The following is a 57,671-nucleotide window of genomic DNA, read 5'->3' as shown; positions in this document are numbered from 1 at the left end:
AGCAAACAACCAGATTCAGACGCTGGAAGCACTGGCTGAACTGCCAAATACGCTGCGGAATCTGAATGTAGCAGGCAATCACATCACCGACCTGACACCACTAGAGCACATGACACGGCTTCGGACACTTGATATCTCTGGTAACCAGATACAACACCTCAAGGGGCTTGAGGGACTGACTGGGCTGAAGGAGCTGAATGCAGAATCCAATCAGATCTATAATCTGGAACCGCTTCGGCAACTCTCAAGTTTGGACGTATTAAAATTATCCAACAACCGGGTGTGGGACCTGACACCGATTGCAGGTTTTACGTTTACCCGTGATCACACGTTGACAAACACCGCACAGGATATCTCAGCGTCCACTTCGTTATCCTCGGGTATTCAGACATCTGTCTCCGAGGTTGAACCTGCGGGACTTACCGTGCAGAATAACTATCTGGATGTCACAAGTGGCAGTCAGACGATGCAGCTTCTGAACCGTATGAATGTACGGGAGCAGAAACGGACGCCGCAGGGCAGCTTCCAGCGTCTGATGGAAGGGTCTACCACTGCCTATGTAGGAGATCGCGCTTATGCATTGGATGCTGCGCCCTTTATTGATGAAGGACGGACCTATGTGCCTCTGCGTTTTGTCTCGGAGCAGTTAAACGCCAGTGTGAACTGGAACAGCGGTACGCGCGAAGCGGTGATCACACAGAATGACAAGACGATTCGCTGGACTGTAGGCAACAAACAAGTTGTCGTGAACGACGCGCTTGCAATCAATGATGCTCCTCTATTGATGAAAAATGGCAAAACATTTGTTCCGGTTCGCTTTATTTCGGAGCAATTCAATACCTCTGTTGGTTACATCGGAAGCAGCAAAACGATTCTGATTTTTGAAAATAAAGAGCTTGGTGAGAGTGTACAGCCTTAAGTAGTGTCTTACGATCAATCGCAGCCATAAGAGAAACACAGCGAAGTCCCCGTCTGAACAATCAGCGGGGATTTTGGTTATGTTATGACAATTGTGCTACGGACCTTGGATAGTGGTATATGGATAGCATCAATCACAAGCAAATACAGCATACCATCTGTTTGTACGGGCATAATCTTGTAACGCTCTATCTCGGATTAGGGCAAATTTTACACGGTTTAGCATATCTTCTTTTGCCGCGGGGGTTGTTATACTGAACGTAATATATATGACAACTGAGGTTCAATCGAGGAGGAAATTCATATGACATTCACGTTCACTGGTTATTCCACAACCCAAGACAGCTCGTGGAGAGAGCTATCTTTTGTGCCTACTAATGAAAGCGCTAACTTAAAACTGACGGGTGAACAGCACCAACTTGTGGAAGGGTTTGGCGGCTGTTTCAACGAGCTTGGTTATATCGCTCTATCGCACTTGGGCGAGGAGCAGCGCCATGAGGTATTTCATTCCCTCTTCCATCCGGAGGGTGAGCACAAGTTTAACATCTGCCGCCTGCCCATAGGCGCAAGTGATTATGCAGAGCAGTGGTACAGCCACAACGAGGTGGACGGCGACGTGGCCATGGAACATTTTTCGATCGAACGTGATTTCAAATATCTGATTCCCTACATCAAGGAAGCTCTGAGTTATAACCCGAACCTGCAATTCTTCGCCTCCCCTTGGAGCCCGCCAACATGGATGAAGTCGCCAAAAGCCTATAACTACGGCACACTTCGTTGGGAAAAAGATATTCTGGAAGCCTACGCCCTGTATTTCGTAAAATTCGTACAGGCTTACCGTGACGCCGGTATTACCATCCATCAGGTGCATGTGCAGAACGAAGTCATTGCAGATCAGAAATTCCCTTCTTGCATGTGGACAGGCGAGCAGCTTCGTGAGTTTATCGCCGATTATCTGGGCCCGGCTTTTGACAAACACGGTCTGGATACAGAAATCTGGCTGGGGACGATCAACGCTCCTGATCCATGGGAGGAATTGATCAAGAAAAAGACAAATGACTTCGATGAGTACGCCGGACTTGTCCTGAGTGATCCGAAGGCCTATTCCTATATCAAGGGTGTTGGGTATCAATGGGCAGGCAAACATGCCATTCAACGTACCGCGGCAAGTTATCCGGAGCTACGTTATATGCAAACCGAGAACGAATGCGGTGATGGCAACAACTCATGGAATTACGCCAAATATGTATATAACCTCTACCAGCATTACTTCAGCAACGGCGTGAACGCGTACATCTACTGGAACATGGTTCTGGAACCCAAAGGTCGCAGCACATGGGGCTGGGAGCAGAACTCCATGATCACCGTAGATCCGGATAATAAGGAGGTTACTCGGAACCCCGAGTATTATGTGATGAAACACTTCGCACATCATGTGGTCCCTGGTGCTCGAAGAGTCGGCCTGTCTGGGGCCTGGAGCGGTAAATCTGTGGCTTTCCGCAACCCGGATAACAGTCTCGTCATTGTGATCAATAATCCATTCCGGGACCGTCGCGACCTCTATCTAACCCTTGAAGAAGGGCAGACCCTCTACATGGAGCTAGAGGGCGATTCATTCAACAGCATGGTAATTCAACCGAAGTAACAAACTCAACACATCGTTAAAGTGCAGACATCCATAGCGTCAGACTCGAGAATCCCTTGAGCTGGCGCTATTTTTCATGCGCAAGACTATGTGTATTGTCACTATTATTGGTTTGGTAGAATACAAGTTATGGAAGACCTTGCGGTTACTCGTTTTATCTTTTATATTTACAAATCTATAAATCTAGATATAATGTAATCCAGAGAACTTACTTCCCTGTCCATTACATGATAGGAGGCAAGGCAGGATCATTTTAGAGCAATATATCTATTTTTCTGTATATTTAAATTTATTGGAGGTTCGCTTTACATGAAATCACAACAGGTCAACCCGCTCCTTATCCTGATTCTGGCACTGGGTGTATTCGGAATCATCACAACAGAAATGGGGATTGTGGGGGTGTTGCCTCAGGTTGCGCACAAATTTAACATCACGGCTGCACAGGCAGGTTGGCTGGTCAGTATATTTGCGCTGGTCGTAGCTATTGCGGGTCCCTTTCTCACCTTGCTGGCGTCCGGGATTAATCGCAAAATTATCCTTGTAGCTGCTGTGCTGATGTTTGCCATTTCGAACGTCGTATATGCCTACGCCACAACATTTGATACCATGCTGATCTTCCGTATCATACCCGCGTTATTTCATCCCGTCTTCTTTTCCGTAGCTCTGGTCACAAGTGCCCAACTTGTTCCCGCAGAGAAGAGCAGCCAGGCGGTTGCCAAAGTATTTACCGGAGTTACCGCGGGCTTTGCCTTTGGTGTGCCGCTGACATCGTATCTTGCTGAACGCCTATCCCTCGAAATCGCCTTTCTGTTTGGCGCGATGGTCAGTCTAGTCGCTTTGATCGGCATATGGATCTGGCTACCCTCGATGCCCGTGAAGGAAAAGATGTCCTATGGCAAGCAGCTCGGTATTCTGCGCAAACCTGAATTATGGCTGAATGTTGCCGCAGTCATTTTTATATTCGCCGCCATGTTCTCTGTATACAGCTATTTCGCCGAGTATCTTGGGCAAGTCACCCGAATGAGCGGATCATGGATTAGTGTCATGCTTACCGTCTTCGGTGTTGTCATGATCATTGGAAATTTGGGGTTTGGACAGTTTCTGCGGAAGAGCGTGATCCATACTGTCCTCATGTTCCCCCTGCTGTATGTAGCAGCTTACGCACTCGTCTATTGGGCCGGTCCCCACTTCATGTGGATGATGATGGTAGTCATTATCTGGGCATCTGTACATTCAGGAGGATTAATTGTAAGCCAAACCTGGTTAACCGCTGAAGCGCAGGATGCGCCTGAATTCGGCAACAGCTTGTATGTATCCTTTTCTAACCTTGGCATTACACTAGGTACTGCCATCGGCGGATGGTTCATTGCGAACTTCGGAATACATCAATTGATCTGGAGTGGGATGATATTTGCACTGATCGCTTTTGTATTGATAGGGATTAAAATCAAATGCTTCTCCTCTCGCTCGGTTGCTTAACACCAATAGCGCCATATTCCCATGCTTAACATGTGGAATAGGCGCTATTTGGTGTTATATAATAACGAATTTCACAAGGGAAACTCAGACTCGTCAAAATGCACGCTTAAGGGTTGTTCGCCAGATAATTTCTCAACCATTGCAGCGCTGGACGTTCTGTACCGTTGCTATTAACCAGATGCGAACCGTTCACCCATGTTTGGTTCTGGTTGTAGCCCCACAGTGTTACACCTTTAACAGCAGCATGTTTCCACAGTACAGGGAATTTCTGCTGATAGCGCTGCAACTGTGTATTATCGTCGCCCGTCATATCCAGTTCGGATACATAGACCGGCAGACCTGTCGCAGCCAGCTTATTCAGTACTGTGTTCATTGTGCTCACAGAGACGTTGTCCATATTAAAGTAATGTGCTTGGATACCAATACCATCCACTAGACCTCTGTTTTTCAAAAGGTTAATAATCTGGATATATTGGTCCGCTTTAGCCGGATCACCGATAATTCCGTATTCATTGATCAGCAATTTCGCGTTCGGAAAAGCTTGTCTCGCCTGCTGGAATGACCAAATGACCCAATCCCAGCCAGTGGCTCCATCTCCACCGATCGCGTTGCGATAAGAAGGCTTGGCATGAAGCGGCTCATTAACGACATCCACATATGCTGCCTTGGAATAACGCTGGCCTGCGGCCTGAATCCATTGCGTCACTTCAGCCTTCTGATCTGCGGCAGAGAGACTGTTAATCCAATTTGGCTGCTGATTTCCCCATACGAGCGTATGGAACTTGAACGGGAATCCATTGTTGTTAGCATAATTGTATGCCATATCTGCCTGACCCCAGTTCATTACATTACGTGTACCTTCCACAGCATCCCACTTGGTAGAGTTCTCTGGAGTTACTTGGTTCCAGTAAGGACTAAAATTAGAAGGAACCTGGCTAGCTATAATATTGCCCAAAAATTTGCTACCTTTCGCCAAACCAGCACTCACACTGCCCACCGCAACTGAAGCCGCGAGAACCCCTACCAATGCCAGTGAGCCGATTGTCTTAAACCACTTGGACTTAATCAAATGATTTTCCTCCTTAGAATTTATTTTGTTAAGCGCTTACAAAAACCATTTTACTGGATAATTTTGGTTTTAAAAACCTGTCAAATTATAGTACTTTATTGCAAAAAATAGAACTTAGTGTTTTGATGCTATCTATAACCCCACTCTAAATCATACATGACTCTTACATTGGAGTTTACATTTACCACATGTTTATCTAGTATAAAATGATACATATCTTTACATACACTAGATAACAAGGGAGATTACAACATGCGCAAAATTTCAACAAAACGCTTCGCCGGATGGCCCTTATCGTTCCTCTTATGTGCCTCCATTTTGTTCACCCCTTTCGCTTCTACTCCAGCTCAGGCTGCTGAGGCAGACAAGGAAACCAAGATCACATTGCTGGGTACATCGGATATTCATGGCCGATTTATGCCGTGGGACTATGCTCTGGACGGTCCAAACCCAACCGGCAGCATGACGCAGCTCTATACCATTGTGAAAAAAGTGCGTGCCGAGAATCCCAATACGATTCTGCTGGATGCAGGGGACATGATTCAGGATAACTCCGCTGAGTTATTCAATGATCAACCTCAATCTCCCATGATGGTTGCGATGAATGAAATGAAATATGACGCATGGGTTATGGGTAACCACGAGTTTAACTTTGGACTGGACGTACTGGAGAAGATCTCTTCCCAATTCAATGGACAGCCTCTCGTGGGTAACATTTTCAAAGAAAACGGCGACCGCTACATGCCTGTCTATACGATTATTGAGAAAGACGGAATCAAAGTAGGTGTCATTGGAATGAACACACCGATGATTACCGAATTTGAGAAAGGTACGGATCACCTGGACGGCATCATCGTCAAAGATCCTGTGGAAGAGACCAAGAAGGCCATTGCTGAGTTGAAAGGCAAAGTGGATGTTATGGTTGGACTCATGCATATGGGATTGGATAACGAGAACGGAAATCCGGGGACCGGAGTCACAGATATCGCCAACGCCAACCCGGAGCTGGCTGCCATTTTTGCCGGACACATGCATACCTTGATTGAATCCCAAACGGTTAACGGTGTATTGATCTCCGAACCGAATAAATATGGCTCACATATTTCGCGAATCGATCTGACATTTGCCAAAGACGGCGACAAAGTTGTGCTGAAAAGCAAGGAAGCTCAAGCACTCGCTGTAAAAACAGCCGACGGAACGTACGAAGTCTCCGATCCTGCGCTGGAAGAGACATTGCATCCATTCCACGAGTTCGCTCGTGCCGATGCCAACATTGAAGTGGCTGAACTGAAAGGCACGAACCTGGTCCCTGCCGATGAGATTAAGGGTATCCCTGCTGTGCAGATCCAGGAAACACCTTTGTCTGACTTTTTCACCGAAGTGATGTTGCATTACAGTGATGCCGATGTGGTCGCGCACCAGATTGATAACGACAAAGCCAAGCTGGATGTAGGCCCGATCAAGAAAAAGGATATTGCGTTCAACTACCAATATACCTTTGGTGAAGTAACCGTGTATGAAGTAACCGGACGCGATCTGATGGATTATATGGAGTGGTCTGCGGGGTACTTCAACTCTACACGCCCGGGTGATGTGACCATTAGTTTCGATCCGAAACGGCGTGCTTCCAAATACAGCACCGATGATTTCTTCGGCGGCGTGACGTATGAGATTGACCTGACCAAGCCATACGGCAGTCGGATTACGAATCTCAAGTACAGCAATGGGTCAGTAGTCAAAGAAGACGATACGTTGAAGCTGGGCATGAATGCCTACCGAATGGAAGCCCTGATTGCCAAAGGCGGCGCCATGGAAGGACGTAAGTTCAAGCAGCTCTGGTCCTCCAAGGATGCCTCGGCATTTGGTGAGATCCAAGGTACAATTCGCAACCTGTCCATCGCCTATCTGAAAGATGTTATGAAAGGTGTCTACGAACCGAAGATTCAGCACAACTGGAAAATCACCGGCGTAGACCTGACTGCACCAGAACGCGCAGATGTAGTGGAGTTAATTAACGATGGCATCATGTCTGTGCCGACGACAGAAGATGGCAAGTACACCAACATTGCCTCCATTAACATTTTGGATGCGGTGACGCAAGAAGAGATTGATGCACTTTCTGCCAAAGCAGGCGTGAATACATCAAAATTCGCAGGTGTGAAAACCAAGGGAGCATTCTATCAACAGCTGAACAAGGCTCGCAAAACGGCAACAGGTGGTGATGGTGGTACGACAACACCTAAACCTGAGAAACCGACAACACCAACCGTACCTAAACCAACACCGACTCCAGGCACGTCGAAACCTGGCAAACCCTCAACACCAAACACTGGTAAAGCGGGTACCGTCACCAAAGGTAAACAAGCCAAGGTTACAGCGGCTTACCTGAACGTACGTGCTGGTGCTTCATCCAAAGCCAAGGTCATTGCTGCCGTACCGAAAGGCACCCTGCTTGAGGTGATTAGCACAGACAAGTATGGCTGGGTAAAAGTGAAGCTTGATGGACGTGTAGCATTTGTATACGGGAAATATGTGAGCATTTTTAAATAGCAATCGTTACGCACCACGTTTAACGAAAAAAAGGGCGATTCTCCCATGGAACTCATGGTCGGGATCGCCCTTTGCTATGTTAAGGAAAGGTTATGCGTATTGCCGTTCCACTAATGCTCAACCTCTCTTTACATCCCAGTTTGCGAGCATGCCTCTCGCCATCTCCATGTCCGACTCCTTGCCCGTAATCAGTGCAAACTTGGCAACAATTGCAGGATAGGCTGCCCACTGCTCCCGAATATGCTCCAGCATCTGGGGCCATGTTCTTCCCCCTGCCTTCTCATAACGACTCAAAAGCTCACGCAGCCCATCCTCCTGAAAGAGTGCATAGTAGATGACAAAGTCCTTACCCGGATCTGCAATCTCCGCTTCCGTCCAATCAATAAGTCCAGTTACTCGCTGGGCATCATCGACAATAATATGCGGCGGATGCAGATCACCATGGATGAACGCCGAGTGCTGCGGCCAATAGCTACTTACAGACAGCCATATCGTCCAGCGTTCAACCAGTTCGGTTGGCACCGTAAAATTCTGCTTAACCTCTTCTATATTGGCTGCAAATTCTTTGCGTGCTTCCATAGGTGTTTTGATCCGTACTCCACCTTTCTTCGCCTCGTGTGGATCAATGTTATGCAGCGCGACGAGATTCACAGCCAGTGAATCGAGAAACGTATCAGATAAGTTTTCCTGAGGGAATCGCCATACATACCCTCCCCCTGCAGGATCGACAACTGCAATCGGATCACCATCAAGTAAAGGATATGCGACTAACTCCGGCGTACAGACCCGCCAATCGGGTACTTGTGCGGGTATACTGTCTCGAACCACATCCAACACTTTGCGCTCATTCTCGGCTCGTACCCATACGTCTTCACGTCGCGGCTGGCGCAGAACCCACCTGTGACCTTCTTCATCGGTGGCGAATGCTACACGAAAGTCCATACCCGACTCGTTAATCTCCAAGAACTCCTTATCCATTATTAGTCCGTTCTGATTTGCTAAAGATAATAGTTCCTTTTGAATTGCCAAATGTTCATTCGAGTTTGATTTTGTCATATCGGGTACTCCCCTTTTCCTGGATAAACTAAAAAACACAGACATGTTCGCCTGTGCAGTTCATTTTGGATATTGGTATACCTGAATGCTCACAAAAAAAATAGTAGTACATCAAAGAACCACTTCACAGAGTGATTCTTTCACGACTAGCGGCATACGTGTAAATTGGCAAACCAATCCCGATGAGCTGCACACAGGCAGAAAACAGCAAGCGTAAACAAACGTTTCGCCAAACTATCTCAATCGGGAAAAATTTTGCACACGTATCCCTCCGTTCAATAAGTTACCCATATGCTAACATACTCCAAATCCCAATTCCAGACTGAATGGAATATTTTTGGTTCTTTTTATTGATATACAGGAACTTGGGCGTCTCAGGTAACGTCCATAGTTTATAGATGTATTAAAAAGGAGGTGAGTAACTCGATGTCCATTTTACGAAGGTTATCCTTATTCCCGTTTATCTTACTTCTGCTAACGCTCGGATGCACAGAGAAATCCGAGGAACAGGGGGAAGAGAAGCCACATGTGCGAGGAATGATTACGGATTTTGAAGAAGAAAAAGGTCAGGTACTCATCGAGAACAAAGAAGATGGAGGTGTTGAATCAGGACCGATTTGGATTTCGCTCAACACGGATGCCGAACTCATCATTGAAGGAGAAACTGTCACCGTCTCTTTGGATGAGACACTCGTTGGTCGAGGTGCAGAAGTATGGATCAATGGAATTATTGCTCAATCTTACCCTCCCCAAACCAAGGCTGTGAAAATGGTCATCCATTAACACAAAGCAATATTCACCGATACATTTCGTTTCACGTGGAACGTTATGATACACCTACGAACAGCAACACCTTTACTCTTCATATCGTATTGGATCTAAACAATTTAACCACTTGATGCATTTCCTCCGTTAGCCTGCCTGCATATAGAGTATAATGAAGAGGTATACGATAAATGTACGGTGCAATAATTGTACAAAAACTAACGCAAAAGAGGTAAACGATGAGCGAGCAACAATTTAAAGATTATGGACTTGGTGAAGAGATCGTAAAAGCACTGGACAGTCTGGGCTATGAGACACCAACCGAGGTTCAAACTAAAGTTATACCGGTAGCACTGGAGAATCAGGATCTTGTGGTGAAATCACAGACGGGTAGCGGTAAAACAGCTGCCTACGGCATTCCGCTCTGCGAGCTGGTGGATTGGAATGAGAATAAGCCACAGGCTCTGATTCTTACACCAACCCGGGAACTGGCTTTGCAGGTTAACGAAGATATTACAAATATCGGCCGCTTTAAGCGTATTAAAGCAACCGCACTATACGGACAGTCCCCTTTTCACATCCAAAAAGCCGAGTTGAAACAAAGAACACATGTCGCTGTAGGTACACCAGGTCGGGTACTGGATCATATCGAACGCGGCACGCTGCCACTCGAACGGATTGCATACCTTGTCATTGACGAGGCCGATGAGATGTTAAATATGGGCTTCATCGAGACGGTGCAAGCGATTATTCAGAAACTACCGCAGGAGCGAGTAACGATGCTGTTCTCGGCTACGTTCCCTGAAGATGTAGCCAAGCTGTCACGCAAATACATGAACAAACCGGTGGAAATCGAGATCAAAGCAAGTGGACTGACTACAGCCACCATCGAACATGCTGTGATTCATGTGCCAGAAGTGAACAAAACCGCGCTGCTTCAGGACTTGTTCATTGTGGAAAATCCGGATAGCTGCATCGTGTTCTGCCGTACGCAGGAGAATGTAGATAAACTGTTCCGGGTCATGGCTGACCTGGACTATCCAGCAGATCGTATCCATGGTGGCATGGAGCAGGATGAGCGGATCGAAGTCATGAACGCCTTCAGACGGGGACAATTCCGTTATCTGATCGCGACGGATGTAGCCGCACGTGGTATTGATATCACCAATATCACTCATGTCATCAACTACGATATTCCTTTGGAAAAAGAGGGATATGTTCACCGTACAGGCCGTACGGGTCGCGCAGGCAAAACAGGTAAAGCCATTACGTTGATTACACCGAAAGATGGCCGACGGCTGGCCGAGATTGAATCCTATATCGGTTTCGAAATTCCTGTTGTGAAAGCTCCTTCCGAGGAAGCTGTAGATCGCCGCAGAGAAGATTTTGAGAAGCGATTGAAGATCGTGCCTGAACGTAAAAAGGACAAGCGTGAACAGTTGAACCAACAGATCATGAAGCTGAACTTCAACGGAGGCAAGAAGAAGAAACTTCGTGCCGTAGACTTTGTCGGTACCATCGCCAAGCTTGAAGGCGTTACGGCTGACGACATCGGGATCATTACCATTCAAGACAATGTAACAGATGTGGAGATTCTGAATGGCAAAGGCCCAATCGTATTGGAGCTTATGCAGAATACAACGATCAAAAAGATGCAGCTCAAGGTTCGTAAAGGTCATAAATAGATTGGTGAATGTCGCCAAATAAATAGGAATTCAAACAGGGATAGTGGACTCTTTTCTAAGTCTGCCATCCCTTTTTTCTCTCTTTTCGATGTATGACTCTACTGTTCTAGAACTTTCTTACTGCTCAATTCACCTCTTCTTTTTCCGTACTGTACCGCCTTCCACCGCATACCGAAATAGCGCATCTTCGGCGCCCCCATTATCATCCGTAACTTGAAACGTCGCTGCGTCCCCCGACTTATATACACTTCCCGTCACGAAGCTGAACACCACACGGTCATCATTGCCCCAATATTTATTCAGCATCACAAATGTACTGCCGTTCACGCCCTTAACCGTGCGGTTGCCATTGGCATTATACAGACCCTTCTGATCCATAGCCCAGCTCTGGGGATAGGCATCGAATAGATGTGTAAAGGTGGCACGATCGATATGTTTATTCGGTTTTCCCCATAGATATACATGATCGGCATCCACTGCCCAGCTCCCAGAAGGTGTTATTAATTCAAATGTTGATGCGTCTGCCCCCTTAATCATCTGAAGCACATCGTCTGGATGACCAAAAGGCTGACTTGTCCGAGCAACCTCAGCACGATACACATGTTGCAGATCCTTGGAAAGTCCAAGATGTTCCGTCCCGGCATAAGTTTCAAACTGCCGAGCGTCAGCTCCTTCCACACGGTAACCGTTGTAATACACATGATTGTCATCACGACCGAAGGGTCCCCCTAGTGGCTGGAAAGTATCTGGATCTGCTCCTTTTACAGTGCGCCACTGAAAATAAACACGTTCCCGGTCCCGTGCAAACTGTCCATCCAGCGGTTCAAAGGTAGACCTATGCACATCCCGAACGAGATTGTACACTTCCTTCGCTTCCCGATGAGCCGTACCGCCCCATTCGGTTTTATAAAAAATGGACGACGCAGTCTCAACCCAATTCCCTGTGATCTGCGTAGCCCCCTCAGCACTATGGGCATAATGCGAATGCCACCAGCCAGGTACGTCCGAATGATGTTCACGGAACCATTCTCTCACCTCATCCTTTTCCCCATTCGCATAGCGAAGAGAACTGGACAGATGGAACAGATGGTCCTTATCGGTACAATAATCGTGATGAGCAATCACAGCATTCGTATCAATATCCTCAAATAGATAAAAATGTGTGCTGCTCTTCACATATAAATAACGTTGGTCCTGAGCGAAGTAGGGCGTATCCGGTAGCAGCCGAAAGCTGGGCGGATCGGAGTCAGGCACGACCTGATCTTCCAGATAGACATATCGCGAGTCACAACAGTAATCTTCATCAATTACACGAAAAGCCTCCGTATCCCGGCTGAATAAACTCGCCTTGTTCTTGCGGGCATTGAACCACCATATTCCCTGACGATCCCGAAGATAGGCGAAAGTCAGCCACCCCTTTGGATAAGTAGAGATGACCTCAAAATCCTGAGCGGTAATGCCACCCTTAATCGGGGTGCTGGTTCCATCTTCTTCATTTTGCAGTATCACCTGAAGGTCTTCATCTACAATAAACTTTTCCATGACGGTTCACCCTCCAACCCTGTTGTGAAATCAGTCTCTCCTCATTTTAGCGCGTACATCTGGTTCTCTCCACATCATCGCACATGATATTTAAGGACAATTCCCTTGCTCTCACCGCTCAACCCCGAAGAGATGAAGATTTGTTCAGTAATGGACGAATTGTTCACTTGAAAAAGAGTCTAGTCCAACTAAAATATAAATGAAAGCGTTATATTTCAGTTGCATATCTTCCGGGAGGTGTATGTCACGGGTAACAGGAAAGCGGTTTGGTTTCTGGTCTTTGCACTCACGTTCACCCTGTTTGGACTTCATCCTGAACGAACAAGCGCAGCAAGTGTCACGATAACCAATGGCACCGATTGGCTCGACACCGCAGGCAATCCCATTCATGCGAACAGCGGCAACATTCTGCAGGTAGGCTCGACGTATTATCTGTACGGTGAACATGCGGTGGGCGCCAGGTTCGACAGTGTGAACGTCTATACCTCCACGGATCTGAAGAACTGGACTTTCAGCAACGCCATACTAACGAAAGATTCCGCAACCGAGCTGGCCTCCAGCAAAATCGAGCGCCCCAAAGTTATCTATAATGCCTCCACCAACCAGTATGTGCTCTGGGCACACTATGAGAACGGTACGGACTACAACCTCGGGCGTGTAGCGGTCGCAACAAGCAATACCCCGAATGGCAAATTCACCTATGAGGGCAGCTTCCGCCCACTCAATTATGAATCCCGTGACATGACCGTCTTTGTTGATACAGATGGCACAGGTTATCTGGTTACTGCTTCACGCAAGAATGGCGGTGCCAATGATACGATGGCTATTTTCAAAATGAATGCAAGTTACACTGGAATACAATCCTTCGAAGGCTGGCTGTTTGAGAATGCCTACCGCGAAGCACCTGCCGTTGTGAAAAAAGGAAACCGTTACTACCTCTTCACCTCCCAAGCCGCTGGCTGGTATCCGAATCAGGGGGCTTATGCTACAGCAACTTCCATGGCGGGCCCGTGGACTGCACTTACACCATATGGCAATCCATCTGCCTTCGGTTCGCAGATCCATGATATTGCCACGATTACAGGCAGCAACACCACATCCTACATCTATATGGCAGACCGCTGGAACCCCATGAGCATTGGAGAGCACAAACATATTTGGCTGCCGCTAACCTTGAATGATTCGAACGGAACAGCATCACTGGAGTGGTATACAACGTGGAACATCGACGCAGCGACAGGCATCGTAACCCCACCTGCTCTCGTCAACCATGCACAAGGCAAAACAGCTACCGCCATCTCCACAGTCTCCGGCTCATCCGCATCCAACGTCAATGACGGTAACTACCAGACGTCTTGGGTAGCTTCCTCCAATAGCTGGCCTGCCTGGTGGCAGGTGGACTTCGGCGCACCGAAGACGATCACGGAGATTGATACTTCCTGGTTTATGTATAAAGGTTCCGAGGGGTACTACAAATATAAAATCGAGATTAGCAACGATGGTGTCAATTACTCCACCTTGGATCGCACCAATAATCTGACCTATGGTTTCACCACGGACGCTGTGCATTTCACCGCACGTTATGTACGAATTAATATGGTGAACGCGGTCTTGTGGAATAATCCGGGGAACTGGTACACCCCAACCCTGCATGAGGTCAAAATGTTGGGTCCAGCCACACCGGAAGCCACAGGGTACAGCCGCTTCAGTTCACACAACGTTCCGGATCGATACATCCGTCACGCCAACTACATCGCACGAATTGACGCTAATGTCTCTCCTGCGCTGGACTCCCAGTTCCGCGTTGTACCGGGTCTAGCGAGTTCCACAGGAATATCACTGGAGTCCATTAACTTCCCAGGCTACTTTCTGAAGCGTAATGCCAGCAACAAAATTGTACTTGAAGCCTACGCCGACACCGCTACCTACAAGAGAGATGCTACGTTCCTGAGCAGCCCCGGTTGGGCTGACAGCACCAAAGTATCCCTTCAATCGTACAGTCAGCCCGGCTATTACATCCGGCATTATGATTATGTGTTACAGTTGGACGCCATCAATGCAGCCAGCAGCTCAACGACGAAGAGTGATGCCACGTTTGGGCGAACCAATTTCTAATTAGGTGTCATCTGCATCATAGATTATGTTATAGTCATCGGGAAGTGATTTGGAGGCGATAATGATGATGATCAAAATTACAAATGGACCAACTCTCGAAGGATAGCGCCTACGGGTCCAATAACTGCGCGTTTCTTTCAACAATGAAGGTGTGAAAGCTATGTCAATTTATCAAGTCGTACCCATGGTCTATGACTCCAAGGAACAGATTGATGCTATTATTTTGCTCGAACAACAATGTAAACAGCTCGATTCCGTGCATCTAAAGGCAGACCTTGATCATATTAGCCAAAAAGACGGAGACCACGCGCTCCTCTGTTATCGTGACGGTGATTTGGCAGGACTCCTCAGTTGGTATAATTCTGACGGCGTAACCGGGAATATTAATGCCATCGTACATCCGCATTATCGTCGCCAAGGTGTGTTCACCAGCCTACTAAAACGGGCCATCCTGGACATGAAACCACAGGGGATTAACCAACTCAGTTATCGCGTTCCTCAGGGCTTATCCTCGGGTGTTCTTACTGCCCAGTCCCTTGGAACCATTTATGATCGTGCGGAGTATTCGATGCAACTTGTGAATCAAGTCGTTGAGGTTGTGGCATCGCCTGAACTAACGTTGTCCGTAGCAGAAGCCAAGGATATGGAGTTCATGGTCACTTGCACATCCCAGGCTTTTGGAGATTCGGAGGACTGGACACGCAATTACTTTATGCAAACGAATGAACCCAGCCGAGTTACCTATATTGCATGGCATGATCAACAGCCTGTTGGGCTGGTACGGGTCAACTCCATTAATGCAACAACCGCATTTATTCATAACTTTTGCATCTTGCCTGCTTATCAGGGACGGAAAATAGGACGCACCGTGCTTCATATTCTGGTGAATCTCCTAAGGAAACAACACTATACAGATATTCGCCTATCCGTTGTTACTGAGAACGAACGTGCTTTGAACTTATACCGCAGTGTTGGTTTTGAAGTGAATTCTGAGTATCACTATTTCAGCGGTCTTTTGTAAAAGACAATGGAGAGAGAGCGTTTTCCGCAAAGGGAGACGTTCTCTCTCTTTTACGTGATACAGATCCGTATATTTACCTTCAGAGATGATTGGAGAATTGGAAAATTAATTTATAGCCATCGAACGTTTGCCCGTACATTTCCCGATAGTTACCTTCGGTATAATTAGCCACTGTTTTCCGCCAGAAAGATTGGCCGATCTTATTGTTCTCCGATGGATTGGTGAACAACTCCCAACTCCCTCTAAACCTTCCGAAGATTGTCGACGCTGCGTGTTCAGCCACGCCTACCCCTCGAAACGGCTGCATCAGAAAGAAATCATGTACGAAGAAATCTATTCCTTGTGAGCAATATGGCGGCGTGGCTACGAACGCAAAACCTGCCGGTCTACCATCCACACTCATTAGGAACGGATAAAGGCACTCCGGTTTTTCCCACCATATGCTCTGTACATCATACTGATCCTGTAACGTTTTATAATCAGGACTTGGTTCGAAAATGCCGTGTTCATTTGGGCTATGCTCTCCACCTAGACCGTAATGACCGGATAGATCATGAAGATATAGCGGGTACATATTTTTAATCACATACGCCTCGTCCTTATTCGTTAATTTCACTTCTATATTCATATTCACCAACCCTGTCAGATAATTTGAAAACGTATTTCAAAAACTCCCTCACGTATCCTTGCACCGTCAAATGAATTGTAAGCAATATCACCAGCCCCGAATATATAAAGAATCCTTCATAACCATTCTTTATTCTTCTTTACAGGAAAAAAGCCACATTCGATGGCTCGAACGTAGCTTCTATAGTTTCATCCCTTTTTGCAATATACAATTTTCTTAATGCTATCCACGGATAAACAGTATTGATCTGCAAGCTGATCAATGGTCGCTCCCGCAGCAAAAAGCTGGCGGATTTCAACGTTCCGTTCCTGAATAATCTTTCGGCCGCCCGAGTTCTCGCCCCACTTCTTATGGGCATCCTTGGGCCGCGGAATATAGATCAAGCCTCCAGGGATATGACGCTGTATTTCTCGGAGCAATTCTTCCGGGAAGATGGTATCGGCATTAATATATTTCACGTTACTCCACTCCTTAAAAGTTAAAAATTTTAAGGCAGCAGAGTCGTACAATGAACGCATTGGATATGCACTACAATGGTATGGCGGAAAAGAATTTCAAGCTCTATGCAAACAACCGCCGTTGTTCATCGCATGGACTCTGCATAGAGCGAATCGTGAAACTTCTTATGAATCGAATCATGGTAGCCCCCCATTCAATCATATTCGTGCTGAAGAACTTCAACTATCTATACCATAATAAGGAATAATTATCTTAATGGCAAAATCTACACGTCAAATTGGTAATAAACCCCTGTTAATTCTTCTGAAACGCTCCATAGCTTGTTTGAAATGTTAGCATCATATAATTTTTCAATAATCTTAGCGCTCTTGGGATAGCCCTTAGTGCCGCCAATACCGCTAGGAGCAATATACTCTCCTCCCGTAATCGTCGGATCTGTTGCAGCGTACAAGGTAGGTAAGGCTCCCATATGTGCAGGTTGACTAACGATTTTCAGAAGACTCCGCATGAATATATTCGCCTGTTTCCCCGAACCGAAGGAGAACAGATTGGTATTCGAAATTCCTGGATGAGCGGCGATACTCATAGAATCCATATGGGCGGAATTAAACTTATTCTGCAGTTCTCTTGCAAACATCAGATTGGCCAGCTTGCTTTGACTGTAGAACTTCATAGGAGCATATCCTTTGGAGCCATCCAAATTATTAAAATCAATTGCGCCATTACCAGCTGCCAAACTGCTTAGAGTAACCACTCTCGATTTTGGAGTAGAAATCAATCGGGGCAACAGCAGGCCCGTAAGCGCAAAATGGCCTAGATGATTGCTACCAAACTGCAACTCAAAGCCATCCTTCGTCAACTGGAATGGAGGATTCATAATGCCTGCATTATTAACGAGAATGGACAAGGAATCGTATTGCTCAAGAAACGCGGCTGCGAACTTACGGATACTGGCTAAATCACTAAGGTCAAGATGCATAACGATGACCTCTCCCGCTACATGTACAGACGACTTTATCTGGTTAGCTGCCTTTTCACCTTTTTCCACATTACGAACGGCAAGGATAACTTTCGCGCCTTTTTCAGCTAACGCTAATGCCGTTTCATACCCTAACCCACCGTTCGAACCTGTCACAATCACTACTTTATTGGATACAGTTGGGATGATGTCTTTAGTCCACACTTTGCTCATATCTCTACACACCTCTCTTATCTTTTTCTTAATACCCAAATATCGAGCGTATATAGCTTTTATCCCCTGCCATACTGGCTTATGCTCCGTTCGAGTAACTCTCTAACCTGTTGCTTCAATTCAGTGGGCGAGATCACTTTCACTTCCGGGCCATAGGAGAGTAACTTTCTCGCTGTAAAAGAAAACTCCTCGGGCGGAACCATTCCACGCCACTCGTTGCCTTGAACCGACTTGAACAACACATCTGACGCGGCCATCCTTGCTCCAAATTCCGTGAAATGCAGTACCACCTCTACGCTTGCTCTGTCTTCTTTGGCATCTAGCCATGCCTTCAGACTCGGAACAGATTCATCAACCGATTCCATCACAGCCAACTGCTGCATTCGATCCACCCGATACAACAACACGCGATCCTTATTTCGTGCTGGCATGTACCAATACCCCTGCCCATAGTAGATGCCATAGGGAAAGACTCGGACTTTTTTATGACCATTGCGGGCATGATACATAAACTGGATTTCTCTCTTTTCCACCGCTGCACCCAATATCTCGGTTGTTAAAGGCTCGGCATGCTCACCGGGATGCTGGACAAAAGTGATATGCTCTCTCATCCGCATAATGAGGTCCTGTACATCCTCAGGCAAAGTGGAGAAATACTGTTCAGCCAGATGTTCACGCATGGAACCGTACGGAAAATCCGGGACTTGCTGTAGATACTCCAGCATCATAAATAGTCCTAACGCCTCCTGCTGTGTCAGTTGAAGAGGTGGCAAGATCCGATTGGGCAACACCCGATATCCCCCGTTAACACCAACTTCGGTGTACAAAGGGAAACCCAGTGCCTGCAATGCATCCAGATCTCGCTGGATCGTACGTACCGATACGTTAAACCGTTCTGCCAGTTCCCGGGCTGTAAACTTCTGTCTGGAATCCATCAGTCGCATGATAGCCAGTTTCCGATTATTCATATATTCAACATCCTAACTACGTCAACTTTTGTCATAGTTAAAGTGTATCATACATTGTAGAAGGGAGCGATTACTATGAACAATAACAAAACCATTTTGTACATTGCTATGAGTCTGGATGGATATATCGCAAGACTGGACGGTTCGGTAGATTGGTTATTTGACGTGGAGGGTGATGGTGGAGACAACGGGTATGCCGCCTTTTATCAGACGATCGGTAGCGTCGTTATGGGACGTAATACGTATGAGGAGGTGCTCACACTTTCTGAAGAATTCCCCTATGCGGATCGCCCAACGTATGTGCTATCCCGCTCAGAACAGCCGGCCGCTCCTCATGTACAGTTTACAACCGAGACGGTAGATACACTCATCCCTCGATTAAAGCAGAATTCTGATGGAGACGTGTGGATTGTGGGTGGAGGCATATTGGTTGGAGCTGTCTTAGCCAAAAAATTACTGGATGAGATTGAAGTCGCCATCATTCCGAAAATTCTTGGTGAAGGCATCCCTTTATTCCCGACAGGCACTGTGCCAAGTCAATTCAAAATGGTCCGAACTCAGACGCTCGGACAGATCATTTCGATTCGTTATGAGGTACAGAACAGCAATGCAGTGGACACACCCTCAAATGTGTAGATAAGAAGAAAAGAAAAAGACCATTCTTATGATGAAGGAACCCCATTAAGCGAGACACATCTAACCATTGGGGTACAATTCATGAAAGAGTGGTCTTTTCATTCCCATGTTTCAAGCTATCCTAACATGCCTCGTACATATTCCGCTAATACCTCTGCCGTCCTGCGGTGAGATAACTCGCCTGGATGGGTGCGCGCCCCTACCGTCTCTTCGGTTGTATCAGGAAGCTGAATGATTGAGACCTTGCGGTCTCCTGTCCCCTTCATATATGCATTAACCCCACGGTAAATGGCAGGCATCATGGGAAAACCAAGCATGCCATAAGCCCATACGAGATGTGCGGCCGGATTGTTTTTCCGAAGTTTGAACAGGAACTGTTCTACCGCTTTCTCAAAAGCGGCCAGATCTTCTTCATGATACGTACCATCTTCGTTCAGCCGCTGCTTGTACACCTTGCCGGTGTCAGGGTCTTTCCACTCAGGTGACTGAAACGCACCTCCATCATTGCTACCCAAGTTCACAACCACTACATTCGGTTGCCACGAACTAAAATCATGGGGATTTCCTGCACCTAACGCTTCGTTACGTTCACCAGCAAGCAGGCCACAGACCTGTTCGTACACATCGGGGATGTTCCCCTTCGGATTGTTATCCCAGCTTGTCAGCACACCCCAGCCACTTTGCGAAATAACCCGGTATTCTGCATTCAATGCCTCTGCTGTCATATACGTATAGTTATGTATGGCACTAAACCACATTGGAATCCAATCTTCCTCCGCTTTAGCCCCAATCGCACCTTCGCCAGATGTAATGCTGTCACCGATAAACTCGATCTTGTACGGTTTTTCTTGCACAGGCAGGAACGCTCCATCGGATTTCACCGCATGAATCTGCAAGGAACAACCCGGGTCACCACTCATCGCTTGAATATCCTTAATAATCCGAACATTCTTCACCACATTCGCGTTCATGCCCCGGAATACACAGATCCAGTACCTTCCCGAGGTTAACATCTGTCTGCTCACCGGAACACCGTTGATCAGAATGCTGATCCATGACTCATACATGTCATACTGCGACTCCACCTCAACCCATAGTTCGGAGCCCTGTACATTGAGTTCAACCGCACTTCCCGTCCAAAATAACGTCAACGGCGACAACTCTCCGTTTGTTCTGCCATGCACCTTGAGATTTCCGATCTCAGGCAGAGCAGTTACCTTTAAATTCTTATTAGATATCACCATGCAACCTCCTACGTTTGACTCAGATTATAAGCAGGCTCTCTACATGCTTCGGATGTGCGTTTAACTGATATTATGCAACTTCTGAAGCGCTTCCTCTTTGTTTTTCAAAAAGAAAAAATGCTCGCCATTGTTGCACTCATAGATGAAATCTCTCAGGCTCTTGCTGTTATATCCTTCAAAATCTCCCACAATAGCAAGCTTAACATGATAGTTCACGTATTTCTGCAAAATCTCGCCTGCAAGCTTGGTTTTCAGTTCGAAGAACTCTTCCGTGATGTTCGATTTGTCGATAATAAGCTTGTCAGCATCATCGGTATATCTTATCGAAGCCATCAAATCCAGTGCATCTTGAGTATTGTTGATGACGATGCGATTACTTTCAATAATGGCGACCTTGGAATTACCTTGTTGATCTATAGTTATGTTCATCTCACTTTCTCCTCTGGACATCGTTTCTTAATAATATCTCGCAGTTCTACAATAAAAAGCAATCATTATAGACTGTAATTCGTATGATATAATGGATTTATTTCCTAACCAAACTAAATCTCATGATTTGCGAAGAAAAGAGGAGTCCATGGACACAAAGTGGCTAGAATGGGCAAAACAGATTCAGGCTATCTCACAAACAGGTTTAACCTATGCTAAGGATGTTTATGATATCGAGCGTTATGAGGAATTGAGACGCATTAGTATTGATATCTTAAGCAACTACACTTCTGTTAACAAAGAGAAAATATCACTTACATTTGCAAGTGATTCAGGTTACGCAACGCCTAAAGTCGATATTCGCGGTGTTGTTTTCAGGGAAGACAAAGTACTTTTGGTTCGAGAGAACATAGATGGGGCATGGGCATTACCAGGGGGATGGAGTGACATCGGCCTCTCACCATCAGAAGTAGCGGTGAAAGAAATTAAAGAAGAATCCGGTTTTGATGTTGTGCCGATGCGGTTGTTAGCCGTATTGGATAAAAAATTCCATGGACACCCACCTGAGCCTTATCACGTATATAAAATGTTTATTCGCTGTGACATTGTGGGAGGGCATGCGGAAACAGGTGTAGAAACCAGCGCAGTTGATTTTTTTGCTATCGACGCTTTACCTGAATTATCATTGGAGAGAAATACGTTGGAACAAATTAAAATCATGTTTGAATTTCTTGAACAACCAGATAAAGAAGTAATTCTGGATTAAAATAATAGCCCCTTCAGCTTCCCGACCTAAGTTCATCATATCTGATGTATTTAGTACACGGTTTGCCATAAGGGGTTATCACTTTGATAGACTATAAAACCTTACCCAGAAATGCCTTGGTCCGGTCATGCCGGGTATTCTGAAAGAGCTCTTCAGGCGTGCCTTCCTCCACAATATATCCGCCATCCATAAAGATCACACGGTCCGCCACCTCACGGGCGAAGCCCATTTCATGCGTAACAACAATCATCGTGATTCCCTCGTGAGCGAGGTCTTTCATGACTTGCAGCACTTCTCCAACCATCTCCGGGTCCAGTGCAGACGTAGGCTCATCGAACAGCATCACACTTGGGTTCATGGCGAGTGCACGCGCGATGGCCACACGCTGTTGTTGCCCACCTGACAACTGCTCGGGATAAGCATCCCTCTTCTGAGATAGCCCGACCTTGCCAAGCAGTTCCATTGATTTTTTCTCATTCTCGGCTTTGCTCAGTTTCTTGATATGCTTCGGCGCGAGCATGATATTCTCTAGCACGGTCAGATGCGGGAAGAGGTTGAACTGCTGGAACACCATGCCCACATTAGTTCGCAACTGATCGATATCCGTCTTAGGTGAAGTGACCTCGACATCCCCGATCGTCACCTTCCCGGACGTCACACCCTCCAGCAGATTGAGACAGCGCAAAAACGTACTTTTACCAGACCCGGAAGGCCCGATGACGCATACAACCTCTTTCTCCTGAATCGTTGTCGAAATGTCCTTCAATACCTCATTGGCACCAAACTGCTTTTTCAGGTTCTGTACGGTAATCATCGGATCGCATACCTCCTCTCAATGAACCGGGAAACCCGGGACAATAGAACAATGATGATTAGATAAAATATGCCCACCACACCCCAGATTTCGAATGCCCGGAAGTTGGAGGAAATGATAATCTCCCCACTCTGCGTTAATTCTGCGATACCAATTGCAGACAGCAGCGATGTATCCTTAATTGTAATAATGAACTGGTTCACAAAGGTAGGAATCATGCGCCGGGTTGCTTGAGGTAACACGACCAGTCTCATCGTCTGAAAACGAGTTAAACCCAAGGATCGAGCCGCCTCATGCTGCCCGTTGCTAATGGAATTAATCCCCGCTCGGAAAATCTCCGAGATGTACGCGCCGGCATTCAGACTAATTGCAATGATGCCTGCGGTCATCGCCGGAATGCGCATATCCAGGAACACAGGCAGCCCGAAGTAGATGAAATATACCTGTACCAGAAGGGGTGTGCCACGGATGATATCCACGTAAAGTGTGGCTACCAGCCGCAACACTCGATTCAAAGAAGTGCTCATCAGACCTGAGATCAATCCGATCACCATCGCAATGATGAGCGAGATCACGACTAGTTTCAACGTAACCACTGTTCCCTCCAGCAGAAGAGGCAGTGCGTCTATTATGACTTGCAAGGAGGAGTCCATCCGTACCACATTCCCTTCTATTTAGCCGTTGTTCCCAGATAGTTGCCAACAATCTCGTCGTACTTTCCGTTTTCCTGCAATTTCTTCAATCCATCATTAATCTTCTTCTGCAACTCCGCATCACCTTTGGCAACAGCAATGCCGTAGAAGTCACCGTTCAATCGGTCTCCAACGATTTTGAGTTTGGCGTTTGGATCGATGGCGATCTTATAGGAGATGACGGGGAAATCCTCCAGTGTAGCATCTGCGTTTTTGTTCGCGACTTCCTGATACATCGATGGACTGTCATCAAAATATTTCACGGTTGCCCCGTAGGTTTTTGCATATTCATCTGCAAGATTGGCACCTGAGGTTCCTTTTTTAATCGCAATAATTTTTCCTTTTAAATCTTCAGGACTTTGGATGTCCGCGTTATCTTCATGTACGATTAAGGACAGACCGGCCTGATAATACGGGTCCGAGAAGTCCACGACTTTTTTACGTTCGTCTGTAATGCTAATGCCTGCAATCGCCCCATCCAACTGATTCGCTGTAATCGCTGGAATAATGCCTTTGAAGTCCATCGGTTTGATCTCTACCTCAAAGCCCTCTTCTTCCGCAATTGCGTTCATGAGGTCAATATCGATCCCTACATATTTGCCGTCCTTCTGGAACTCAAAAGGGGGATACGTTGCATCGGTACCAAATGTGTATTTCTCAACAGCTGAACCACTTGCCGACTGGGCACTATTCTCTTCACCCGATTTCGCTGCACCGCAGGCACTAAGTGTTAGAGCAAGAACGGACGCCATTACAATGGATGCTACCTTTTTCATAGAAAAACCCCTTTTCCGAATTAGATTGGGATCGACCGAATCGACCATTTGTATTTATGTACGTATTGTAGTTTGCTCCCTACGCCAACTTACATGATCCTACATAAAATAATTACAAATCATGAAATTTAAATTAACATGAAGTGTTTTTTGATAGTTAAACGCGCAAAAAGCGCTAATAAAAGATCTAATTTCGACATTCTATGTAATGTTATATAACAATGACGAGCATTAAAAACAAAAAAAACCGAACATCCGTGAAGTGTTACCTCCGGGAATTCGGCTTTTGGATATGAGATACCCTATCTCAGTTATTCAGTTATTCATCTTTTCAATCGTCTCCATATAGAACACATGCAGGAACTTTTTGATATTAACCTTGCCTTTGTCGCCTGCCTGATCTTCTTCCATCGCTCTCATCTTCATTCGAACATCCTGGAAGTCGAAGTAGAGGGGAGCATAGTGCTCAAACTTGTGGTTGCTATAATCGGTGAGTCCAATCGAGGCCATGTTCGTCAGTGCGGCAATCACCGTTCTGCGAATACGTTGTTCCATCGCCTTACTCTCTTTCTCCACGTCCTTGGGCGTAGACTTGTATGTCCGGGCCACTGCTTCATACGACTCCTTCAATGGCGGCCACTCTCCAGCGCGCTTCTGATCAATTGCATATTCCATAAGGGCCACAATATCCTTACTACCACTTTCTCCGATGATCCCCAGATCCATTAGAATACTTCTCGCCGCGTCTCGCACCGTACGACCTTGGGCAGGGGCCGGCACTTCCACCAGATTCAATCGGGCCATCGACTGTTTAATCTCCAGCACGTAACGTTCGTACTTCCACTGTTCATTCACTTTGCTGAGCACATGCTCCACTTCGACCCGATTAATCGGTTTATGAATGAAGAATTCAATCCCGTTCTGGTAGGCCGCCCCTACCATCTCCTTGTTCTCCACCTGAGAGATCATGATAAATTTCCCGGTATATCCGCTGTGCTTCAGTTTCGCAACCGTCTCAATTCCGTCCTGATCGGGCATCAGCAGATCAATCAGCACCACATCTGGACGCAGATCCATGATCATCCGCGCTCCTTCTATGCCGCCCTCTGCCATGCCCGCAAGCTCGCCGATTCCACAGGATTCAATGATATCATGCAGCATGCTCCGGCTGACCACATCATCATCCACGATCATGATAGAAAGTGTCATCGACATCGCCCCCCTTGATTAGATTCATTTTGGGAATAGCTATAGTAAATGTAGTCCCTTTCCCTTCCGGAAGTGCCGATTCTACCTTAATATGTCCCTCCAATGACTGAACGATATCACGTACATGAGACAAGCCAATGCCTGTTGCAGCAATGCCGACTTCATTGAACTTCGTTGTATAGCCCGGCTCGAAGATCACATCCCTTTTGGCTTCAGGTACGCCTTTTCCAGTATCCATCACGACCAAATGCACGTCATCTCCCTGCTCATACACACGAATTCGAACCTTCCCATCATACTCAATCGCCTCTACCGCATTAGCAATCAGATTGTTCATGACCGTTAGAAGAGGAATGTAATACGGGGATTCACAATCATACTGTTGCTCGATGTCGATCTCCACCTGCTTATGCAGCATCTCACTATATTTTCGGTTTGCTTTGCTGGCAAAGTTCAGTACTTCGGACAAGCTCATGTTGACCGCTTTTTCGTTATCATACAATTTCACCAGACCCGCGAGAATCCGTTGTGAATCCTTCTTCACTTCATGAATCTGCTGAGCAATGCCCAGTGTGCGCTGACTGTATTGGTTCATCTCCTGCTCTCGAAGATCTCGATATAGATCATAGCTGTCTGCCGTAATGCCTTCGATCGTATTCATCGCTTTTTTCAAGTAAAATACCTCGCCATACAGACCTGAGTTTACACTCAGCATCTGCTCCATCCGTTTCTCCTGCTCTGCATGCAAAAGCCGCATCTGCCTCACCGCAAAGCTGTTGTAGAGCCCAATCACAAAATAACTTCGCAGACCGCCCACCACAAGCAGATACAACCATTCCTTCATATAAAAGATATTGGTCCCACTTAACATGCCTCGAAGCAGTAGCTCAACAAGATTAGAGGAAAAGTCGATACAGGTAATCAGCCCGCCGAGCAGAAGAGGCTGCATTTCATGGAATCGATGCCTGAACTTGCTAAGACCATAGGCAAAGACCACATAATACACGCCCGCCCCCAGATTGTCCCGCATGCTTTCCAGGATGGATACAGTCTGTACATGATTGATGAGATCTGCCGACTGAAACAGCAAATTTGCGATGCCTGTCAGGATTCCTGTCTTCAGATAGGACAAGTGTGGCATGATCATCAGCAGAAATAAAAGGATGCTAACCCCCAGCCCGATTCGGAAGTAATCTTCCCGGAACGGATTTATCTTGAATTGCGCCCCTACCGCTGTGGCAAAGGCAATGGCCGTCATCTGCACATTCTCATTTTTGACCCAATTGCGCATCGATCTCTTCACCCACTATAACAACGTTTAGCGCCCAATGCCGGAATCCGCGCTTCTAATGTTAAATATACTAACATATGAAAGATGCATTAGAAATAATTAAAATTAGGGAATGAACATGAGCGCAACACAAAAAGGCCGGAAGTCTTCACTTCTACGGCCTTTTCTTTATACCTCATCCGGAATATCAAATGAAACCATCGTACCCTCGCCCGGCTCACTTACGATCGATAAACCCTGACCATACCGTTGCAACAATCTGCGGTTCGTATTCACAATGCCTATTCCGCCTTTTCCACCTGGCGTAGCATGCAGCAGCTCTGCAACCTTCTCCGGTTCCATGCCTTTGCCATTATCCTTCACCTCAATACGGGTATAACCCTCATGTCTAGTAATGGACAGGCATACTGTCCCACCCACATTTCGGCTTAATAACCCGTGTCTTACGGCATTTTCGATCAAGGGTTGAATCGATAGCGGCGGGAGAAGTAACGTATGGTCCGGCTCTACGTTTAATACCACCGACAATCGATCTTCAAATCGTGTTTTTTCAATATAAAGATAGGCTTCCACGAGTTCCAGCTCGTATGATAATTTCACCAGTTCTCCTGTATTGAGATAATTGAAGCTGATCCGTAGATAGGATGAAAAAGCTTCACCAAGCTTCCGCATATGCTCTGTATCAATATCACTTAGGACCATAAGTGAATTCAGCGTATTGAACAGGAAATGGGGCTGGATCTGAGCCTGCAAATAAGCGGCCTCCATGCGTAAGCGCTCCTGGATAGACTGATTTAACATGGTCAATGCACGTATCCGATATTTTAGCTCCAACGCATCTACAGGCTTCGTGACATAATCATTGGCCCCCGATGCAAAACCGGTATATATATCCGGCGGCTGGCTTCGTGCAGTTAACAATAACACCGGAAGCTCTGACATGGAGAATTGTTCCCGCACCTTCTGGGTTAATTCATATCCTGACATATTAGGCATCATCACATCCGTAATGAGCAGATCCCACTGGCGTGTGCCCAGCAGTTCCATCGCTTCCTGGCCCGACTGGGCCGTCGTTATGGTGTAGGGTTCATTCGAAAGAATGCTGACCAGCACATCCAGATTCACCGGATCATCATCTACAGCCAGAATGGTGGCTTTCCCCTCTTTTAACAACGGTGCCATCTCTGCTGTCGCCATGGCTTCCGCGTCCCCCATACCTGGGCGGGGTAACAGGAATCCACTAGGTGCATCTTGCATCATCTCCGCGGCCTGTTCCCATATCAGGGGAAGTTGTGACTGAGCCTGATGGGTGGTTTCATTCGCGAGCGGCAGGTTAAAGCTGAATACCGAGCCCTTTCCGAGTTCCGAGTGAACTGTTAGTGCCCCGCCGTGCAATTCTACGAGCTCTTTGCAAATGTTCAGTCCAAGCCCGATGCCTTGTCCATCGCTTATTCCATATGAGCCTTGTTCATACGGAAGGAAAATGCGCATCCGCGTGTCCTCATCCATGCCAATGCCGGTATCCGTCACATGAATCAGAGCCTGTCCGTCACGAATTTCGGCACTCACGGATATCGTTCCTTCCTCGGTATGTTTAAGCGCGTTATGTAGCAGATTATACAAAATCTGAACGAGCCTTTCTTCATCAGCCATGACCAGCGGGAACGATTCCGGAATCTTCATATGAAGGTGGACCGGTTTGCGTTCTGCCATGAATTGCAGCATGGCGATAATGCCTGGCACAACCGACTGTATGGAAAGAGGAGCCTGACGTAATACAATACGATGTTCCTTCAGCCGTACTACATCCAGTAGATCACCAAGGAGATGGGACATCCGCCGACCGATCGTAATCAGCAGTTCCATGTCCTCCAGGCTCTGTCCATCCAACTTGTTCTTCTCTCGGGTGACTACGTTATGAGCGATGTTAATGATCCCGTGCAGCGGAGTCCTCAGTTCATGTGATGTATTCGCCAAGAACTGATCTTTAATTTTGTCACCCTTTTGCAGTTCTGTATTCAGCTTCATATTCTCCCTGACATTCCTGAAGTATTTCTTGAACCAATAAGCGGAGAAACCGGTAATGGCAAAGATGATGTCAATGGGATAATAGACTGTTGTCACATCTTTCGATGTCTCACTTGTACTCCACAACATATTGGATATGATGCCTCCAGCTGTCAGGAGCAGAAAGACCATATCCCGATCCGCCTGTTTCCTAAAGAGCATGACACCTACAATGTACAGGAACCAGAGAGAAGAGACGAGAAAGAACACATCGATAAGCGAGTACTGAACCATGGCATAGACAACATGAATGGGCACCGCCAGAATAACAGCAATATAAGCTATTGTCGTGACAATGCATATTTGAAGGCTTTTTGTTCGTATATGTATCAAGGTCAATCTCTGGAATAACAGCAGAATACAAGCATTTTGCAGCAGCAGACAGATCAGACGAAGCTTGATCCCCCACGTATAGTTAATAGGGAGCCATAACATCAGAATGTTATCATGACCAGCCATAACCACGACGCCCACAGATAAGGTTAAAATAGCTGCGACGAGTAAGGCCCGCTCTTGGGGGTTGAACACAAACAGAATACAGGCATACATGCCATGAAGTAGTAAAACGAGAAAAATGGACAATTGAAAACCGATGGAATACCAACGTGCGTAATCAACCGCCGCTTGAGAACCAAAGCGAACGGGTTTTCCGATTCCTCCTAAGTACGGGCTATCATAATTGGCTACACGAATGAGTAATTCAATCTCGGTGGTTCCGTTATGTTCATAGGTCGCCGTATACGAGTCACTTCTCGGTACATACGTTTCTACATCCTCCGACACCTTCCCCATTCCACCTGTGATATCCCCATTGAGTTCAATCTCGGATGAACTTCGGATGTTTTTGAACCAGAAGGCCACAGGTGTTTGAAGGGGATCCGTCAAAATGCGCAATCGGTATGTGGCATAGCCAACTGAACTCTCCTGATCCCGGTTCTCGGCATTTTTCCAATCTCCCGGAACCTGGACCACATCCGCCGCCTGCATTCCTTCCCTATCCACAGTATCTTTGCCAGTCAGTAATTCATTCGAATATAGTTCCCATTCTCCGTTCAGATACATGACCGGGACTTGCTCCAGATCGACACCTCGCAGATCAACTACACCATTCACAGCGTGATAATTGTCCAAGGCAGGGAAGAACTGCGACCAGACCCAGCGCATGCCGAACAATGCCGCTAAAATGATCGACAGGATCAGCATATATTTGAAATGTCTCACGGGATTTGTCTGTCGTAGGTTCATTGGTTACGATGTCCTGACTTGATCAACCCGAGCTTCCAGTCCCTGTACCATTCGCAAACCTCTTCACTAATCGGTATCTCCAAATCTTGCTCCATTCTGGTGGTTAAGAGGCGATACTGCTCCTCCACACCGAGATCGTTGTGCATTTCATCATATAACTTCATTAGCGTAAAATAACTTTCTTCTTCATCCGGAAGCATATGCTGGATACGTTGAGTACTCTCAATCACTTTATCCGCCAGTCCATGCTGCTGGTAATACAGACTTAGTTGTCTCATATGATACAGCCACAGATAGCGTAATCTTTCCCGCTCAGGTTCAGCCCACATGTATTCATAATTGCCAAGATAGGTACCCTTATATAGATGAAGCGCTTGCTCATAGGCATGAACGGTACTTTCGTCTACGACTTTCCATTGCCTGATTTCCCGTTCCCACTGCTCACTATCCAACTGAGCCTCACCCAATTCAAGTCGATAACCTGCCTCCAGGTGTCCACTCTGAATCGTGATCATATTCATATTGCAAGTTTTCAGGGTTTGACGGACATGATAAATCGCAGTGTAGAGTTGGTGTGCCGTCTTCTCCTCTTCCGTTCCCGGCCACAGAAGCTCCAGCAGAACACTGCGATGGATAACCTGGTTCCGGTGGTGAAGCAAGTATGCAAACAGTTCCTGCGCCTTGCTTGTACGCCATTTGGCAACCTGGATATCCTTTCCTGGAAGCTTAAACTGAATCTGATTAAAGCAGCAAATTAAAGGTACATTTGTATCCTTTGACCGCTGCTCGCGTTTAACGCTCAGTTTCTCTCTTACACGGATCACCGTCTGCTTCAATCGTTCTTTTTGGATAGGCTTCATCACGTAGTCCAATGCCTGTAGTTCGAAAGCATGAACTGCATATTGATCGTAACTGGTCACAAAAATAATTTCGGTGCCCGGTGTCGCCGCCTGAATCTGTCTTCCCAGATCCATCCCATCCATCTCTGGCATGTGGATATCCAGAAATACAACATCAGGTCTGTGCTCCACAATACCTGCCATAGCCTCTGTTGGATTCATATAAGTAGCAATAATTTGGATGCCGCTTACTTCTTTTTCTAGTGATTTTTGAAGGCCTATCAACGCTAGACGTTCGTCGTCAACCAATATCACTTTCACAGGAGCTTCCTCCTCGACCCTGAGGTCTTGAGATTTATTTTCACTATTATATCATAGGCATTTTAAGTATTATGGTTCTCATTTCCCAATTTCAATTTCTAGCAATTTAATTGTATAATACTTAATAGAAGACAGGTTAACAGATCCGGTCTGGAAGAGAGGAAGGTTGCATATGTCAGATGCGAATCAAAGCTTTGGGCAAGCCCTTGTCAAATCATTAGTGGGGGAACGCGGTCATATCCGCATCGCCCGTGCTCTACCCGATATTGATGTCACACTTGCTGCTCGTACGCACGAGGCCATGCCTTATACGATCTATCAGTTGGTGAAGCATATGCATTATTGGCAGCAATTCATGCTCGAACACTTGGAAGGACGCAAGCCCCAGCCCCCCGCTAGCGTGAGTGAGAGCTGGCCTGAGGAGAAAGGCCCTCAGGACGAAGCAACCTGGAAGGCAGATATTCAGGCATTCTTGGATGGGGTTGATCAAGCGGTAACCATTGCAGAAACAGCACAATTAGATGAGCCACTCCTTTATTTCCCCGGGGAAACCAAAGCAGGACTTCTGCGCAATATCGCCTCCCATAACTCGTACCATCTAGGGGAGATCGTTCTGCTGCGTCGCTTCTACGGTGTATGGCCGCCTCCAGGTGGCGGATATCCGGCGTAAACCATAGTTACATCAGATCTATTGAACGAATATACAGACACATCTAAGCTGTGAAAGGACGATTGTTCCTTTTGCAGCTTCTTGTGGTTGTAGGCAAGTAACAAGTAACATCCGTGAAAGTACAAATTATATAACGCTCATATCCTGCTCCAGGCTCATATATTACTTCAAAGTACGTATATGACTTTGAGGTGCGTACTTCTCATCCTTCTTTTTCTGACCCACAATATGAACAGAAGAAGAGAGGAGCATGTCCATTGAAAACCGAAGAATTGGTTACCCGTTATACCGCGCTTGTCATTGGTGCTGGAGGCGTCATTGGAAGAAACCTTATTGATTATCTGATGACACTTCCCGAGTGGAATGTCATTGGTGTATCTCGCCGTGGAGGGGAAGATGCCCCCAGGTTACGTTATATATCAGCTGATTTACTGAATGAAGCAGACACACAAGATAAACTAAGTCATTTAACGACCGTTACGCATATTTTCTACGCCGCGTATCAGGATCGCCCAACCTGGGCCGAATTGGTACAGCCCAACTTGGCCATGCTCGTCAATGTGGTGAATACGATTGAACCGATCGCTCCAAATCTCCAACATATTAGCCTAATGCAAGGTTATAAAGTGTACGGTGCGCATCTGGGCCCATTCAAAACACCTGCCAAAGAAACGGATGCACATCATATGCCCCCTGAATTCAATGTCGATCAGCAGCAGTTTCTCGAGGAACGGCAACCCGGAAGTAGCTGGACCTGGTCAGCCCTGCGCCCGTCTGTGGTGTGTGGATTTGCCCTGGGTAATCCAATGAACCTTGCCATGGTTATTGGCGTATATGCGGCTATCTCCAAGGAGCTTGGCTTACCACTTCGATTCCCTGGGAAACCAGGAGCGTATCATTCGCTGCTTGAAATGACTGATGCCACATTGCTCGCTCATGCAACTGTATGGGCAGCAACCGATCCGCGATGTGCCAATCAAGCATTTAATATCACCAATGGCGATCTGTTTCGCTGGAATGAGCTCTGGCCCAAAATTGCTGCATTTTTCGAATTGGAAACTGCACCTCCACTCACCCTCTCACTTGCAACTGTGATGGCAGATAAAGAAGATCTTTGGGATTCCATGATTGAAAAGTATGGTTTGGTAAACACCCCTTATGATGATGTCTCTTCCTGGGCATTTGGTGACTTTGTCTTCTCGTGGGATTACGATTTCTTCGCAGATGGTTCCAAAGCTCGCCGCTTCGGATTTCATGATTTTATTGACACTGAGGCTATGTTTATGGATATTTTCAGAAATCTACGTGATCGCAAGATCCTTCCGTAACGTAAATAAAATGCAGAATAAGCCGATTCCTGAATTCCAGAATCGGCTTATAGCAGTCACTCAACGGTCCGTAGTCGTTGGCGGCTTAAACAGAATTTTTCCTCGATCACCATAAACATTCTCCACGTGTATATCGCCCCATCTACACATTAGATGAAGAATCTCTTTAAGACTCCACCCATACGCTGTTAACTCATACTCCACTTTAGGCGGGACCTGGTGATGGGAAATTCGGACAATGACCCCCGCCTCCGTTAGTTCACCAAGTTGCTGAGTCAACACTTTCTGGGTGATCGCAGGGATCAGCTTCATCAGTTCACCATTGCGTTTCTTGCCAAAGGTAAGATGGAATAGAATAACAGGCTTCCACTTTCCCCCGATCACTTCAAGAAAGGCTTCAACTGCGGTGTTATATACTTTGAGAGGTTCCTCCATATCACCTTCGGTCTCCCTTCGAGTCTATTGCTCAATCTTCCCGATTCATCTTCTCAAAAATATGGGCTAGTTGCGCTCGATCCTCTTCGTTTAATTTCTGGAATAAATTCTTACGCAGCTTCTGGCCCTCCAATATTGCTCTTCCGAGGACTTCGGTCCCTTTATCCGTAATGTTCAAATAAATAATGCGGCGGTCCGCTTCATCTACCATTCTGACGACTAGTTCCTTGGCTACCATCTTGTCCGATAAATAACTGAGTGTAGGCGGCGTGAACCCTAACATTTTTGCAATATCCGAAGGTCGGCTTTTTCCATTTTGATGGAGATGGCTGAGTACAAGCACATGAGAGACACCCAGGTCCTCATTGAATGATTTGTTCCATTGTATGATCAATTTATTGGTGAAATTATCCATGTTGTGTATAAGCTCAAAAATGTTCTGTTCTTCCATTAGATCCTCCTCGAAAAAATAAAACAACAGCCCTCATTTAACTTAAGGGCTGTCATCATTTTACACGCTATTGGGCTGAGTAGCCACCATCGATCACCAGTTCAGATCCGGTAATGTACGAAGAATCATCCGACGCCAGGAACAACGCGGCTTTGGCAATATCAATAGCCTGGCCCAGACGCTGCAAAGGCGTTGCCTGAATTAACCGTTCAAGCAGTTCCTTTGAGGTGTTCAAGGATTGGGTCATTGGTGTTTCGATGATCCCAGGAAAAAGAGCATTCACCCGAATACCTTGACGTCCGAAGGTGGTCGCAGCGGCTTTGGATAATGCACGTACGGCCCCTTTGGAAGCCGAGTAATGGTTAAAGCCTTGTCCAATCATAGCAGTGTATGATGAGATATTGACGATGGAACCTTTTTTCTGGGCTGCCATATAGGGAGTGACATGTTTCATGCCAGCGAATGGGCCGTAACCGTTAATGGAGAGCATTTTCTCCCAATCCTGTGCATTGATTTCCTCAAATGGCTTCTCCGAAGAAATGCCTGCATTGTTGACCAGAATATCAATTTTCCCAAATCGTTCATTCACTACCTTCGCAAGTGCCTGCCAATCTTCATCCGAAGATACATTCAACTTCAGTCCGTACACATTCTCTTTTTGGCTTGCTCTCTCCAGTGCTTCCTCATTAATGTCTGCAGCAATGACGATGGCGCCTTCCTGTGCAAAAAGATCAACCATGCCCTCCCCGATTCCCGATGCTCCGCCAGTAATAATGGCTACTTTATTATCTAATTTTCCCATGTGAATTGCTCCTAACGTATTTTATTTATTTGTAAGTAACAGGGCTATTTTGTCTTTCATTCTTAACATGATGCTTAAGCCCCCTATCTTAAAGAAACCAAAGTATTTAGACATATAATATTTAGTCATCTAAATATTATATGTCTAAATACTAGCAAACTAACTGTCTTAATGCAACGAGTACAGCTCTATATACTTATTTTGGATTCCTTAGCGAAGCTAACGCAGTTGAAAAAAAGCTCGGTTTACGCGACATTTCAGACTTATCCCGCATAACTAGCCAACAAAAAAACTGCATCCGTCATTACGGATGCAGCCTTTTCAACGTTTCGTATAATGAGAAGCTCATACCCTCTTATAGTGCACCTTGAAGGTTTGCAGGCTGATTTTCCTCATTCACCAGACCTTGAATAAAGGTTTCAAAATTGGGCGCAAGCCAAGTGATCTTGTAGCTTTCATTTTTGTCCACATGAACAACCTCGGGCTCACCAGCATTGCCGGATTCACGATAATCCAGCATCACGATCTCCGAATCGGAAGGGCACTCACATAACACAACACCAATCTCGGGGTACCCTCCCTGCTCGATGATGTACCGGCTACCCGATTGACCACCTAACGAATGTGCTTTCTCACGTCCAATACCCAGTATTCCCTTGACCTCAACGCGGACCTTCTTGGCAGCCTCTGCTTGGCTAACAGGATAATACCGATAGTGGGGAACACCACCATTATGTAATTTCATCATGTTTATATAGGATGTTGGCAGCTTGAACACCAACTGCTCCTCCATTGACTCAATCTGTCCATCAGTAGGTGGGGCCAGCACATATTGATCCACGGCTTCAGCACTATCATTCCAAAAACCTGTTGGTTCCAGATGGCTAACACTAAAAGGTACGGTTGAGAGCTCAGAGACAGATGGGTCGGGACTCACCGATTCATATACGGATTCCTCTAAGAGTTCCTCTGAGGATTCCTCCTCCATTTTGCTTCGAATCCATTCCAGAAACTCCAACGTATCTTCATCCTCAGGATCCAATTGATCCGCTCTTTCGAACGCTTGCAGCGCATGCGCATATTGCTCCAGATAGTAATAAGCCAGTCCAATCCGATAATGCCAGAGTGGGTCACCTGTACCCTCTTCAGCAACCGTCAGGAATTGTTCAACCGCTTCGTCGTACCGTTCCAGGTTATTCAACGCTCGTCCCAGATGGTTAACCAGCTCATAATCTCTTTCTTCCACAGGAATCGCTTGAATTGCATCTACAATTTCCTGAAATTCATCTTCTTCATGCCACTCCTGCAATTGAACCAACAGATCGTCTCTCATTCCTTTGGCCTCCCCGTTCATTCACTCATGATTACGTATTGAAAATTATACCACTATTCAGATCACCATCTCCAGCAATGGACTGCCCGCAAATTTAAATTAAATAGGTGTCATCCAAGTCGACTTGAATGACACCCACTATGTTCTGATCATGCAACTCAGACTACTTTACCTATTAGCACATTTGCAGAATTAGTAATTAACGATGTTCTATTTCATTTGTCGTGCTCGTTATTTGAGACTGAATAAGGCCTGCTTTCTGAATCGTCTGCTGTCTGGACGTACCATTCCGTATACTGTACTGCGCCTGTATCAGAATCTGATTCCATCGGTTTGCAAGTAAACTGATAGGCTGTCACATCATTACCACGAACGGTTAATGTAATCGCCAGTTCCGGATCACCCCAACTCGGATTTTCGTCCTTATACTCTCCATTGACTACTTCATTTTGAAATGATGGGCTGGTCATGAAATCTCGGGTCTTAACAAACAGACGCTCTACCTCATTTTCTCCAAGTTGCTTTTCCACGATGTAGGCAATTTCTACCCGTGGAGTGGAATAACGAAATTTCGTCTCTCTAATATTCGGAAACTCCTGCTTGATGTTTTGCTTGTACTCCTTGATTAGAGCGGATGAAACATTGGAATACGAAGTACATCCCATTAAGAAAATAATCAACCCTATGAAAACTAGTAACATCCAATATGTTTTATTGCGGATCGTCTCTTCACCTGCTCTTATATTGAATTCTTAATTCAATTCAGTAACTCCACACAATCGTAAACCCATCCTGCACTTAACCAGTTACCCAAGTCACTGGAACCGCTGATTGGTGTAATCGTGATCGTGTTGGAACCATTCACGAAGTAAGATGCTGGGACATTCCAGCTAAACGTTGTGTTGTTGCCACGATAGGTACCAATCGTGAAGCTACGAGAATTGGGCTGTGAAGAAGCGGCAGGGTTGGATAATGCATGTCCATTAACCGTTACGCTAGGTCTGCCATTATTGTAGGCTGCAGTAATCCCGATGTTGAGCATATGGGAAGATGCCGCTTGAGATGCATTCAAGTTAAACGTTATTGTGGTTGGTGAATTCTGACCACGGAATTGGATTGCCGGGAATCGATTGGTCGCGCTGCCCGTAGCATAGGTGACAGGCCCCCAGCTTGGATTACGACTATCGGACGGGTGACGGATCGGAATGGTCTGTCCATTCAAGAACTCCCGTGGCGTACCATCCCAGTTACCGATTCGCCAGATGCTGGAGGCTTGACTCGGATCATTGTTGATCGTACGTGTATTCAGCGTCGTCGTTTGGCCTGCCGTGACATTAACCGTTTCCGTATATACCGCCAGTTCTCCCTTATAGGCTGTCATGGTGTATGTCCCTGGGATCATGCTATATTTGGCGGCTGCCCCACTTGAAGAGGTACCCACCCAATACTGAGCATTACTATTGGCAAACCCAATTGTATACGCGTACCCCGTATCCATCCCGGAGAGACCATTAAGCACCACATTCCCCCGACTGGATACCCAGCCCTGCAGATTCAGACCAGACATCCAACTGAAATCAGGTACACTTGGCGTACCCCCTGTGGTAAAGATCAGAGCGTACGGCCCATGCAGACCCAGGCGCCAATTTTCCGTCTGTGCATGGCCCGAGTTCATATAATTATAGACTTCCGTCTCTGTTCCACTTTGGAACTGGATGTCACGGAAGAATGGGCCGCCAGAGCTTTTTTCCCGATTGCCGTAGGCCATAAATACACCGACGCCATTCCCGGTCACCCCACGAACGGATAAGTCTTTGGCCTGATCATTACCATAATATTTGGAGGCCGACTGTCCATTGGCAAACCCGAACACATCCTGACTTTCAATTGCTCCAGTGTTACCCCGGTTGTTAGAATTCGCCGGAACGCCTGTCAACACACTACCATTACCGCGGAAAATGTATCGTAACTCTCCAATTGAAGGTTGAGCTGTGATATGCGTTGCCATGTATATGATGTTCTCGCCACCCCGCGAAGCATAATAGTGAGTCAATGTGTTGGTGGAAACGGTAATTAGCACCGTTGAACCCGAAGGTGACTTATTCCACGTTACATTTGCAGAAGATCCCAACCCCGAGCCAATATGTGAGCCCCTATTGCTATTCAGCTCAGTTCCATTCATCTTGGCAGAGATAATATCACCATTCGTTTTGTTCACTACATAGACTAATCCCGAACCGGTGTTCACTTCAATTCTGGAGCCGTTGTCTGTGACCTGGATGGTGGCTGCGTGTCCGGTAGATGCAGGGTATACGGCAGCTGTTGCGACCATAACGACAATTAAAAACAAACCAAGCGCCTTTCTCACTATACTTTTAGTCATGAGTAAACTCCTCCTTGGAAATCATTTAATAAAGCGCTTACATTATAATGTATAACAACCTACCCTTCCGTCTCATAACTTACAATTCCAATGAAATAATACCATTATATTACATATATTTGCAATGAAAACGGCTCGAATATCCGATAGAAAATTCTAAAAGCAAAAAAGCGTAACTTCAAAAGTTGCACCCGCAGATACCAAGCTAGAGAATCTCTTCCGAATGGGTATCCATATCTCGCTTCTATATTGCTCAACGGTACCATCCTTGTGCTCATTCCATAGCATTTTCCGGACCCTCACTCAGCTCATAGTCCGATGAAGGCCTGATACATGCATGCTTTGAAAAGTCCTGGCGAAGGAATCCGGCGAGACATACCCATATTTCAGTGCAACGTCAATGACTTTGCTGTCATTCCGGCTCAGCTCCATCGCCGCCAGCATATCCATGTCATCCCCTCCCTCGTTAGTTTAAGGATAGCAAAGCCGTTCCCATCGCATCCGACATTTCCTGCACCATTCTTCAGGTAGCTCTTCTCTTGCAAAAATCTCGCTTGTTCGTACAGAAGGTTTTGGTTGATTTACTTCAACATACAGAAGTCTGGTTTTCGTTACCATTTCCGCACTCTCCAATGAAGAAGACAATGGAGCAGACAGGTACATTGACGGTTTTTTGTGCGTATTCTCCATTTTGCAGATATGCCGTTCCTCTTATTTGCCGTTCACATATTTTAAAGAGAGATAGTTTTGACCATAACGGATAAGGGGAGCGGTTAAAATGGGAGCCAGGCCAAAAAGATCTATCAAAAAGCAGGGAGTTTCTATTATTGCCTGCACGAAGCGCCAAAGCTATATAAAAAACCTGTTTAATAACTACAGCCGACAGAACCACGCCAAGAAAGAACTTATCATCATTGTTAACAATGATAACATCCCCCTTACTCCTTATCTAAGCTTAGCCAAAAAACTTCCAAACGTACACGTTTATCGTCTTCCGGAACGTACCTCCCTCGGCGCTTGTCTAAATTACGCTATTAAGAAAACGAAATACAACTATATTGCCAAGTTTGATGATAATGATTATTACGCTCCCTACTATTTGACGGAAAGCGTGCAGACCTTTCAAAGAACCAATGCCGATGTCATTGGCAAGCGGGCACATTACATGTATTTACGCGGATCAAAGACGTTTATCCTTCGTTTTCCACATGATGAACATCGACCTGTGACCCTAATCCCTGGCGCAACGCTTGTCTTTAAACGCAAGGTAGTAAACAAAGTTCAGTTCCCGAATCGAAGCGTCGGTGAGGATGATCTTTTTTGCATTAGAAGTAAACGAAACGGATACAACGTTTATTCTGCTGGGAAAAGTAATTTTGTCGCGATACGCCGGAGAAACTCATCCAACCATACATGGATCATTAACGACAAAGAACTAATCTCTCAAAGCCGAAAAATACCTTCTGTTACGAATTACAAGAAATATGTGCAGAAGAAACCAAAAGGCTGACCCCGTTAACAACCAATTAAATCTCAAAAAGAGCAGCATTCCGCTGCTCTTCTCTGTTCTTACCCGATAGTCATATGTGCTTGGACTCAAGCCAGATATTCCGCCATGATCTTTTCAATATCATACGGCGTAACGCCTTCATCGACCGCATAGATGGTATCGGCCTGATCCTTCGTATCCACAAGCACACCTCTCGCCTTGGCGTGCAGCATGAACAAGTCATACAGGTCGGGTTTACGTAATGTGGTCATCGCCTTCCCCATCAGCACGATACCTTTCTGATTCCCCTCTACGTTATTGTTGTAGTCCGGATATCTGGTCAGCGCCAGATCCGTCCAGATGATTGTACGCTCGACCAAATCAAGAATAACCGGAATGGCAAGCTGGGTGTCGGCAGTGATATCCATTTTGTTCTGGACGGTAGCTGGTTCATAGATCTCGCCCGAGCCCGGCTTCTTCCGCATCATCCAGCCTGCAAAACATTCCGGCAGATTACAATACGGATGGCTGGTGAAGGAATGAAGTGTCGTCACCACATAACGTCCGCCATAATCCACGATCGATGGCATATGCAGATCAATAAATTCACTTGCCCCATGAGGTGCAGTCACAATATCCCCGCTATGGGCCGCTTTGTATTTGACAGATCGCAGATTGGTATAGGAGATATGTTCCACGTAATTCCAATTCTCGTCATACATGACCGCCGACAAGTCAATATCCACACGCCCCGTAGGTGTGCCGTCTACTTCGCCCTCTTTCCACCAGCTGAAGAAACGTATCGTGTCACCTTCACCCATCGGGATGCGGCTTCCACGCACAATGGTTCGCAGAGCTTTGCTCGCGGATCGTTGTGAAAAAGGAACCAGATAGTGTTGGAGACGTTCATCAATATACGTCTTCCCGAGTGCTGGAAAGTCAGCAAAACGTGTAATCAAGGCCTGCTCGCACAATTGCACCACTTCCTGGCAGACCGCCTCGTCAAGCTCCGGCAGCTCATTCGGGATACCAAAAGCCTTCGCCACATTGCCTTTCGGAAAAAAGACCCGCAAATCCGAGGCTTCATTCCGCTGTGCAAAATGCTGTCTCACCTGTAACAACACCGGCGTGGATACCTGTGCAGCCACTTCACCAAAGGCCAACAGTACATACGCTTCATCTTCAGTTATCCGCAGCACGTGATCCAGTTTTCTCGCGAATTCACCTGGACGCTGCGACAACAGATCGATCAGACTCCAGACATTCCGATATTGGAAGGCAAGTTCCACACTTCCGTTGAAGGTCGAATAAGGTTTATTATTACGCAAAATATCAAAGGCTTCTTCGCATCGTGGATACCGAAGCTTATATTCCGAAGGATGCAGAATTTCGCCAAGGCGAATCCAGCGATCCTTATATCGCAGCATATCCTCCGTGATGGAGCTACATTGCTCTAGTAATCCGAGCAAAAGTCGTCGCTCACGCCGTTTGAATCTTCGAAAGAGAGAAGCCGCAGCGAGGCTGACATCACCATCCGACCAGGCAACAGCCAGACGCAGGACATCACTTGCCGTTTTGAAATACGGACCGATTCTGTCGATGTTCGCCTTTTCATGCTTCAACAGCGAGGAGACCACGAAGCCTACATTTTCTTTGAACGGAATCTCGGCGGGCAGAATCGTATCCACTTCGCTTGGATCTGCATGCTTCAACACGGTATCGATATCTTTCTTGTCCGTATCAGAGATGGAACCTTTCGCTTCAATGATCTGGCGAATGAGCGTCTGGAATGCTTGTTTGTTTCCCAAACCAATGACTTTCAAGTCCGTCTTCTCCAGCAAAGGCATTCTCTCCACAGATGGTTGATCCGAATAGACCACAGTCAGGTTGGTCAGATAATGAATCATTGCATTCAGGTATAACTCCGCTTCATCCGCCTGCATCACCTGCATCGGGAATCCTGCATACATCGGTTGGTACTGCACATGTGCACCGACCATAACTCTCAGATCACACACGAGTTGGTGATATATTGCTTCAAATTGTTCCTTGGACAGCTGCCGCATCGCCTGCATTAACTCATCCGAGAAGGTGTATCCGAGCGCTTCTATATTTTTGAGGGCAGTCGCCAGGTGTGTCTTCGGCAACTGTTGCTTCCCTTCGTTAGATTCAATGATGAGTTTGTTCGCTCTGCGCAAATAGATCGTATTGTTCATGATAAAAGAGTCCAGGAAAGCCACATCCCTATATAACATGAAAGGTTAGGGTTAGAAGGAAGGAATGTGATAGCCTGGACGCCTCCTCTCTGATAATGAAATCTTCAGGAGAGCTGCGACCCTATGATCTCCAATGATTGTAGAAGGAAGGATCGCAATAGCCTGAAGGCCAGCGGTTCGAAGTTTGTCACCCGAACCTCTGGTGAACCCATCATCTCAGATTCCACGATCTGCCAACAGGGCGAAAGTATTACGACATGAATAGCATGAGTTTAATGAAATAGGAAAAAGCCTTTGCCGACCCCCAATGTCAGCAAAGGCTTTTCGTTTTAGATTGCGTTTATTGATCAATCAAGTTGGTTACTTTCAACATTCTTGCAATCAATGCAGTGACCTCAGCACGGGTCATCGTAGTTTTCGGACTCAGAACCTCCGGTCCATTACCTTGGATGATCCCCGCGGAGATCAACTGGGCTACATCTTCTTTCGCCCAATTCGATACATCCGCTGCATCACTGTAACGTCCCAGTTCAGCATTCATCTGATCCGGGCTGATTGCTGCATCCGGTTCGATCAGACGATAGGCACGAGCAACCATGGCAAACCCCTGCTCACGTGTGATTTCCTGATTACCGTAGAAGTTCCCATTATCGTATCCGCGAACGATACCGAATTCATTCGCAAGAGCTACCGCATTGCGGAACCATGCCGAATCGTTAACGTCAGGGAATAGATTCTGCGGTGCATCCTGACGCATTAAGCCCAGTCCAAGTACAACAATCTCGGCAAATTCGGAACGAGTAACCTGACGGTTAGGGGAGAACGTGTTATCTCCGTTACCTTTCAGATCTAATCTCGCAGCGATGTTGTTCACATCCATTTTGCCCCAATGGGATCTGGCATCTTCGAAATCTTGCGGATTCCAGATAACTGAATAACTTCCGCTGCTACGCAAGTCATTAATGAGCGCATAGTAACGGCTATTAACTTTGGTAACAACCGTTGGTACATGGAAGATGCTACCGTCCGGGTTAATGATCACGCCTGTCGTAATCCGGTTCGGATCGATTCCTTCCGGCAGTGCAATATACTTCGGTGCATAGCCGTTCAGTTGCCCGGATCGAACCGTTTGCCCATCTTTTGAGAATGTGAGATCCAGATCAACCGGTGTGACAAGTAGCTCGTATCCTTGGGAAGCGGCTCTTGTTTCGGCGCTGTCAATCAACGTATCCGATGAACGTGCAATATCGATATGGACATCAATATCATTCAATGCTGCATTACCAAGCTGCCTGGAGACACCGTTTATGTCCATTTTGCCACCAGGTACCGGATAGATCGCAAGCGGATTGCTAATGTTTAGTTTGGAACCTTGATCTACTAATTGTTTTAGTGTTTCAAGGGTTAAACCATCCACCTTCATATCCCCATCATTGGGCGAATGAATGGCGAACTGCTGACCTGTGCCTTGAGACATGGCATCATTCAGCTTGGCTGGATCAACTTGAACCATTGTTTCTTTGTTGTCAGATGTTTTGGATGTAGCAAACGGTTGATGACTACCGTCCCGAGTGGTTTCCAAATTATCCTTCACGGGTGCTGGAGTTGGAACTGGCGTAGGTGTAGGTGATGGCGTACTTCCACTGTTGCCGCCCGTATTTCCATTTCCGCCATTGTTGCCTCCACCATTGTTACCATTGTCACTGGATGCTCTGTTTACGTTGATTTTGTACTCCGTAACATGGCCAAGTGAATCCGTGACTTTAACAACAATGGTATTTCCGCCAATTTGAAGCGGTAAATTCTCACTGGCACTACCACTTGTAACCTCTTTCCATTCTCCATCTCCAACCGCTATTTCAATCTTCGCAAGTGGATCAAGTGCCGTTGGCGTTAATTGAAATTGATATACGCTATTCGGCACAGAGATGGTGTACGTGTCTTTAGCCGGATCAAAGGCCGGGGACAAGCTTCCTGTAGACGGGATCAGCGTTTGCAACGTTGATGTGTCAGTACCAATCACTTTGGTAAGTCCCGTTCTCGCATCAGTTAGATCTTGAAGCGCCTGATCTACCTGTGCTTGGGTTGCCGTTGGATCATTCAACACTCGCTCTGCTTCATTCATCGCATTATCGAGTGCTACCCAGCTACCTGGTGTATATTCCGCTTCAGTTAGATTTTCAGCCTTGATTCTATCATATTCGCTTTTTAGCGCTGACGTGTCGATGCCAGTACCAGGGTTCCTGGTAAGATTCTCCTGGGCATCCACCAAGTCCTGATACGCTTTTTCCACTTGTTCGGGTGTTGCGTTTTCATCATCGAACACGGATTGAGCAACTTCTAAGGCATCTTGTAGCGTTTGCCATGATTCTGGCGTGTACGCCTCTTTGTCCAGTTCACCTGTTTCAGTCTTCCCGTTAATCTCATCAATTTTGGCTTTCAACTTCGCCTTGTCAATAATAACAACATAACTTTTCCCATTTGATGCTTCTGAGTCTGCATATGCTGGATTGTTCGTCTTCGCTGTGACTGTCACCGTGTAGGCGCCAGCTTTCAGCGGTGGTTCCAATTGCGACAGGTTCAGTACCGTTCCAGGCACCTCCACTGTACGCTTCGTACCATTTTCCATTTCGATCGTTACTTCATATTTATCTGCATGCTCAACGGTTTCCCAATTTAATTCATCATCGGTCAGTGTGACGTCTGGTGCTGTCAAAGGAGTCACAGCAGTTGCAATGGTAAAGTACGAATCCGGACCAAAATTCGAGGTATTAAGCGTTACTTGGCCGTTCTGAATTAAATGTAACGAGTTTGGATTACCAAATTGAGCATCATCGCTGATCACAAGATACTGAGGCAACGCCGAGGTACCTCCGGTGTCGTCTAACTGAAGTGTAATCTGTGATTCAGTCCAGTTTGCTTTCTGTACTTTGTAGATGCGCTCCATCCCAAGCAGTTTTTCTTGATCTTTCGTCATAGGTGTTTTGAACTCAGTACTTGCTCCATTATCACCAAACGTAAAGAAAGAAGAATCGTTTGAAAAATTATTTTGATTCGCAGAATTTGTATCCTCGATACTGTTGCCCAATGCAATCGTTAACATGGACCCCAATTCCTGCGCCTTGGCTTGTTTCTGCAGCAAGTTACTCTGATCATCTCGACCGATGCTTGTAACGCGATGGGTATAGATTGCATTCACATTTGAATCCCAGATCGTAGTCATGTTTGAATCGACATATGAATTGGCTGTCGTCTGATCCAGCGTATAGCCGTATTTGATCGCCAGATATGTGCTGACTTTTTGGCGTTCCTCGTCCGTCAGCGCATGATCGTATACGATAATTTCTTCAATCGTTCCCTGCCAATGTTCAACACTCGCAGTTGCTGGAACAAGCTTACCGATTACTGCTCCGCCAGAGTTACCCGTATCCCATGACTTAGGAACATCCTGTCCGTAACCACCTAGTTCCTGTACCTGCTTCATTTTACTGTACAATCTAGCTATGTTAGATTCAGTATTTCCACCTGTCCAAGTAACAAATTGCTCGTTCGGGAACGTCGTTCCTAGGAACCCCTCAGGAGTGTATAATGTCTGACTCATGGTACTGTTAAATGTGGTCAAGCCGCCTCTTGTACCATTTTGAAGCATCCCTATACCAGTATAACCACTCGTTTGGGCTCCCCAAGAAATGATATACTTGATGCCTCCAGTTTTACTGGTTTTGCTAACCGTAATAATTGATCTGGCAGTCTTCCCTTGTGGAAGCTTACTTATATCCAGATTCATAAAAGTTTTCGTTCCGTCATATTCCAATACCGGATTAAAATTAATATTATGATTCTTGTCATTCCAATAAGTCGGTTGGTTATCGACCTCATCTTGTGTTGCGTTATTTACTTTACTACCTTGATCTTCCCAGGTACTCACCTTCTGGCCGCTGGTAACTTCCATGCCCAGATCAGATCGAAGCCATAGCGCCGGGGCATCAACTCCACCCGGACCAGCTGTGCCTCCAACCGACTTGTCTACTACAGTAATATCCCTGCGTACAGGTTCAGCAGAGATTCCATTATTCGTTGCTGTAACCCTCAATGTATATTCTCCAGGCGACAATGCAGCGGAAGGTGTGAACTCCCATGTTCCGTCTGGGTTGACTGTAGCTTCACCGACAACGTTCTTAGCTGGGTCCGATTTGTTTACCATTGTAATGGTTACCACGGCACCAGATGTAACGGAACCTTTCAAAGTAGGTTTGGCACCCACAGTAGAAAGATTCAAGGGAGTATCCAGTACCAGATTGACTGGCAATCGGTACGTCAGAATAACCTTATTCGCTTGATTATCATACGCAACCGCTGCAGTCGTATTGATATCTGATACGAAATAGGATTGATCCGCTATTTGTGCAAGGTAACCTCCCCCGCCAATCGCAATATCAACGACTGGGTTCGTTACGTCATCAGGCATAATATTAGCGTATACACCAACCTTCGCGCCGGTCTGCAAAGGGTTAACCAATGTCAGATATGCACTGCCGGTGGCCGACGTGTTTTTCAAGTAAACGTTACGCTGTTCACCCTCGGTATTCAGGTTATCATATACATAGGCTGTTCCTCCGAAATCGAAACGAGCATCGGCGGCACTTCCCCGCATATACACAGCAACATTCCCAATTGTTTGTCCATCAGCATCTATTCCATTACCCGATAGAATATTACCCGTAATCTGCCCGCCTGTCATAATAAACCTGGGCTTGCCAGATAACCCAATACCAACAATGACACCATTACCATCCGCAGAAATTTCATTTTCAGTAATGATTCCGTCTTGAATCTCTACAACTCCCCCACTACCTGCACCAAGGAGAGAAGGAGGGTTATTTGCCAGCTTTCCGGTGATCCGGTTGTGGTGAATCCGTGTACCATCCTGAATGACTACCGTTCCTCCAAGTGCTGCAATAACGCTTGCCGTACTTGAGCCCCCAGTTGTGACATAGTGATTTCGAACCTCAACATTTTTAAGCATCACCTTACCGCCCGTTACTTGCATCCCATAGATCGCTTGGTTGGTAGCAACATGATTACCGTCTATATCCACATTCTCAAATGTAATGTTTCCATTCGGCACCCGAATCAGATCTCTGTTCTTAAATTCCTCACCTCGAAGAATAGAGTATCTGTTACCTTCCTCAGATGTGATCGTAACTGTTTTTCCTGAAGCAGCAACAGTCCACACGTCATTCAGCGAAAGATTGCTTAATAGAACAATCTTCCCTGAGCCTGTAATTTCAGTTAGAGCTCTATTCATTGTTAAAAAGGGAGCTTCCTCTGTTCCCTCGTTCTCGTCATTGCCGATCGATGATACGTAGAATATACTGTCCGCTGCCATGGCAATAGGCATTGGTGTGAACGCAGATGTGGTCACAATTACAAGTGACAATATCGACATTAGCATTACTTTAATTATTCTCAACGCTGTACATCCTCCTTTTGTTCACTATCATTTTATAATTCAAATCAATTGCACTTAAAAATGGAACTCATCCTGCTGAAATGTCCCCTTTTTTTGCTTAATGAACATGCCCCCCTTATTTGAAAATGTTCATCGCTCCTGAATGATCTGTGCTCCGTTGTGGAATCTCACCACATCGCACTTATTCTACACAAAGCCTCTTACCAAACTCTTACCAAACCCTTCGCCAGCAAATTCAACCAAAAAAACAGCCCTGCACATGAAGCTGCAAGGCTGTTTATATCCAATTACATATTTAAATGTTTCCATTGCTGGTACCACAACTCCACTTCCAACCCAGGACGGAGGCCCGCCTCTTGTTCTAATGCAGTAACCAACTGATTATATTGAGCGATCACAGGATCTTTATTGCCTAATCGATCATAGGTTTTCATTAACGCCAGTCCAACTTGCTCCAATGAAGGCTCGAATTGCTGAACCCGATGATATAACGTGAGTGCATCCGTGTGCTGTTCCAGTTCAATATAGTATTGTGCAAGCTGCATGGCGTGGTTACGCCAAAGGGCATGCAAGCGCTGACGCTCCAGTTCGGCCCATACGTAATCATCCTCGCCATAATATTTGCCTTCATACTGATCTGAGGTCTGCCGATGTTCGACTACTGTGGAAGAAGATAATAAAGGCAATAGGTGCAGCCGATTCTCCCATTCTTCCGCGTCAATTCTGAATTCTCCCGTCTCCAGAAGATAACCAAACTGCTGATAGCGGATGAACATCTTGTCTTCGCCCATGAATTCGTTCATCATGCTGCGTAAGCGATGGATGCCACTATGCAGATTGGATATGCCTCTCCGCTCATCCAACTCGGGCCACAACAGTTCAAGCAGCGTGTCCCGCTTAATCGGTTTGTTCCGATGGTGGAGTAAATAGGCGAATAATTCTCTGATCTTGGTTGTTCTGAACTTCATATGTTTTGGCGGCTCGTTCGGATGCAGTTGGACCTGAAGCATTCCCAGACAGCGGATGACCATGGATGGCCCTTCTGTTATATTCAGACTTGCTGGCACCGTTCGGCGTTGATACATCTTCATCGTTTTCTCCAAACGGTCACGCGTTACAGGCTTCATAATATAGTCCAGCACTTCAAGCCCATAGGCCGTCAGTGCATGTTCGTTATAGGCTGTTGTAAAAATAACCTCTGTTCCAGGAGAAACCTCATGGATCCGTTCGGTCGCCTCAATCCCGTTCATCCCCGGCATCTGTACGTCCATGAAGACGATTTCCGGCAGATGAAGTTCGATCTGATCGATGGCTTCTTGTGCCGTCAAAAAAGAGCCGATAACTTCACAATCCTCTCTCTCTTCCAACAGTTTGTTCAACCTGCTCAGAGCGAGATATTCATCATCTACCAAAATCACTCTCATATGCACAACTCCTCTGGCTCACTGATCATCCTTTAATCTATAATTTTACCATAAATCCTGATGTGGTACCGCTATCATTTGAATATAGAATTTATGTTCCGGTATTGAAAAAAATGTTCTTCATTACCAGAGGGCATGCAGGAATTTGGAGTAAACTGTCGAAAACTAAAGTCTGCCATGAAACTATTAACCTATAAAAAGATACCCCGATATGTATTGTTGTCGATTCTATTCCTGACTATTTTGCTTGGCTTTCGCTGGATATGGTCTGAGTCTTTCGCTATACCCAAACATCCTGAACCCGCTAAAGGCGTGCTGGACCTTCGAGGCTGGGACCTCGCCAACGCTTCACCCATATCCCTGGATGGAGAATGGGAATTTTACCCCCATGCGTTAATCTCTAATCATGATATAAAAGTAGCAGACCACTCATCCACACCCATACAAGTTCCCGGTGACTGGCGGAATGTGTTACCCCAATCCTCATCATCATTTGGATATGGAACATACCGTCTTCGCATACTTGTAGATCCATCCGTGACGGAAGTCTCTCTCTGGGCTCAGAAAATCCAGACTTCATCCATTATCGAGATGAACGGGACCATTGTTGCCAAATTTGGTCAACCCGCCACCCATGCCGAAGCCTATCGACCGGAAAGGACTGCATTTGCGACTTCCTATGCGCTTGGCGGTTCCGCCGAAATCAATCTTCTGGTGCAGACAGCTAACTTTGATGACCCTTATAGCGGAGGGATCACGCGCTCTCTCTATTTCGGCTCTCCAGAAGCCATTGGAAGTGAACGGGGATTATCTATTGATCTGCAAAAGATTACGTTCGCCATACTGATCTTGCACAGCTTATACGCTTTTATTATGTTCCTGTTTATCCGCAAGGAACGAGCTCTGCTGACGTTCTCGATGCTAACACTGGTAGCTGCCCTAACGGTCACCTCTGACCATGACAATCTGTTATTGAGTTGGATTCCTCTCAACTTCACCTGGATCGTCAAGGCCAAAGCGTTTTCCTATCCATTGTTCGCATTCTTTCTTCTACAGATGGCTCGAAGTTTCTCCCATAGTCTACAAGGCCGTAAACTGTTTCGTATCTACGCCAGCGTGCTTGGTGTGTACTGTGTATTTTTGCTAATCGCACCGGTGACCTTGATCTACCATGTCCTTAAAATTGGACTATCTGATTTCCTTTACCTGTTTGCCATTGGCTGGTCTGTGTACCTGTTCTTCCGAATGGCAGCGGAGAAGCGAAGTGACGCAAGCTTTCTGCTCTTTGCGGCAACCAGTAGCTTATCCAGCGTATTGTGGGGAATCGTGAATTCGCGTAACGAAATTACCAACGTGTATTACCCCATTGATGTGATCGCAGCCATATTCGGCTTCTCTGCCTATTGGTTCCGAAAATACTTCCGCAATTCAAGTGAGATCGAGAAGTTGTACGAACAGCTCAAAGAGGAGGATCGACAGAAAGATCAGTTCCTTGTGAATACAGCTCATGAACTGCGTACACCGCTGCATGGCATCATCAATATTGCGGAGAGCATCGCGGTCCGTGAACGGCGTAAATCAGGCGGACAGCAAGCAGAAGACATGAAACTGTTGGTTACCATTGGCCGACGCATGTCCCAACTGGTTGATGATCTCCTTGACGTGATTCGCCTGAAGGAGAAGCGGATTACGCTTCAGAAGAAACCCTTATCTCTTGCATCTGTCATTCCAGGCGTGATCGGCATGTTCCGATTCATGGCAGAGGGCAAGCCTGTCCATATGGAGGTGGACATTCCAGATACACTTCCACTTATCCAGGCCGATGAGAGAAGACTTGTTCAGGTTCTCTACAATTTGTTGCATAATGCACTCAAATTTACCGATGAAGGTACGATTACCGTATCTGTCCGGGAACATGGGGAAAGCATTTTAATTCAAGTCTCGGATACAGGTGTTGGCATAAGTGAGGAGATACAGCAGCGAATATTCGAGGCCTATGAACAGGGGACCCCAGAGGCTCGTTTAAGCGGAGGAATCGGCCTCGGTCTCAATATCAGCAGGCAGCTCACCGAACTCCATGGCGGCCAGCTCACTGTACAATCTGTACCTGGGCAAGGATCAAGCTTCCAGATCTCGCTTCCACGGGAAGATACCGCATCGCTGGCTGACCAGACTGAACAGCGATGGGAGGCTCACAGCTTTGATGAAATCGCGATTGCAGAGCCGCAGCAGCAGACCTTATCCACTTCTCATGATAAGACTGTCGCCCGCATTCTTGCCGTTGATGATGATCCTGTAAACCTGCGAGTGCTAATCTCCATGCTAGCGAATGAACCCTATCACATTCAACCTGCGTCCTCCGCGCTTGAGGCCCTTGCGTTACTGGATACGGAGCCCTGGGACTTACTGATTGCTGATGTCATGATGCCTCATATGTCGGGCTATGAATTGACTGAGAACGTGCGCAAGCGATATTCGGTATCAGAGCTTCCGATTCTGTTGTTGACGGCCCGGAATGAGCCAGCCGATGTGTACGCCGGATTCATGGCCGGCGCTACGGATTATGTCACCAAGCCCGTTGATGCCGTTGAGTTGAGGCACCGCATTTCATCCCTAATTGTGCTGAAACAATCCATCGATGAGCGGCTGCGCATGGAGGCTGCTTACTTACAAGCACAGATCCAGCCACACTTTCTTTTTAATACGCTTAATTCAATCATGGTTCTTAGCGAGATGGACACAGAACGCATGCAGAAACTGGGCGATGCTTTTATCGAGTACTTGCAGACCAGCTTTCATTTTGTCAATTCGGAGAAAATGGTTGAGGTGACTCACGAGCTGGATCTCTCCCGAGCCTATCTCTACATTGAGAAAGAACGATTCATGCACCGGTTGAACGTCATCTGGGATATTCCGGATGAACTTGATCTATCCCTGCCTCCACTCACCATTCAACCGCTCATTGAGAATGCCGTTCGGCATGGCGTTCTAAGCAAAGTTGAGGGTGGAACCGTGCATATTCGGATCATTCATCAAACAATGGGTACTGTAATCGAAATTGAGGATGACGGCGTAGGGATGCAACCTGAGCAGATCGAACGGGCATTGGCGTGGCCCAAGAAAGGTCCAGGCGGAACTGGAGGCATTGGATTAACCAATACACATCGCCGGTTGACCCAAATGTACGGACAAGGACTGACCATCGCCAGTTCACCGGGCCAAGGCACGAAAGTATCCTTTGTCATCCCTTTGGACCGCAGCACAGGAGTCTGAGTGATAAGATAGTTCTATAACGCTACAACGGGCATTCAGTTTAGTCCGTATCCGTTGCTTCGCGTAAAGTCTAAGATAAGCGCGATAGTGAAGAACATACTTATATTCATCTTCAGGTTCAACTCCAAGTTCAGTCATATCAAATAAAACGAAAAAAGAGCTAAGCACGGGCTTCATCCCGGCTTAGCTCTTTTCTTTGGTTTAATTATATGATCTAACACGATTAGATAAATGGTTATACGTGCAGGACATGTTTTTCATCCGATAATCCCAGTGCCTTGGCTGTTGAAGAATGAACCTCTTTGAGCAGATCCAGATTCTCCACAAGGGATATGCCGTAGGATGGAATCATTTCCTTGATCTTCGGCTCCCATGCCTCCATATGCTGCGGGAAGCAACGCTGAAGAATCTCAAGCATGACCTGAACTGCGGTGGATGCACCAGGTGATGCACCTAACAAAGCCGCAATTGTTCCATCTGCAGACGTGACCACTTCCGTACCGAATTGGAGCGTACCTTTGCCACCTTGGACGGTATCCTTGATGACCTGAACACGCTGTCCTGCCAGAACCATATCCCAATCCTCACTCTTCGCACCCGGAACAAAGTCACGCAATTCTGCCATACGCTGTTCTTTGGATAACATGAGTTGTTGAATTAGATATTTGGTCAAAGAGATTTCCTTGACACCTGCTGCGAGCATCGTAAGCAGATTATGCATCTTAACCGACGTGATTAAGTCAGCATTGGAACCCGTCTTCAGGAACTTCGGCGAGAACCCGGCAAACGGCCCGAATAACAGCGACTTCTTATTGTCGATAAACCGGGTATCCAGATGTGGAACGGACATGGGCGGAGCCCCTACCGAAGCCTTGCCATATACCTTGGCATGATGCTGTTCCACGACTTTTTGATTTTTACACACCATAAAGATGCCACTGACCGGGAATCCGCCGATATGTTTACCTTCCGGAATGCCCGTCTTCTGGAGCAGATGCAGACTTCCTCCGCCCGCACCGATAAAGACGAATTTTGCCTTATGGCGTTCGACTGCACCACTCTTCAGGTTTTTCACGGATAATTCCCATTGTCCATCGCTGGTACGTTTCATATTCTTCACGCTATGTTCGTAGTGGATACCCACGTGTTGTTCCTTCAAATGTCTGATCAGCATACGCGTTAAAGCACCAAAGTTAACGTCCGTACCGGAGTCAATTTTGGTCGCTGCAACAGGTTCATTACTTGTACGATCTTTCATCATCAGCGGCATCCATTTCGCCAGCTCTTTCTTGTCATCCGAGAATTCCATGCCTGCGAACAGCGGGTGATTCGACAAGGAGTCATAACGTCTTTTCAAAAACTGGACGTTGCTCTCTCCGTGTACATAACTCAAATGAGGAATCGGCATAATGAAGTCCCGCGGATTACGAATCAGACGGCTATTGACGAGATAGGACCAAAATTGCTTTGAGATCTGAAATTGTTCATTCACTTTAATCGCTTTGCTAATATCTACGGTTCCGTCTGGTCGTTCAACGGTATAGTTAAGTTCGCACAATGCAGCATGCCCGGTTCCGGCATTATTCCATTCGTTGGAGCTTTCCTCTCCTGCATTGGCTAGCTTTTCGAAAACCTTAATATTCCAGTCTGGTGCCAATTCTTTTAGCAAAGTTCCCAAAGTTGCACTCATAATTCCGGCACCAATCAAGATAACATCTGTACTCGTTTGTCCCTGGCTCATGTCTACCGTCCTTATATCCTATATTTGCCAAAAGGATGTAAGCGTTATCGATTTGGCATTTGCAGCAAGCCCATTCTTGAACGGGGTCGCACCTTCTCTGAATGATTATAACCTTGATCTAGTGTATCAATAATATAGAGCAATTTAAATATGCAATTTCAAGATATTTGCTATTCCATCAGTATACGCTAGTTTACATCGGAACGTTAGCCCGGTTATAGGCCTGAAAGATATATTTGTTCAAAACAAAGAAAGGAGCCCGGTTTTAGTGGGACTTAGGGAATCAAATGTTGTATAGCCTTGAAAATGGATGCACGAAGAGCCGCTCTCGAATGTTTCGCTAAGCGGCTCTTTAATTAAAGGGAATGGGCATGACAGCCTATGCGGCGTTTCAGGAAGTACTCAGAAGATCGAAATCAGTTCCTTTGTATACGGATGGCGTTCTTCAGCGAACAACGCATCTGCGCCAAAACGGTCAACGATCTGACCTTCCCTCATAACGATGATGCGCTGACTCATGCGATGTACCGCGGCCAAGTCATGCGAGATGAACACGTATGAAAGACCAAGCGATGTCCGCAGATCGGTGAGCAACTGCAGAACGGCACCTTGCGAGATCACGTCCAGACTGGCCGTCGGCTCATCCAGAACGACAACGTCCGGCTCAATGCCAATGGCACGTGCGATCGTGACCCGCTGACGCTGTCCACCACTTAGCTCATGCGGATAACGTCCAGCCAAATCGCTAGGAAGTTCGACCGCTTCAAGCAGCTTTTGCACGTAAGCGTCCTTCGACGTGTAGGTAAAGTGAGAAAGCTCGGCGCCCCGTCCAAGTTGTTCGTACGGATCGATTAGCGAGTCGGCAATCTTGAGCTTTGGATTCAATGCAGCCATCGGGTTCTGAAATACAATCTGAATCTTTCGCCGATGAGGTCGCAACCGTCGGCCGCTCAGCCGCGCGATATCCTGTCCGCCCAGTGTAATCGAGCCTGTATCTGCATCTTCAATCCGCAGCAGACAGCGGGCGAGTGTACTCTTGCCACAGCCGCTCTCGCCAACCAGGCCAAGGCACTCGCCGCGGTTCAAAGTGAAGGAAATATCATTCACAGCTGCTCGGTCTGCACCTGCATACGTTCGGCTGAGATGTTCCACCTGAAGCACGGGGTCTGCGGAGATACTGAATGATGAAGAAGTCTTTGCAATGGATCTCTCTAGCTCCGCATCTGTATCGGCATGATCTGTATCTGTAGCATTTATGACTGCCTGATCTGTATCTATAGTATCTATGACCACATTGTCTGTAACTGCATTGTCTATCTCTGTATGGTTTGCGCCTTTAGCACGGTCATGAACTCGCACATTGGATTCGTCAGACTGCACAAATCCTTGGCGTTCTTCATTTGAAGTCGTCTTCATTCTGTTCCTGCCTCCTTCAATCCCGACTTCAGTGAGCGGTTCAGAACGGGAGCTGCCTCGATTAACTGGCGCGTATATTCATGCTGGGGATGGTCAAGAATGCGATGCTTGCCGCCCGATTCGACGATCTGTCCTTCCTTCATGACAGCCAAGCGGCTGGCATAGCGGCGAACATGACGCCAGTCGTGCGTGATAAACAGAATCGCACAGCCCGTCTCCGCTTGTTTGCGTGCCAGCAGTTCCAATACGCGATGCCCGGATACACTGTCCAGTGCCGTTGTCGCTTCGTCAGCGATCAGCAGACGAGGAGACAGCATCAGCGAGGTAGCAATGGAGGCCCGCTGAAGCTGTCCACCGCTCAATTGAAACGGATAGCGGCGCAATAATTCCGCACCAAGACCAACGGATTCCAACGCTTCCTCCGCTCGTTTCTTGCGGATGGCAGAAGACTTCTCCCCATGAACCTTCTGGTATTCATCGAAGTGCCCACCAATACTGCGAAATGGCGTAAACGCTCCCTGATAGTCTTGAAAAATATATGAGATGTGGCATCCCCGCAGGGCTCGCATCTCCTTTGGCTTTCGTTCGAGCAGGTTGCTGCCCTCGAACATGACTCGTCCTGACGCGTGCAGGTTGGGCGGCAACAGACGACCAATGGCTTGCGAGAGCAAGCTTTTGCCGCTACCGCTCTGTCCAACGAGTGCCATGAATTCACCTTCGCGAACAGCCAGAGAGACTTGATCTACAATAGTGCGATCTCGGCTGGAAATGCTCAGTTCCTCAATGGAGAGAATCATGGCTGCACCTCCTTCTTCACATCAAAGCGGTCTCGCAGATAGTCGCCCAGCATGTTGGCAAGCAGGACTACCGAGACAATAGCGAGGCCCGGGTAGATCATCAGCTCTGGCCGAGACTGGAAGTAAGGCCGTGAGTCATTCAGCATCGCTCCCCATTCAGGTGTTGGCGGTTGTGCGCCAAGGCCGATGTAGGACAATGATGAGATGAGCAGGATGATTTTGCCCAGATCAAGACTGGCCAGCACGAGCACATGCCCTGCGATATGTGGAAGAAGATGTTTTCTCATGATGCGACCGTCGGATAGTCCGTTGGTCCGGGCGATGCGAATGTAATCCTTTTGGGACTCCGATAAAACCGTACTTCGAACGAGACGTGCATAACTAACCCACTTTACAATCACAATCGCCAACACCAGATTACCGATTCCCGCCCCCAGCAGGCCACTGAGCACAATCGCCACGATGGTATCGGGAAAAGCAAGAAAGGCATCTGCAATCCGCATGAACAGTTTATCGACCCAGCCACGTTTGTATCCTGCGATCAAACCAAATGGAATACCGATCAGCAGTGCAGCGCCGAGTGCCAGTAAGCTATAACCCAACGTTTGACCGCCGCCAAGCAGCAGACGTGTCATAACATCGCGTCCCAGATGGTCGGTACCGAACGGATGGAGAGCACTTGCCCCCTGCAATCGTCCACGCAGATCGGTTAAGGTGTGGTCATGTTTTAAGTATAAAAAGGCATATAAGGAGGCCCCGATGACCAGCAGTGCAAACAACAGACCAATGATCGCCTGCCAGCTATGTTTTTTAGATTTTGCAGTTGGAATGGGCAGGGGTATGGTTTTCATCGGTGGGCCTCCTTTTCCTTGAGTTTCATTTCAGGATTCAAATAACGATAAGACAGGTCAACCGCCGTATTCACAAGGAATACCACGACAGCCATGATCAGGATGTACCCTTGAATCAGTGGATAATCACGCTGGCGGATGGCGTCAACGACAAGCTTGCCGATACCG

45 protein-coding genes and 1 pseudogene (2 of these 46 cut by a window edge) are annotated in these 57,671 nt (G+C 46.6%); 14 read left to right on the top strand and 32 right to left on the bottom strand.

Features of this window, described 5'->3' with window-relative positions; all coding sequences use genetic code 11:
• From AB4111_RS19730 to AB4111_RS19720, 3 genes are all read left to right on the top strand, one after another.
• A protein-coding gene (locus AB4111_RS19730; protein ID WP_442032892.1) for a leucine-rich repeat domain-containing protein crosses the window boundary here: on the top strand, window positions 1-919 show its 3' portion. Its footprint begins 599 nt before the window's first position; 919 of the gene's 1,518 nt are visible here — the last part of the coding sequence; the start codon falls outside the window, past its left edge; the stop codon is at window positions 917-919.
• Between the two features lie 303 nt (window positions 920-1,222).
• Window positions 1,223-2,563 (top strand): glycoside hydrolase family 30 protein, encoded by a 1,341-nt coding sequence (locus AB4111_RS19725; protein WP_442032891.1) that lies wholly within the window; start codon window positions 1,223-1,225, stop codon window positions 2,561-2,563.
• A gap of 309 nt (window positions 2,564-2,872) precedes the next feature.
• Window positions 2,873-4,042: an MFS transporter gene (locus tag AB4111_RS19720; RefSeq protein ID WP_442032890.1), complete on the top strand. Its 1,170-nt coding sequence runs from the start codon at window positions 2,873-2,875 to the stop codon at window positions 4,040-4,042.
• A gap of 106 nt (window positions 4,043-4,148) precedes the next feature.
• On the opposite strand, the gene AB4111_RS19715 is transcribed toward AB4111_RS19720, so the two are convergent.
• Window positions 4,149-5,111: an endo-1,4-beta-xylanase gene (locus AB4111_RS19715; RefSeq protein ID WP_442032889.1), complete on the bottom strand. Its 963-nt coding sequence runs from the start codon at window positions 5,109-5,111 to the stop codon at window positions 4,149-4,151.
• Between the two features lie 417 nt (window positions 5,112-5,528).
• On the opposite strand from AB4111_RS19715, the gene AB4111_RS19710 reads away from it, so the two are divergent.
• Complete coding sequence (locus AB4111_RS19710; RefSeq protein ID WP_442033282.1) at window positions 5,529-7,661, top strand: 5'-nucleotidase C-terminal domain-containing protein; 2,133 nt, start codon at window positions 5,529-5,531, stop codon at window positions 7,659-7,661.
• A gap of 117 nt (window positions 7,662-7,778) precedes the next feature.
• Here AB4111_RS19710 and AB4111_RS19705 read toward each other — a convergent pair whose 3' ends face one another.
• Window positions 7,779-8,717, bottom strand: a complete 939-nt coding sequence (locus tag AB4111_RS19705; RefSeq protein WP_442032888.1) for a macrolide 2'-phosphotransferase — start codon at window positions 8,715-8,717, stop codon at window positions 7,779-7,781.
• 426 nt (window positions 8,718-9,143) lie between these two features.
• Here AB4111_RS19705 and AB4111_RS19700 point away from each other — a divergent pair, with 426 nt between their 5' ends.
• Complete coding sequence (locus AB4111_RS19700; protein WP_442032887.1) at window positions 9,144-9,500, top strand: hypothetical protein; 357 nt, start codon at window positions 9,144-9,146, stop codon at window positions 9,498-9,500.
• 221 nt (window positions 9,501-9,721) lie between these two features.
• Window positions 9,722-11,167, top strand: coding sequence for a DEAD/DEAH box helicase (locus AB4111_RS19695; RefSeq protein WP_442032886.1), 1,446 nt, complete (start codon window positions 9,722-9,724; stop codon window positions 11,165-11,167).
• Window positions 11,168-11,296: 129 nt separating this feature from the next.
• Here the strand turns inward: AB4111_RS19695 and AB4111_RS19690 are convergent, their stop codons facing one another.
• Complete coding sequence (locus AB4111_RS19690) at window positions 11,297-12,709, bottom strand: DKNYY domain-containing protein (RefSeq protein WP_442032885.1); 1,413 nt, start codon at window positions 12,707-12,709, stop codon at window positions 11,297-11,299.
• A gap of 273 nt (window positions 12,710-12,982) precedes the next feature.
• On the opposite strand from AB4111_RS19690, the gene AB4111_RS19685 reads away from it, so the two are divergent.
• Window positions 12,983-14,824: an AbfB domain-containing protein gene (locus tag AB4111_RS19685; RefSeq protein WP_442033281.1), complete on the top strand. Its 1,842-nt coding sequence runs from the start codon at window positions 12,983-12,985 to the stop codon at window positions 14,822-14,824.
• Between the two features lie 160 nt (window positions 14,825-14,984).
• Window positions 14,985-15,845, top strand: a complete 861-nt coding sequence (locus tag AB4111_RS19680) for a GNAT family N-acetyltransferase (protein ID WP_442032884.1) — start codon at window positions 14,985-14,987, stop codon at window positions 15,843-15,845.
• Window positions 15,846-15,924: 79 nt separating this feature from the next.
• Here AB4111_RS19680 and AB4111_RS19675 read toward each other — a convergent pair whose 3' ends face one another.
• The 4 genes from AB4111_RS19675 to AB4111_RS19660 form a co-directional block, all read right to left on the bottom strand.
• Window positions 15,925-16,473 carry a hypothetical protein gene (locus tag AB4111_RS19675; protein ID WP_442032883.1) on the bottom strand — a complete coding sequence of 183 codons (549 nt, stop codon included), beginning with the start codon at window positions 16,471-16,473 and terminating at the stop codon, window positions 15,925-15,927.
• Window positions 16,474-16,661: 188 nt separating this feature from the next.
• Window positions 16,662-16,931, bottom strand: coding sequence for a CD3324 family protein (locus AB4111_RS19670; protein WP_442032882.1), 270 nt, complete (start codon window positions 16,929-16,931; stop codon window positions 16,662-16,664).
• A gap of 266 nt (window positions 16,932-17,197) precedes the next feature.
• Entirely contained in the window at window positions 17,198-18,124 is a 927-nt protein-coding gene (locus AB4111_RS19665) for an oxidoreductase (protein WP_442032881.1), read from the bottom strand.
• A 59-nt stretch (window positions 18,125-18,183) separates the two neighbouring features.
• Window positions 18,184-19,092, bottom strand: coding sequence for a helix-turn-helix transcriptional regulator (locus AB4111_RS19660; RefSeq protein ID WP_442032880.1), 909 nt, complete (start codon window positions 19,090-19,092; stop codon window positions 18,184-18,186).
• 75 nt (window positions 19,093-19,167) lie between these two features.
• Here AB4111_RS19660 and AB4111_RS19655 point away from each other — a divergent pair, with 75 nt between their 5' ends.
• Window positions 19,168-19,728, top strand: a complete 561-nt coding sequence (locus AB4111_RS19655) for a dihydrofolate reductase family protein (RefSeq protein ID WP_442032879.1) — start codon at window positions 19,168-19,170, stop codon at window positions 19,726-19,728.
• Window positions 19,729-19,844: 116 nt separating this feature from the next.
• Here the strand turns inward: AB4111_RS19655 and AB4111_RS19650 are convergent, their stop codons facing one another.
• Both AB4111_RS19650 and AB4111_RS19645 read right to left on the bottom strand, forming a co-directional pair.
• Window positions 19,845-20,969, bottom strand: coding sequence for an SGNH/GDSL hydrolase family protein (locus AB4111_RS19650; RefSeq protein WP_442033280.1), 1,125 nt, complete (start codon window positions 20,967-20,969; stop codon window positions 19,845-19,847).
• Between the two features lie 63 nt (window positions 20,970-21,032).
• Window positions 21,033-21,401, bottom strand: coding sequence for a DUF4180 domain-containing protein (locus tag AB4111_RS19645; RefSeq protein ID WP_442032878.1), 369 nt, complete (start codon window positions 21,399-21,401; stop codon window positions 21,033-21,035).
• A gap of 148 nt (window positions 21,402-21,549) precedes the next feature.
• Between AB4111_RS19645 and AB4111_RS19640 the strand changes: the two genes are divergently transcribed.
• The gene (locus AB4111_RS19640) at window positions 21,550-22,167 is read left to right on the top strand and encodes an NUDIX hydrolase (protein ID WP_442032877.1); all 618 of its coding nucleotides are present in this window, start codon (window positions 21,550-21,552) and stop codon (window positions 22,165-22,167) included.
• A gap of 91 nt (window positions 22,168-22,258) precedes the next feature.
• On the opposite strand, the gene AB4111_RS19635 is transcribed toward AB4111_RS19640, so the two are convergent.
• The 7 genes from AB4111_RS19635 to AB4111_RS19605 all read right to left on the bottom strand — a co-directional run bounded on the left by AB4111_RS19635 (window position 22,259) and on the right by AB4111_RS19605 (window position 31,421).
• Window positions 22,259-22,981, bottom strand: coding sequence for an amino acid ABC transporter ATP-binding protein (locus AB4111_RS19635; protein ID WP_315938998.1), 723 nt, complete (start codon window positions 22,979-22,981; stop codon window positions 22,259-22,261).
• Complete coding sequence (locus AB4111_RS19630; protein ID WP_315938997.1) at window positions 22,978-23,634, bottom strand: amino acid ABC transporter permease; 657 nt, start codon at window positions 23,632-23,634, stop codon at window positions 22,978-22,980. The genes AB4111_RS19635 and AB4111_RS19630 overlap by 4 nt, the downstream gene beginning before the upstream one ends.
• A gap of 17 nt (window positions 23,635-23,651) precedes the next feature.
• Window positions 23,652-24,449: a transporter substrate-binding domain-containing protein gene (locus AB4111_RS19625; protein ID WP_442032876.1), complete on the bottom strand. Its 798-nt coding sequence runs from the start codon at window positions 24,447-24,449 to the stop codon at window positions 23,652-23,654.
• Window positions 24,450-24,764: 315 nt separating this feature from the next.
• Window positions 24,765-25,658, bottom strand: coding sequence for a response regulator (locus AB4111_RS19620; RefSeq protein WP_442032875.1), 894 nt, complete (start codon window positions 25,656-25,658; stop codon window positions 24,765-24,767).
• Window positions 25,630-26,949 (bottom strand): sensor histidine kinase, encoded by a 1,320-nt coding sequence (locus AB4111_RS19615; protein ID WP_442032874.1) that lies wholly within the window; start codon window positions 26,947-26,949, stop codon window positions 25,630-25,632. The genes AB4111_RS19620 and AB4111_RS19615 overlap by 29 nt, the downstream gene beginning before the upstream one ends.
• Window positions 26,950-27,117: 168 nt before the next feature.
• Window positions 27,118-30,261 carry an ATP-binding protein gene (locus AB4111_RS19610; RefSeq protein ID WP_442032873.1) on the bottom strand — a complete coding sequence of 1,048 codons (3,144 nt, stop codon included), beginning with the start codon at window positions 30,259-30,261 and terminating at the stop codon, window positions 27,118-27,120.
• Entirely contained in the window at window positions 30,258-31,421 is a 1,164-nt protein-coding gene (locus AB4111_RS19605) for a response regulator (protein ID WP_442032872.1), read from the bottom strand. The genes AB4111_RS19610 and AB4111_RS19605 overlap by 4 nt, the downstream gene beginning before the upstream one ends.
• A 172-nt stretch (window positions 31,422-31,593) precedes the next feature.
• Here AB4111_RS19605 and AB4111_RS19600 point away from each other — a divergent pair, with 172 nt between their 5' ends.
• Both AB4111_RS19600 and AB4111_RS19595 read left to right on the top strand, forming a co-directional pair.
• Window positions 31,594-32,091 (top strand): DinB family protein, encoded by a 498-nt coding sequence (locus AB4111_RS19600; protein ID WP_442032871.1) that lies wholly within the window; start codon window positions 31,594-31,596, stop codon window positions 32,089-32,091.
• A gap of 257 nt (window positions 32,092-32,348) precedes the next feature.
• Entirely contained in the window at window positions 32,349-33,419 is a 1,071-nt protein-coding gene (locus AB4111_RS19595) for an SDR family oxidoreductase (RefSeq protein ID WP_442032870.1), read from the top strand.
• Between the two features lie 60 nt (window positions 33,420-33,479).
• On the opposite strand, the gene AB4111_RS19590 is transcribed toward AB4111_RS19595, so the two are convergent.
• From AB4111_RS19590 to AB4111_RS19555, 8 genes and pseudogenes are all read right to left on the bottom strand, one after another.
• Window positions 33,480-33,854, bottom strand: coding sequence for a winged helix-turn-helix transcriptional regulator (locus AB4111_RS19590; protein ID WP_047840975.1), 375 nt, complete (start codon window positions 33,852-33,854; stop codon window positions 33,480-33,482).
• Window positions 33,855-33,885: 31 nt separating this feature from the next.
• Window positions 33,886-34,305, bottom strand: a complete 420-nt coding sequence (locus AB4111_RS19585; protein WP_253442113.1) for a MarR family winged helix-turn-helix transcriptional regulator — start codon at window positions 34,303-34,305, stop codon at window positions 33,886-33,888.
• Window positions 34,306-34,372: 67 nt separating this feature from the next.
• On the bottom strand, window positions 34,373-35,107 hold the full coding sequence (locus AB4111_RS19580) for an SDR family NAD(P)-dependent oxidoreductase (RefSeq protein ID WP_442032869.1): 735 nt from the start codon (window positions 35,105-35,107) through the stop codon (window positions 34,373-34,375).
• A gap of 355 nt (window positions 35,108-35,462) precedes the next feature.
• Complete coding sequence (locus tag AB4111_RS19575) at window positions 35,463-36,440, bottom strand: SMI1/KNR4 family protein (RefSeq protein ID WP_442032868.1); 978 nt, start codon at window positions 36,438-36,440, stop codon at window positions 35,463-35,465.
• A 215-nt stretch (window positions 36,441-36,655) separates the two neighbouring features.
• Window positions 36,656-37,105: a hypothetical protein gene (locus AB4111_RS19570; RefSeq protein ID WP_442032867.1), complete on the bottom strand. Its 450-nt coding sequence runs from the start codon at window positions 37,103-37,105 to the stop codon at window positions 36,656-36,658.
• Window positions 37,106-37,197: 92 nt separating this feature from the next.
• A complete protein-coding gene (locus tag AB4111_RS19565; RefSeq protein ID WP_442032866.1) occupies window positions 37,198-38,823 on the bottom strand; it encodes a rhamnogalacturonan lyase B N-terminal domain-containing protein in 1,626 nt (541 codons plus the stop codon).
• 156 nt (window positions 38,824-38,979) lie between these two features.
• Window positions 38,980-39,148 (bottom strand): annotated as a pseudogene (locus tag AB4111_RS19560) (hypothetical protein); the annotation flags it as partial.
• A complete protein-coding gene (locus AB4111_RS19555; RefSeq protein WP_442032865.1) occupies window positions 39,127-39,273 on the bottom strand; it encodes a hypothetical protein in 147 nt (48 codons plus the stop codon). The pseudogene AB4111_RS19560 and the gene AB4111_RS19555, both read right to left, overlap by 22 nt.
• Window positions 39,274-39,601: 328 nt before the next feature.
• Here AB4111_RS19555 and AB4111_RS19550 point away from each other — a divergent pair, with 328 nt between their 5' ends.
• The gene (locus tag AB4111_RS19550; protein WP_442032864.1) at window positions 39,602-40,333 is read left to right on the top strand and encodes a glycosyltransferase; all 732 of its coding nucleotides are present in this window, start codon (window positions 39,602-39,604) and stop codon (window positions 40,331-40,333) included.
• 86 nt (window positions 40,334-40,419) lie between these two features.
• On the opposite strand, the gene AB4111_RS19545 is transcribed toward AB4111_RS19550, so the two are convergent.
• From AB4111_RS19545 to AB4111_RS19535, 3 genes are all read right to left on the bottom strand, one after another.
• A complete protein-coding gene (locus tag AB4111_RS19545; protein WP_442032863.1) occupies window positions 40,420-42,528 on the bottom strand; it encodes a TerD family protein in 2,109 nt (702 codons plus the stop codon).
• Between the two features lie 340 nt (window positions 42,529-42,868).
• Window positions 42,869-48,001, bottom strand: a complete 5,133-nt coding sequence (locus tag AB4111_RS19540; RefSeq protein WP_442032862.1) for an S-layer homology domain-containing protein — start codon at window positions 47,999-48,001, stop codon at window positions 42,869-42,871.
• A gap of 287 nt (window positions 48,002-48,288) precedes the next feature.
• A complete protein-coding gene (locus AB4111_RS19535; RefSeq protein ID WP_442032861.1) occupies window positions 48,289-49,425 on the bottom strand; it encodes a response regulator in 1,137 nt (378 codons plus the stop codon).
• A gap of 177 nt (window positions 49,426-49,602) precedes the next feature.
• Here AB4111_RS19535 and AB4111_RS19530 point away from each other — a divergent pair, with 177 nt between their 5' ends.
• On the top strand, window positions 49,603-52,698 hold the full coding sequence (locus AB4111_RS19530; RefSeq protein WP_442032860.1) for a hybrid sensor histidine kinase/response regulator: 3,096 nt from the start codon (window positions 49,603-49,605) through the stop codon (window positions 52,696-52,698).
• Between the two features lie 235 nt (window positions 52,699-52,933).
• Here the strand turns inward: AB4111_RS19530 and AB4111_RS19525 are convergent, their stop codons facing one another.
• The 5 genes from AB4111_RS19525 to nikB all read right to left on the bottom strand — a co-directional run.
• Window positions 52,934-54,439, bottom strand: coding sequence for a malate:quinone oxidoreductase (locus AB4111_RS19525; RefSeq protein ID WP_442032859.1), 1,506 nt, complete (start codon window positions 54,437-54,439; stop codon window positions 52,934-52,936).
• Between the two features lie 402 nt (window positions 54,440-54,841).
• The gene (locus AB4111_RS19520) at window positions 54,842-55,855 is read right to left on the bottom strand and encodes an ABC transporter ATP-binding protein (RefSeq protein ID WP_442032858.1); all 1,014 of its coding nucleotides are present in this window, start codon (window positions 55,853-55,855) and stop codon (window positions 54,842-54,844) included.
• Window positions 55,852-56,652 (bottom strand): ABC transporter ATP-binding protein, encoded by an 801-nt coding sequence (locus AB4111_RS19515; RefSeq protein WP_442032857.1) that lies wholly within the window; start codon window positions 56,650-56,652, stop codon window positions 55,852-55,854. The genes AB4111_RS19520 and AB4111_RS19515 overlap by 4 nt, the downstream gene beginning before the upstream one ends.
• The gene (gene nikC, locus AB4111_RS19510) at window positions 56,649-57,503 is read right to left on the bottom strand and encodes a nickel transporter permease (RefSeq protein WP_210110307.1); all 855 of its coding nucleotides are present in this window, start codon (window positions 57,501-57,503) and stop codon (window positions 56,649-56,651) included. Before nikC ends, AB4111_RS19515 begins: the two co-directional genes overlap by 4 nt.
• Window positions 57,500-57,671: the final stretch of a nickel ABC transporter permease gene (gene nikB / locus AB4111_RS19505; RefSeq protein ID WP_442032856.1), read on the bottom strand. Its footprint extends 776 nt past the window's final position; 172 of the gene's 948 nt are visible here — the last part of the coding sequence; its start codon lies off the right edge, out of view; its stop codon occupies window positions 57,500-57,502. The genes nikC and nikB overlap by 4 nt, the downstream gene beginning before the upstream one ends.

This window comes from Paenibacillus sp. 2KB_22 (assembly GCF_052115745.1).
Taxonomy (GTDB): Bacteria; Bacillota; Bacilli; order Paenibacillales; family Paenibacillaceae; genus Paenibacillus.
This window is presented reverse-complemented; position numbering and strand designations above follow the sequence as displayed.

Coding starts and splice junctions, on each gene's coding strand:
- AB4111_RS19575 (WP_442032868.1), bottom strand. CDS start 36,440: ATGAGAGACGATCTGTTGGTTCAATTGCAGGAGTGGCATGAAGAAGAT.
- AB4111_RS19700 (WP_442032887.1), top strand. CDS start 9,144: ATGTCCATTTTACGAAGGTTATCCTTATTCCCGTTTATCTTACTTCTG.
- AB4111_RS19545 (WP_442032863.1), bottom strand. CDS start 42,528: ATGAACAATACGATCTATTTGCGCAGAGCGAACAAACTCATCATTGAA.
- AB4111_RS19585 (WP_253442113.1), bottom strand. CDS start 34,305: ATGGAAGAACAGAACATTTTTGAGCTTATACACAACATGGATAATTTC.
- AB4111_RS19640 (WP_442032877.1), top strand. CDS start 21,550: ATGGACACAAAGTGGCTAGAATGGGCAAAACAGATTCAGGCTATCTCA.
- AB4111_RS19535 (WP_442032861.1), bottom strand. CDS start 49,425: ATGAGAGTGATTTTGGTAGATGATGAATATCTCGCTCTGAGCAGGTTG.
- AB4111_RS19565 (WP_442032866.1), bottom strand. CDS start 38,823: ATGACTAAAAGTATAGTGAGAAAGGCGCTTGGTTTGTTTTTAATTGTC.
- AB4111_RS19665 (WP_442032881.1), bottom strand. CDS start 18,124: ATGAGCAAAGTGTGGACTAAAGACATCATCCCAACTGTATCCAATAAA.
- AB4111_RS19680 (WP_442032884.1), top strand. CDS start 14,985: ATGTCAATTTATCAAGTCGTACCCATGGTCTATGACTCCAAGGAACAG.
- AB4111_RS19590 (WP_047840975.1), bottom strand. CDS start 33,854: ATGGAGGAACCTCTCAAAGTATATAACACCGCAGTTGAAGCCTTTCTT.
- AB4111_RS19515 (WP_442032857.1), bottom strand. CDS start 56,652: ATGATTCTCTCCATTGAGGAACTGAGCATTTCCAGCCGAGATCGCACT.
- AB4111_RS19530 (WP_442032860.1), top strand. CDS start 49,603: ATGAAACTATTAACCTATAAAAAGATACCCCGATATGTATTGTTGTCG.
- AB4111_RS19610 (WP_442032873.1), bottom strand. CDS start 30,261: ATGAACCTACGACAGACAAATCCCGTGAGACATTTCAAATATATGCTG.
- AB4111_RS19615 (WP_442032874.1), bottom strand. CDS start 26,949: ATGCGCAATTGGGTCAAAAATGAGAATGTGCAGATGACGGCCATTGCC.
- AB4111_RS19720 (WP_442032890.1), top strand. CDS start 2,873: ATGAAATCACAACAGGTCAACCCGCTCCTTATCCTGATTCTGGCACTG.
- AB4111_RS19660 (WP_442032880.1), bottom strand. CDS start 19,092: ATGAATAATCGGAAACTGGCTATCATGCGACTGATGGATTCCAGACAG.
- AB4111_RS19580 (WP_442032869.1), bottom strand. CDS start 35,107: ATGGGAAAATTAGATAATAAAGTAGCCATTATTACTGGCGGAGCATCG.
- AB4111_RS19635 (WP_315938998.1), bottom strand. CDS start 22,981: ATGATTACCGTACAGAACCTGAAAAAGCAGTTTGGTGCCAATGAGGTA.
- AB4111_RS19655 (WP_442032879.1), top strand. CDS start 19,168: ATGAACAATAACAAAACCATTTTGTACATTGCTATGAGTCTGGATGGA.
- AB4111_RS19570 (WP_442032867.1), bottom strand. CDS start 37,105: ATGGGATGTACTTCGTATTCCAATGTTTCATCCGCTCTAATCAAGGAG.
- AB4111_RS19625 (WP_442032876.1), bottom strand. CDS start 24,449: ATGAAAAAGGTAGCATCCATTGTAATGGCGTCCGTTCTTGCTCTAACA.
- AB4111_RS19620 (WP_442032875.1), bottom strand. CDS start 25,658: ATGACACTTTCTATCATGATCGTGGATGATGATGTGGTCAGCCGGAGC.
- nikC (WP_210110307.1), bottom strand. CDS start 57,503: ATGAAAACCATACCCCTGCCCATTCCAACTGCAAAATCTAAAAAACAT.
- AB4111_RS19705 (WP_442032888.1), bottom strand. CDS start 8,717: ATGACAAAATCAAACTCGAATGAACATTTGGCAATTCAAAAGGAACTA.
- AB4111_RS19555 (WP_442032865.1), bottom strand. CDS start 39,273: ATGGATATGCTGGCGGCGATGGAGCTGAGCCGGAATGACAGCAAAGTC.
- AB4111_RS19725 (WP_442032891.1), top strand. CDS start 1,223: ATGACATTCACGTTCACTGGTTATTCCACAACCCAAGACAGCTCGTGG.
- AB4111_RS19690 (WP_442032885.1), bottom strand. CDS start 12,709: ATGGAAAAGTTTATTGTAGATGAAGACCTTCAGGTGATACTGCAAAAT.
- AB4111_RS19520 (WP_442032858.1), bottom strand. CDS start 55,855: ATGAAGACGACTTCAAATGAAGAACGCCAAGGATTTGTGCAGTCTGAC.
- AB4111_RS19525 (WP_442032859.1), bottom strand. CDS start 54,439: ATGAGCCAGGGACAAACGAGTACAGATGTTATCTTGATTGGTGCCGGA.
- AB4111_RS19550 (WP_442032864.1), top strand. CDS start 39,602: ATGGGAGCCAGGCCAAAAAGATCTATCAAAAAGCAGGGAGTTTCTATT.
- AB4111_RS19695 (WP_442032886.1), top strand. CDS start 9,722: ATGAGCGAGCAACAATTTAAAGATTATGGACTTGGTGAAGAGATCGTA.
- AB4111_RS19600 (WP_442032871.1), top strand. CDS start 31,594: ATGTCAGATGCGAATCAAAGCTTTGGGCAAGCCCTTGTCAAATCATTA.
- AB4111_RS19710 (WP_442033282.1), top strand. CDS start 5,529: ATGCCGTGGGACTATGCTCTGGACGGTCCAAACCCAACCGGCAGCATG.
- AB4111_RS19645 (WP_442032878.1), bottom strand. CDS start 21,401: ATGAACATAACTATAGATCAACAAGGTAATTCCAAGGTCGCCATTATT.
- AB4111_RS19630 (WP_315938997.1), bottom strand. CDS start 23,634: ATGGACTCCTCCTTGCAAGTCATAATAGACGCACTGCCTCTTCTGCTG.
- AB4111_RS19675 (WP_442032883.1), bottom strand. CDS start 16,473: ATGAATATAGAAGTGAAATTAACGAATAAGGACGAGGCGTATGTGATT.